This is a genomic window from Curtobacterium luteum (assembly GCF_001475545.1).
Taxonomy (GTDB): Bacteria; Actinomycetota; Actinomycetes; order Actinomycetales; family Microbacteriaceae; genus Curtobacterium; species Curtobacterium luteum_A.
On record NZ_LDQC01000002.1, the window covers coordinates 55647 to 112005 of the forward strand.

General features: G+C 70.8%; 50 protein-coding genes and 1 pseudogene (2 of these 51 only partly in view). 33 read left to right on the forward strand and 18 right to left on the reverse strand.

Annotated elements, in window-relative coordinates; genetic code table 11:
• From dcd to NS184_RS00510, 3 genes are all read left to right on the forward strand, one after another.
• On the forward strand, positions 1-481 hold the 3' portion of the coding sequence (dcd, locus tag NS184_RS00500; RefSeq protein ID WP_022903028.1) for a dCTP deaminase. 107 nt of this gene lie to the left of the window's left edge; 481 of the gene's 588 nt are visible here — the last part of the coding sequence; the start codon falls outside the window, past its left edge; its stop codon occupies positions 479-481.
• 131 nt (positions 482-612) lie between these two features.
• Positions 613-1128, forward strand: coding sequence for a helix-turn-helix domain-containing protein (locus NS184_RS00505; protein WP_058724183.1), 516 nt, complete (start codon positions 613-615; stop codon positions 1126-1128).
• Positions 1125-1469: a HepT-like ribonuclease domain-containing protein gene (locus tag NS184_RS00510; protein WP_058724184.1), complete on the forward strand. Its 345-nt coding sequence runs from the start codon at positions 1125-1127 to the stop codon at positions 1467-1469. The genes NS184_RS00505 and NS184_RS00510 overlap by 4 nt, the downstream gene beginning before the upstream one ends.
• A gap of 129 nt (positions 1470-1598) precedes the next feature.
• Here the strand turns inward: NS184_RS00510 and NS184_RS00515 are convergent, their stop codons facing one another.
• From NS184_RS00515 to NS184_RS00530, 4 genes are all read right to left on the reverse strand, one after another.
• Positions 1599-2702, reverse strand: a complete 1104-nt coding sequence (locus NS184_RS00515) for a substrate-binding domain-containing protein (protein WP_058724185.1) — start codon at positions 2700-2702, stop codon at positions 1599-1601.
• 85 nt (positions 2703-2787) lie between these two features.
• Complete coding sequence (gene mmsB / locus NS184_RS00520) at positions 2788-4080, reverse strand: multiple monosaccharide ABC transporter permease (RefSeq protein ID WP_058724186.1); 1293 nt, start codon at positions 4078-4080, stop codon at positions 2788-2790.
• Positions 4077-5600: a multiple monosaccharide ABC transporter ATP-binding protein gene (gene mmsA / locus NS184_RS00525; protein ID WP_058724252.1), complete on the reverse strand. Its 1524-nt coding sequence runs from the start codon at positions 5598-5600 to the stop codon at positions 4077-4079. The genes mmsB and mmsA overlap by 4 nt, the downstream gene beginning before the upstream one ends.
• Before the next feature lie 480 nt (positions 5601-6080).
• Entirely contained in the window at positions 6081-7100 is a 1020-nt protein-coding gene (locus NS184_RS00530; protein ID WP_058724187.1) for a LacI family DNA-binding transcriptional regulator, read from the reverse strand.
• A gap of 309 nt (positions 7101-7409) precedes the next feature.
• On the opposite strand from NS184_RS00530, the gene NS184_RS00535 reads away from it, so the two are divergent.
• The 4 genes from NS184_RS00535 to NS184_RS00550 are packed head-to-tail and all read left to right on the forward strand — an operon-like array spanning position 7410 to position 12488.
• Positions 7410-8696, forward strand: a complete 1287-nt coding sequence (locus NS184_RS00535) for an MFS transporter (RefSeq protein WP_152997980.1) — start codon at positions 7410-7412, stop codon at positions 8694-8696.
• A 23-nt stretch (positions 8697-8719) separates the two neighbouring features.
• The gene (locus NS184_RS00540) at positions 8720-9496 is read left to right on the forward strand and encodes an SDR family oxidoreductase (protein ID WP_058724189.1); all 777 of its coding nucleotides are present in this window, start codon (positions 8720-8722) and stop codon (positions 9494-9496) included.
• Positions 9497-9546: 50 nt separating this feature from the next.
• Positions 9547-11064: an FAD-binding oxidoreductase gene (locus NS184_RS00545; protein WP_058724190.1), complete on the forward strand. Its 1518-nt coding sequence runs from the start codon at positions 9547-9549 to the stop codon at positions 11062-11064.
• Entirely contained in the window at positions 11061-12488 is a 1428-nt protein-coding gene (locus NS184_RS00550; protein ID WP_058724191.1) for an FGGY-family carbohydrate kinase, read from the forward strand. Before NS184_RS00545 ends, NS184_RS00550 begins: the two co-directional genes overlap by 4 nt.
• A gap of 90 nt (positions 12489-12578) precedes the next feature.
• Here the strand turns inward: NS184_RS00550 and NS184_RS00555 are convergent, their stop codons facing one another.
• The 3 genes from NS184_RS00555 to idi form a co-directional block, all read right to left on the reverse strand.
• Positions 12579-13628, reverse strand: coding sequence for a magnesium and cobalt transport protein CorA (locus tag NS184_RS00555; protein WP_058724192.1), 1050 nt, complete (start codon positions 13626-13628; stop codon positions 12579-12581).
• 250 nt (positions 13629-13878) lie between these two features.
• On the reverse strand, positions 13879-14475 hold the full coding sequence (locus NS184_RS00560) for a glycerol-3-phosphate responsive antiterminator (RefSeq protein ID WP_058724193.1): 597 nt from the start codon (positions 14473-14475) through the stop codon (positions 13879-13881).
• A gap of 218 nt (positions 14476-14693) precedes the next feature.
• A complete protein-coding gene (idi, locus tag NS184_RS00565; RefSeq protein WP_058724253.1) occupies positions 14694-15236 on the reverse strand; it encodes an isopentenyl-diphosphate Delta-isomerase in 543 nt (180 codons plus the stop codon).
• A 21-nt stretch (positions 15237-15257) separates the two neighbouring features.
• Between idi and NS184_RS00570 the strand changes: the two genes are divergently transcribed.
• From NS184_RS00570 to NS184_RS00600, 7 genes are all read left to right on the forward strand, one after another.
• On the forward strand, positions 15258-16316 hold the full coding sequence (locus NS184_RS00570) for a polyprenyl synthetase family protein (RefSeq protein ID WP_058724194.1): 1059 nt from the start codon (positions 15258-15260) through the stop codon (positions 16314-16316).
• Positions 16313-17233 (forward strand): phytoene/squalene synthase family protein, encoded by a 921-nt coding sequence (locus NS184_RS00575; protein WP_058724195.1) that lies wholly within the window; start codon positions 16313-16315, stop codon positions 17231-17233. Before NS184_RS00570 ends, NS184_RS00575 begins: the two co-directional genes overlap by 4 nt.
• The gene (gene crtI / locus NS184_RS00580; protein ID WP_083513328.1) at positions 17230-18858 is read left to right on the forward strand and encodes a phytoene desaturase family protein; all 1629 of its coding nucleotides are present in this window, start codon (positions 17230-17232) and stop codon (positions 18856-18858) included. The genes NS184_RS00575 and crtI overlap by 4 nt, the downstream gene beginning before the upstream one ends.
• Entirely contained in the window at positions 18858-19190 is a 333-nt protein-coding gene (locus NS184_RS00585; RefSeq protein ID WP_058724196.1) for a lycopene cyclase domain-containing protein, read from the forward strand. Before crtI ends, NS184_RS00585 begins: the two co-directional genes overlap by 1 nt.
• Positions 19187-19639 (forward strand): lycopene cyclase domain-containing protein, encoded by a 453-nt coding sequence (locus NS184_RS00590; protein WP_058724197.1) that lies wholly within the window; start codon positions 19187-19189, stop codon positions 19637-19639. The genes NS184_RS00585 and NS184_RS00590 overlap by 4 nt, the downstream gene beginning before the upstream one ends.
• Positions 19636-20553, forward strand: a complete 918-nt coding sequence (locus tag NS184_RS00595) for a prenyltransferase (RefSeq protein ID WP_058724198.1) — start codon at positions 19636-19638, stop codon at positions 20551-20553. The genes NS184_RS00590 and NS184_RS00595 overlap by 4 nt, the downstream gene beginning before the upstream one ends.
• Positions 20554-20821: 268 nt before the next feature.
• Positions 20822-21865, forward strand: coding sequence for a Gfo/Idh/MocA family protein (locus tag NS184_RS00600; protein WP_058724199.1), 1044 nt, complete (start codon positions 20822-20824; stop codon positions 21863-21865).
• Between the two features lie 381 nt (positions 21866-22246).
• On the opposite strand, the gene NS184_RS00605 is transcribed toward NS184_RS00600, so the two are convergent.
• The gene (locus NS184_RS00605) at positions 22247-22990 is read right to left on the reverse strand and encodes an MBL fold metallo-hydrolase (protein WP_058724200.1); all 744 of its coding nucleotides are present in this window, start codon (positions 22988-22990) and stop codon (positions 22247-22249) included.
• A 63-nt stretch (positions 22991-23053) separates the two neighbouring features.
• On the opposite strand from NS184_RS00605, the gene NS184_RS00610 reads away from it, so the two are divergent.
• The 4 genes from NS184_RS00610 to NS184_RS00625 all read left to right on the forward strand — a co-directional run bounded on the left by NS184_RS00610 (position 23054) and on the right by NS184_RS00625 (position 26041).
• Positions 23054-23590, forward strand: coding sequence for a hypothetical protein (locus NS184_RS00610; RefSeq protein ID WP_058724201.1), 537 nt, complete (start codon positions 23054-23056; stop codon positions 23588-23590).
• A gap of 2 nt (positions 23591-23592) precedes the next feature.
• On the forward strand, positions 23593-24624 hold the full coding sequence (locus tag NS184_RS00615) for a YihY/virulence factor BrkB family protein (protein ID WP_058724202.1): 1032 nt from the start codon (positions 23593-23595) through the stop codon (positions 24622-24624).
• A 53-nt stretch (positions 24625-24677) separates the two neighbouring features.
• Complete coding sequence (locus NS184_RS00620; protein WP_058724203.1) at positions 24678-25160, forward strand: DedA family protein; 483 nt, start codon at positions 24678-24680, stop codon at positions 25158-25160.
• Between the two features lie 182 nt (positions 25161-25342).
• Positions 25343-26041 (forward strand): SDR family oxidoreductase, encoded by a 699-nt coding sequence (locus NS184_RS00625; RefSeq protein ID WP_058724204.1) that lies wholly within the window; start codon positions 25343-25345, stop codon positions 26039-26041.
• 39 nt (positions 26042-26080) lie between these two features.
• On the opposite strand, the gene NS184_RS00630 is transcribed toward NS184_RS00625, so the two are convergent.
• On the reverse strand, positions 26081-27658 hold the full coding sequence (locus tag NS184_RS00630) for an ABC-F family ATP-binding cassette domain-containing protein (protein ID WP_058724205.1): 1578 nt from the start codon (positions 27656-27658) through the stop codon (positions 26081-26083).
• A gap of 304 nt (positions 27659-27962) precedes the next feature.
• Between NS184_RS00630 and NS184_RS00635 the strand changes: the two genes are divergently transcribed.
• The gene (locus NS184_RS00635) at positions 27963-28379 is read left to right on the forward strand and encodes a DUF3151 domain-containing protein (protein WP_058724206.1); all 417 of its coding nucleotides are present in this window, start codon (positions 27963-27965) and stop codon (positions 28377-28379) included.
• Positions 28380-28540: 161 nt separating this feature from the next.
• Here NS184_RS00635 and NS184_RS00640 read toward each other — a convergent pair whose 3' ends face one another.
• The 4 genes and pseudogenes from NS184_RS00640 to NS184_RS00655 all read right to left on the reverse strand — a co-directional run bounded on the left by NS184_RS00640 (position 28541) and on the right by NS184_RS00655 (position 35002).
• Entirely contained in the window at positions 28541-31585 is a 3045-nt protein-coding gene (locus tag NS184_RS00640) for a glycoside hydrolase family 2 TIM barrel-domain containing protein (RefSeq protein WP_058724207.1), read from the reverse strand.
• The gene (locus NS184_RS00645) at positions 31582-32517 is read right to left on the reverse strand and encodes a carbohydrate ABC transporter permease (protein ID WP_152997981.1); all 936 of its coding nucleotides are present in this window, start codon (positions 32515-32517) and stop codon (positions 31582-31584) included. Before NS184_RS00645 ends, NS184_RS00640 begins: the two co-directional genes overlap by 4 nt.
• Before the next feature lie 182 nt (positions 32518-32699).
• Positions 32700-33641, reverse strand: a pseudogene (locus NS184_RS00650) (carbohydrate ABC transporter permease); the annotation flags it as partial.
• Positions 33638-35002, reverse strand: a complete 1365-nt coding sequence (locus NS184_RS00655; RefSeq protein ID WP_058724256.1) for an extracellular solute-binding protein — start codon at positions 35000-35002, stop codon at positions 33638-33640. The pseudogene NS184_RS00650 and the gene NS184_RS00655, both read right to left, overlap by 4 nt.
• Before the next feature lie 232 nt (positions 35003-35234).
• Between NS184_RS00655 and NS184_RS00660 the strand changes: the two genes are divergently transcribed.
• Entirely contained in the window at positions 35235-36392 is a 1158-nt protein-coding gene (locus tag NS184_RS00660; RefSeq protein WP_058724208.1) for a Vms1/Ankzf1 family peptidyl-tRNA hydrolase, read from the forward strand.
• A 60-nt stretch (positions 36393-36452) separates the two neighbouring features.
• On the opposite strand, the gene NS184_RS00665 is transcribed toward NS184_RS00660, so the two are convergent.
• A complete protein-coding gene (locus NS184_RS00665; RefSeq protein WP_058724209.1) occupies positions 36453-37562 on the reverse strand; it encodes an acyltransferase family protein in 1110 nt (369 codons plus the stop codon).
• Positions 37563-37588: 26 nt separating this feature from the next.
• Positions 37589-38734, reverse strand: a complete 1146-nt coding sequence (locus tag NS184_RS00670; RefSeq protein WP_058724257.1) for an MFS transporter — start codon at positions 38732-38734, stop codon at positions 37589-37591.
• A gap of 118 nt (positions 38735-38852) precedes the next feature.
• Here NS184_RS00670 and NS184_RS00675 point away from each other — a divergent pair, with 118 nt between their 5' ends.
• Positions 38853-39569, forward strand: coding sequence for a GntR family transcriptional regulator (locus NS184_RS00675; RefSeq protein ID WP_083513329.1), 717 nt, complete (start codon positions 38853-38855; stop codon positions 39567-39569).
• A 27-nt stretch (positions 39570-39596) separates the two neighbouring features.
• Here NS184_RS00675 and NS184_RS18110 read toward each other — a convergent pair whose 3' ends face one another.
• Positions 39597-39749, reverse strand: a complete 153-nt coding sequence (locus tag NS184_RS18110; protein ID WP_193750355.1) for a hypothetical protein — start codon at positions 39747-39749, stop codon at positions 39597-39599.
• Positions 39750-39976: 227 nt separating this feature from the next.
• Between NS184_RS18110 and NS184_RS00680 the strand changes: the two genes are divergently transcribed.
• From NS184_RS00680 to NS184_RS00710, 7 genes are all read left to right on the forward strand, one after another.
• The gene (locus tag NS184_RS00680) at positions 39977-41083 is read left to right on the forward strand and encodes a LacI family DNA-binding transcriptional regulator (RefSeq protein WP_058724210.1); all 1107 of its coding nucleotides are present in this window, start codon (positions 39977-39979) and stop codon (positions 41081-41083) included.
• 110 nt (positions 41084-41193) lie between these two features.
• Positions 41194-42987 carry an ABC transporter substrate-binding protein gene (locus NS184_RS00685; RefSeq protein WP_242862928.1) on the forward strand — a complete coding sequence of 598 codons (1794 nt, stop codon included), beginning with the start codon at positions 41194-41196 and terminating at the stop codon, positions 42985-42987.
• Entirely contained in the window at positions 42984-43964 is a 981-nt protein-coding gene (locus NS184_RS00690) for an ABC transporter permease (RefSeq protein WP_058724211.1), read from the forward strand. The genes NS184_RS00685 and NS184_RS00690 overlap by 4 nt, the downstream gene beginning before the upstream one ends.
• A complete protein-coding gene (locus tag NS184_RS00695) occupies positions 43961-44914 on the forward strand; it encodes an ABC transporter permease (RefSeq protein WP_058724212.1) in 954 nt (317 codons plus the stop codon). The genes NS184_RS00690 and NS184_RS00695 overlap by 4 nt, the downstream gene beginning before the upstream one ends.
• Complete coding sequence (locus tag NS184_RS00700) at positions 44911-46707, forward strand: ABC transporter ATP-binding protein (protein WP_083513331.1); 1797 nt, start codon at positions 44911-44913, stop codon at positions 46705-46707. The genes NS184_RS00695 and NS184_RS00700 overlap by 4 nt, the downstream gene beginning before the upstream one ends.
• Positions 46704-47576, forward strand: a complete 873-nt coding sequence (locus tag NS184_RS00705) for an alpha/beta fold hydrolase (protein ID WP_058724213.1) — start codon at positions 46704-46706, stop codon at positions 47574-47576. Before NS184_RS00700 ends, NS184_RS00705 begins: the two co-directional genes overlap by 4 nt.
• A gap of 8 nt (positions 47577-47584) precedes the next feature.
• Positions 47585-48772: a family 1 glycosylhydrolase gene (locus NS184_RS00710; protein ID WP_152997985.1), complete on the forward strand. Its 1188-nt coding sequence runs from the start codon at positions 47585-47587 to the stop codon at positions 48770-48772.
• Between the two features lie 80 nt (positions 48773-48852).
• On the opposite strand, the gene NS184_RS00715 is transcribed toward NS184_RS00710, so the two are convergent.
• Complete coding sequence (locus NS184_RS00715) at positions 48853-49755, reverse strand: ankyrin repeat domain-containing protein (RefSeq protein WP_152997982.1); 903 nt, start codon at positions 49753-49755, stop codon at positions 48853-48855.
• A gap of 108 nt (positions 49756-49863) precedes the next feature.
• On the opposite strand from NS184_RS00715, the gene NS184_RS00720 reads away from it, so the two are divergent.
• The gene (locus NS184_RS00720; RefSeq protein WP_058724215.1) at positions 49864-51042 is read left to right on the forward strand and encodes a glycosyl hydrolase family 28-related protein; all 1179 of its coding nucleotides are present in this window, start codon (positions 49864-49866) and stop codon (positions 51040-51042) included.
• Between the two features lie 48 nt (positions 51043-51090).
• Here NS184_RS00720 and NS184_RS00725 read toward each other — a convergent pair whose 3' ends face one another.
• Positions 51091-51528: a hypothetical protein gene (locus NS184_RS00725; RefSeq protein ID WP_058724216.1), complete on the reverse strand. Its 438-nt coding sequence runs from the start codon at positions 51526-51528 to the stop codon at positions 51091-51093.
• Between the two features lie 119 nt (positions 51529-51647).
• On the opposite strand from NS184_RS00725, the gene NS184_RS00730 reads away from it, so the two are divergent.
• The 4 genes in view from NS184_RS00730 to NS184_RS17630 are tightly spaced (at most 11 nt apart) and all read left to right on the forward strand, a layout consistent with a single transcriptional unit that may run on beyond the window.
• Positions 51648-52913, forward strand: coding sequence for a nucleotide sugar dehydrogenase (locus NS184_RS00730; RefSeq protein ID WP_058724217.1), 1266 nt, complete (start codon positions 51648-51650; stop codon positions 52911-52913).
• Between the two features lie 11 nt (positions 52914-52924).
• On the forward strand, positions 52925-54007 hold the full coding sequence (locus NS184_RS00735) for a glycosyltransferase (RefSeq protein WP_058724218.1): 1083 nt from the start codon (positions 52925-52927) through the stop codon (positions 54005-54007).
• Positions 54007-55233 carry a hypothetical protein gene (locus tag NS184_RS00740; protein WP_058724219.1) on the forward strand — a complete coding sequence of 409 codons (1227 nt, stop codon included), beginning with the start codon at positions 54007-54009 and terminating at the stop codon, positions 55231-55233. Before NS184_RS00735 ends, NS184_RS00740 begins: the two co-directional genes overlap by 1 nt.
• On the forward strand, positions 55230-56359 hold the 5' portion of the coding sequence (locus NS184_RS17630; RefSeq protein ID WP_058724220.1) for a hypothetical protein. The gene runs 142 nt beyond the window's last position; only the first 1130 of its 1272 coding nucleotides appear in the window; it begins with the start codon at positions 55230-55232; the stop codon falls past the right edge of the window. The genes NS184_RS00740 and NS184_RS17630 overlap by 4 nt, the downstream gene beginning before the upstream one ends.

Consider the following 56359-nt stretch of genomic DNA (forward strand, 5'->3'; position numbering starts at 1 on the left):
GGACAAGTACTTCCGGCTGTTCGACAACCACAAGTACCCGCACATCGACCCGGCGGAGGACCAGCCGGAGCTCACGCGCCTGGTGGAGACCGACCCGGACGAGGCGTTCGTCCTGCACCCGGGCGAGTTCGTGCTCGGGTCGACGTTCGAGGTCGTGAGTCTGCCGGACGACATCGCGGCACGACTCGAGGGCAAGAGCTCGCTCGGCCGCCTGGGGCTCCTCACCCACTCCACGGCGGGCTTCATCGACCCCGGCTTCTCGGGTCACGTCACGCTCGAGCTGTCGAACGTCGCGACGCTGCCGATCAAGCTCTGGCCGGGCATGAAGATCGGCCAGCTCTGCTTCTTCCAGCTCTCGAGCCCCGCGGAGAAGCCGTACGGGTCGGCCGAGTACCAGTCCCGGTACCAGGGACAGCGCGGGCCGACGGCGTCGCGCTCGGCCCAGAACTTCCACCGCACGGACGTCTCCACGCGCGACTGAGACGCGCGGCGGACCCGCGGACCCCCAGGCCAACGACGCACCGCGATATAGCAGGAGCAATCCCCGCACGCGGTTGTGGCGAACCGCAGTGCATGGGCCGAGAAATTTCGCATTCTGTGTATCGTGGCCGCATGTCCGCAGTCCTCCCCAGGCCCGCGCCGCCGGTGTCGGCGGCCGAGCTCATCCGTGACGCCCGCGTCCGCGCCGAGCTGACCCAGGTGCAGCTCGCCGTGCGTGCGGGTGTCACCCAGAGCGTCATCAGCACCTACGAGAACGGTCGACGCGAGCCGTCGCTCGCCGCTCTGCAGCGTTTGCTGCTCGCGGCCGGCTTCACCGCGTCCATCGAGCTCGAGCCGGTGGAGGAGCCGCCGCCCCTCCGCGAACGCGTCGCCGCCGCCCGGACGGAACTGCACGCCATCGTGGAGCGCCTCGGCGGACGCAACCCCCGGCTCTTCGGGAGCGTCGCCCGTGGGCAGGACGGGCCGGGCAGCGACGTCGACCTCATGGTCGACCTGCGCCGAGGGCTCGGGATCTTCGCGCTCATGCGGATCCAGGACGAGGCCGAGCAGCTCCTCGGGACCCGGGTCGACGTGGTGGACGCAGCAGGCATGGACCCGCAGGTCGTGCGCGAGGCGATCCCGCTGTGACCCGGGGCACGGGGGAGCGCCTGGACGACGTGATCCGGGCGTGCGGGGTGATCGGCGAGTACGTCAGCGACGACGCGCTGCCGGAACACCTCGTGTACGACGCGGTCCGGATGCGACTGGTCGAGATCGGCGAGGCCGTGCGGATGCTCCCGGGGGAACTGACGAGGACCGAGCCGAGCATCCCGTGGGGCAAGGTGTCCCTGCTCGCGGAGCGGCTCACCCGCCGCTACTTCGACACCACGCCGACGGTCGTCTTCGGGACCGCTCGGACCGACGTGCCGCACCTGTGCGCGGCGGCCCGCCGTCTGCGGGTCGCGCACGTCGACGACGGCACCATCTGACGGCCTGGAGGCTCTGGGCACGCCCGCACCGTGCCTCCCGGCCGTCCTCCCGCCCTGACGCGAGGACGCGGGACGGCCCCGTCTCGCAGGTGCGAGACGGGGCCGTCCGTGTGCTGTGTGCCGAGGGGACTAGCCCTTCTTGGCGAGCTCCTCGAGGGTGTCGTTGCCCTTGTAGGCCTCGACCGCGTTCTCCTTGGTGACGAGGATCGGGGTGAGCTCGATCGCCGGGACCGTCTTGACGCCGTTGTAGTTGTTCGTCTTGTCGATCTTGGTGTCGGGCTTGTCACCCTTCGCCAGCGTCGAGACCAGGTCGATGGCGGCCTGGGCCTCTTCCGTCGTGTTCTTGTAGATGGTCGAGTACTGCGTGCCCTTCATAATGAGCGGGATCGACGCGGTCTCGGAGTCCTGACCGGTGACGACGGGGTTCGGCTTGCCGGCCGCCTTCGTCGCGGTGAGGATCGCACGGGCGAGCGTGTCGTTCGGCGAGAGGACGCCGTCGAGCTTGGTGTCACCCGAGTAGTACTGCGACAGCAGGTCGGTCATGCGCGACTGGGCGTTCTGCGCGAGCCAGCCCTTGGTCTGGACCTTCTGGAAGGTCTCCTGGCCGGAGGTGACCTTGAGGGTGCCGTCCTTGATCTTCGGCTCGAGCACGCTCATCGCGCCGTTGAAGAACACGGTGGCGTTGGCGTCGTCCGCCGAACCGGCGAAGAGCTCGATGTTGTAGGGGCCGCTGCCCTTCTCGGCCTTGAGGCCGTCGAGGAGCGCGGTCGCCTGCAGCTGGCCGACCTTGTAGTTGTTGAACGCCACGTAGTAGTCGACGTCCTTGGTGTTCAGGATGTTGCGGTCCCAGGCGATGACGGTGACGCCCTTCGCCTTGGCGGCCTTCACCTGCGAGCCGAGCTGCGAACCGTCGGCGGCGCCGATGATGACGACCTTGGCGCCCTTGGTCACCATGCCCGAGATCTGCGACTGCTGGTCCGGGACCGGGTTGCCAGCGTTGGCGTACTGGATGTCGGCCTTGAAGCCGGCGTCCTCGATCGACTTCTCGAACGCGGCGCCCGCGAGCACCCAGTTCTGCGAGGTCTTGGCGGGCAGGGCGACACCGATCAGGTCACCCTTCTTGATCTCCGTGCTGGCGGAGTCCGAACCGGAGGTCCCGCGTGCGGAGCAGCCGCTGAGGGCGAGGCCCGCGACGAGGGCCAGGCCGATGCCGGCGATGAGCTTCTTGCGCATGAGATTGCTTTCTCTTCGTTGAGGGGTGGTGCTGTGTGGTGGTGGGGTTCGTGCGCCGGGCGGACGGGCCGCCCGGCGCCACGTTCTACTGGGGGTTGACCTTCTGCGGCTGGTCCTCGATGGACCGCGGCTGCTGGGCACCCACGGTGTTCTGCTCGGTGTCCTTCCGCTGGAACTGCCGCATCATGCCGCCGATCAGCGACGGGCGTCCCTGGGACTTCGAGTAGACGTCGAAGGCGACCGCGACGAGGAGGACGAGACCACGGATGATCTGGACCTTGTTCGACTCGATGCCCATGAGCTGGAGACCGTTCGACAGGAGCGCCATGACGAGGCCACCGATGATCGACCCGGAGATGGTGCCGATGCCGCCGGCGACCGCGGCGCCACCGACGAACACGGCCGCGATCGCGTCGAGCTCCCAGCCGGTGCCGTCGGCGGGACCCGAGGCGTTCGAGTACCCGACGAAGACCATGCCCGCGACGGCGGCCAGGACCGACATGTTCGCCATGACGAAGAAGTTGACCTTGCGGGCGCTGACGCCGGAGAGGACCGCGGCGCTGGCGTTGCCGCCGACCGCGTAGACCTGGCGACCGAAGATCGTGTTCTTCGTGATGAACCCGTAGATGATCGTGAGGACGCCGAGGATGATCGCGACGATCGGGACCGAGGTGCCGACCGGGCCGGCGCCGAACAGGTAGGTCGCGACGAGCGTGACGGCGACGAGGATGCCCGTGCGGACGACGGAGACCCACAACGGCGGGACCTCGGCCTGCATCTTGCGGCGTCGGCGGCGACCGCGGACCTCGATGATGATGAGCGCTGCGATCGTCACCAGCCCGAGCAGGAGCGTGCCGTTCGAGTAGCCGAAGTCCGGGCCGAAGTCACCGAGGTACCCGGCGCCGATGGTGTTGTACGAGTCCGGGGTCGGGACCGACGTCGACTGACCGATGATCTGGTTCGCACCGCGGAAGATGAGCTGACCGGCCAGCGTCACGATGAACGCCGGGACGCGGACGAACGCCACCCAGAAGCCCTGCCATGCACCGACGAGCGCTCCGACGGCGAGGCCGAGGATGATCGCGGCCCAGGCCGGCCAGTGCCAGACCGACATCGACTGCGCGACGATGATGCCGACGAACGCCGCGACCGAACCGACCGACAGGTCGATGTGGCCCGCGATGATCACCATCACCATGCCGAGCGCGAGGATGAGGATGTAGGAGTACTGCAGGAACAGGTTGATCACGTTGGTGGGCTCGAGGATGAGCCCGTCCGTGGTGAACCAGAAGAAGGCGACGATCACGACGAGGGCGATGATCATGCCGTACTGGCCGATGCTGTTGCCCTTGCCGAAGAGCAGTTTCAGGTTGTTCATGAGACGGTGGCGCCCTTCCGCGCGGAGGTCATGCTGCGCATGAGGGTTTCGGGGTCGGCCTGGTCGGCCGGGAGGTCAGCGGTGATCTGGCCCTCGAAGATCGTGTAGATCCGGTCGGAGAGGCCGAGGAGTTCGGGGAGCTCGGAGGAGATGAGGATGATGCCCTTCCCCTCCGCCGCGAGCTGCTGGATGATGCCGTAGATCTCGAACTTGGCGCCCACGTCGATGCCGCGGGTCGGCTCGTCGAGGATCAGGATGTCCGGGTCGGTGAACATCCACTTCGACAGGACGACCTTCTGCTGGTTCCCGCCGGAGAGCTTCCCGACGTTCTCCTCGACGGTCGGCACCTTCGTGCGGAGCATCTTCCGGTACTTGTCGGCGACGTTGTACTCCTCGAGGGAGTCGACGACGCCGGCCTTCGAGATCTTCTGCAGGTCGGCCGAGACCGTGCTGCGCTTGACGGTGTCGAGCAGGTTCAGCCCGAGCGCCTTGCGGTCCTCGGAGACGTATCCGATGCCGTGCTCGATGGCCTGCTGGACGTTCTTGACCTCGATCTCGCGGCCGTCCTTGACGATCTCGCCGCCGAGCCAGGTGCCGTACGAGCGCCCGAAGATGCTCATCGCGAGCTCGGTGCGGCCGGCGCCCATGAGGCCCGCGAAGCCGACGATCTCACCGCGACGGACGTGGAAGTTCGAGCCCTTGCAGACCAGGCGCGACGGGTCGAGCGGGTGCTGCACCGTCCAGTTGCGGACCTCGAAGAACGTCTCACCGATCTTCGGGGTGCGGTCCGGGAAGCGGCTCTCGAGCGACCGGCCGACCATCCCGCGGATGATGCGGTCCTCGTTGACGCCGTCGCCCTTCACGTTGAGGGTCTCGATCGTCTTGCCGTCACGGATGATCGTGATGCTGTCCGCGATCTGCTCGATCTCGTTCAGCTTGTGGCTGATGATGATGCTCGAGATGCCCTTGGCCTTGAGCCCGACGATGAGGTCGAGCAGGTGCTGGGAGTCGTTCTCGTTCAGCGCGGCGGTCGGCTCGTCGAGGATGAGGAGCTTGACGTCCTTGTGCAGGGCCTTCGCGATCTCCACGAGCTGCTGCTTGCCGACGCCGATGTTCTTGATCTGCGTGTCCGGGTCCTCGGCGAGGCCGACGCGGGCGAGCAGGTCCTGGGCACGGAGCTGGGCGCTCGTCCAGTCGATCACGCCGAGCTTCGAGGGCTCGTTGCCGAGGAACAGGTTCTCGGTGATCGAGAGCTCCGGGATCAGCGCGAGCTCCTGGTGGATGATCACGATGCCGGCCTGCTCGGACTGCTTGATGTCCTTGAAGCGGACCTCTTCGCCCTCGAAGACGATCTCGCCCTCGTAGGTGCCGTACGGGTACACGCCCGACAGCACCTTCATGAGGGTCGACTTGCCCGCGCCGTTCTCGCCGCAGATCGCGTGGATCTCGCCGGCGCGGACGTCGAGCGACACCTCGGAGAGGGCCTTCACGCCCGGGAACTCCTTGGTGATGGACCGCATCTCGAGGATGGTCTCGGCTGCGGTCACCGACCTGGTGGCCAGGTCGGGGCCCTGTGGGGTTGACGCCACGGTGCATCTCCTTCTGCCGCTCCAGCGCGGCAGTCATTCGGGTTGACACTGCGGCAGCGGGGGCGCAGTCACCTGCGTGGACCTCGTTGTCGCGTCCGGTGCCCCGGCCGTGTGACGGTCCATGTGAACGGTCACATCGGCTGGAACGGGGGCAATCCTACGCACAGGTGTGCGGATCCTGTCAATCCGAGATTGTCGCGGTTGTGTAACGGCCCGCGTCATCCGGCGCGACGCGCCGGGCCGCGTCCCCCGGTGTGGGGTACTTCCGCGTCCTGTTGCGGATGTCCGCACGCGTCGGTGGGTCGTCGAGCGAACCGGCCTGGAGGCGCGTGGCGGCGCCGCCACGCGCCTCCAGGCCGCTGCCGGGCCGCATCGGGCCGACTCGTCGGGACGACCGGTCGGGACGTCGGGTCAGCGCGAGCGTGGCGCGCTCGTGGAGCCGCGCACCACGAGCTGGGGCACGATGTCGATCGGACGCAGCTGTTCGTCGTCCCGCGGGAGCAGGAGGTCGACGCAGCGTCGGCCGAGCTCGGCGAAGTCGACCTGGACGGTGGTCAGCGGCGGCCAGAAGTGCTTCGCCTCGGGGATGTCGTCGTACCCCACCACGGACAGGTCGCCGGGGACGTCGAGACCGTAGGACCTCGCCGCGTGCACGAGCCCGAGCGCCATCTGGTCGTTCGAGCAGAACACCGCCGTGCAGTCCCGCCACCGCAGGAGCTCGCGCCCCGCGTGGTACCCGAAGTCGGCCGTCCAGTCCCCGAGGATCGGCGCCACGACGGGCATGTCGCGGTCCGACATCTCGCGCAGGAAGCCCTGCATCCGGGCATCGGCCTCGATCCAGTCCTGGGGTCCGGCGATGTGCCGGACGTACTCGTGACCGAGGTCGAGCAGGTGCGCGGTGGCGAGCCGGGCGCCCTCCATCTGGTCCACCCAGAGAGCCGTCGGGTCCTCGCCGACGCTCGCGCGCATCGTGACGTACGGCGTCCGGATGCCCAGCTCCTCGATGAGGTCGAACACCTTCTGCTGCGGGGCGATCACCACGATCCCCTCGACGTCGAGGTCGAGCAGGCGCTGGATGCTCTCGCGCACGGCCTCGTCCGTGGTCTCGGTCAGGGTCGACGTCGTCACGTTGTACCCGCGGGCCACCGCGGCGTCCTCGATCGCCTGCAAGGCCACCGCGGGGCCGTAGTGCGCCCGACGTGCCGTCAGGACGCCGATCGTGTGCGTCCGGCTGGTCACCAGCGCCCGCGCGGCCCGGTTCGGCCGGTACTGCAACTGCTCCATCGCCGCGAGGACCCGGTCGCGGGTCTCGGCCCTGATGGCGTCCGAGTTGTTGAGGACCCGGGAGACCGTCTGGTGGGAGACCCCGGCGACCCGTGCGACGTCGCGGATGCTGGGCGCACGCGACTGCTGTGCTCGCGTCGACGCCATTCCTGCTCATTCCTGCCCGGTGTCGCGGCACGTCGATGTGCACGTTCACATTCCGGGCCTGATCATTATGCACGCCTCGCTGCTCCACGCCACCCGGGTCCGACGGCGGAGTTGTGTGGTCCGCCGCGATGGGGTACCGTTCACGCCGTATCCGGCATATCGCGGATCACCACAACTGCAGATCGGCCGTCCGCCCGAGGACGGCAGTCGCTCCAGACCTCAGAGAACAGCGACACCCGCAGCGCCATCAGCGCTGGGGTGTCGCTGTTCTTTTTTTGTGCCCACCGAACCCACCACGAAGGAGTGGTCTTGACCAAGTCCCGCAGACTGACGAGCTTCATCGTCCTGTCGATGACCGGCGGCGTGATCTTCCAGGTCGCGTACATCCGGTTCGTCTTCCTCGCCGACACGGCGCACGCCCTCGACCTCTCGATCCAGCGCTACGGCGAGGTCACGAGCATCTTCGGCGCCGTCGCCGTCGTCATGTACTTCTGCGGCGGCTGGTTCGCCGACCGGTTCTCGCCCAAGGCCCTCATCGTCGTCGCGCTCGCTGGCATGGGCCTGGTCGACCTCTGGCTGTCGACCGTACCCGGCGAGGCCGGGGTCGTGGTGGCGCACGTGCTCATGGCCGTGCTCGGCATGGGCCTCTACTGGTCCTCGCTCGTCAAGCTGGTGTCGATGCTCGGTTCGGCCGACGAGCAGGGCTGGCTGTTCGGCTGGCTCGAGGGCATCCGCGGCATCACCTCGACCGTGGTCGGCTTCGTCGGTGCGGGCATCGTGGCCGCGGCGATCGCGGAGTCGGCGGGCGTGCTGTGGGTGATGCGCATCTACGGCGCCCTCTGCCTGGTGTTCGCGGTCCTCGTCCTGCTCGTCGTCCGTGTGGACCGGGCAGCGCTCGCGGGTGTCGAGAAGCAGACCGTCACGCTCGGCCAGCTCGTCGCCGCGGCCCGCAACAAGTACACCTGGCTGATCGGCGCCTCGATCATGCTGATGTACTGCTTCTACACGCTCCTCGGGTACCTGACGCCGCTGCTGCAGTACGGCTACGCGGTGCCGGTCGTGCTCCTCGGGGCGATCGGCGTCGTCCGGACCTACGTGTTCCAGATCGTCGGCGGCCCCGTCGGCGGGGTCCTCGTCGCCCGGTGGACGAAGTCGTCGCCGGCGTTCCTGCGGTGGGCCTTCGTGGTCGCGGCCGCGAGTGCCCTCGGGTTCCTGGTCCTGCCGCAGCAGCCGGCGCTCGTCTGGATCGCGGTGGCGCTGATGGTCGTGATGTGCGTCGCGGTGTTCACCTCCCGCGGCGTGTACTGGGCACAGGTCGGGGAGGTCGAGGTCCCGCTCGCCCAGCGCGGCGGAGTGATCGGCCTCGCGTCCGGACTCGCGTACCTGCCGGACGCCTTCCTGCCGGCGATCGCGGCGTGGTGGGTCGGCGACCCCGCGAACGGCGTGCCGCAGCAGGGCGGCGGCTACACGACGATGTTCGCCGTCCTCCTCGGCGCCGCGCTCCTCGGCGTCCTCCTGACCACCATCACGATGCGCGTCCGGTCCCGCGACCGCGCCCGCCGTGCCCTCGACGACACCGTCGTCGCCGCGGCCTGACCTCCCCCACGAAAGGACCACCCATGGACATCCGCGACTTCTCGATGGACCTGTTCGCACTCGCGGGCAAGCGCGCCGTCGTCACCGGCGGGAACTCCGGCCTCGGGCAGGCGTTCACGGTCGCGCTCGCCAAGGCCGGCGCCGACGTGTTCGTCCCGAGCGTCGTCGACGACGACGGCACGACCCGCGCGCTCGTCGAGGCCGAGGGTCGCCGGTACGCGTTCCTCGAGATCGACCTCACGTCGCCCGACGCCCCCGAGCGGATCGTGGCCGAGTGCGAGCGTGCCCTCGGCGGCATCGACGTGCTCGTCAACTCGGCGGGCATCTGCCTGCTCGACGATGTCGAGGCGTTCGACCGCGCCAAGTGGGACCCGATGGTCGCGGTGAACCTCACCGCCCCGTTCGCCCTCGGCCACGCGGTCGCGAAGCGGTTCGTCGCGCAGGGCTCGGGCAAGATCATCAACATCGCGTCGCTGTTCGCGTTCCTCGGCGGCCAGTGGTCTCCGGCGTACGCGGCGACGAAGCACGGGATCGTCGGCTTCACGAAGGCGTACTGCGACGAGCTCGCGCAGCACAACGTCCAGGTCAACGCGATCGCGCCCGGGTACTTCGCCACGAAGATCACCGAGCAGACCCGGTCGAACCCGGAGACGAACCAGCGCGTGCTCGACCACATCCCGGCCGGACGGTGGGGTGACGTCGCCGACCTCATGGGCGCGACCGTCTTCCTCGCCTCGCGTGCGTCCGACTACGTGAACGGCCACACCCTGACCGTCGACGGCGGGTACCTCGTCCGCTGACACCGCACCCCGCCGTGCCCACCAGACACCCCTACGGAAGGACCACCACCATGATCGACTCGATCGCCACCCTCGACCGTGCCGAGATCCTCGCCCAGCTGGCCACCGTCGTCCGCCCCGAGCAGATCGACACCGATGAGCAGCACCTCCTCGACGCCAGTGTCGACCGCTTCAAGAAGTACCAGGCGGTGCACGGCATCCACGACGCCCCGACCCCCGTCGCCATCGTCAACGCCGAGTCGACCGAGGACGTCGCCGCCGTCCTCGCGTTCGCCGACGAACACCTCGTCAACGTCGTGCCCCGGACCGGGCGCACCGGGACCGAGGGCGGACTCGAGACGAGCGTCGTCGACACCATCGTGCTCGACTGCTCCCGCATGGACGCGGTGCTCCGCATCGACCCGGAGAACATGCAGGTCACGGTGCAGGCGGGCGTCCCGCTCCAGCGCCTCGAGGACGAGCTCCGAGCGCAGGGCCTGACCACCGGGCACTCGCCGCAGTCGAAGCCGCTCGCGCAGTACGGCGGGCTCGTCGCGACGCGCTCGATCGGGCAGTTCTCGACGCTGTACGGCGCGATCGAGGACATGGTCGTCGGCCTCGAAGCGGTGTTCCCGGGCGGCGAGGTCCGTCGGATCAAGGCCGTCCCGCGCCGCTCGGCCGGCCCGGACATCCGCCACGTCGTCATCGGCAACGAGGGTGCCCTCTGCGTCATCACCGAGGTCACGGTCAAGGTGTTCCGGTTCCAGCCGGAGAACAACGAGTTCCACGGGGCGCTCGTCGACGACATGCGGACCGGCATCGCGATCCTCCGCGAGGTCGTCGTGAACGGGTTCCGTCCGTCGGTGGTGCGCCTGTACTCGCCCGAGGACGCGAACCAGCACTTCTCGCACTTCTCGAAGGGCAAGTGCGTGGTCGTGTTCGTCGCCGAGGGCCCGAAGGGCATCGTGACCGCCACCAGCGCGGAGATCCAGCGGGTCTTCGACCAGCACCCGCACGAGAAGGTCGACCCCGCGCTCATCGAATCGTGGTTCGACGACCTCAACTGGGGTCAGGACAAGATCGACGCCGAGAAGGCCGCGATGCTCCGGGACCGGCGCCTCGGCTACACCACCGAGATCTCGGCGGACTGGTCGGCCGTCTGCGACGTGTACGACGCCGTGATGCACCGCATCCGCACCGAGTACCCGCACGCCGACGACCTCACGATGCTCGGTGGGCACTCGTCGCACAGCTACCAGACCGGTACGAACATGTATTTCGTGTACGACTACCGCATCGACTGCTCGCCGGAGGAGGAGATCGAGAAGTACCACATCCCGCTCAACGCGATCATCGTCGAGGAGGCGCTGCGCCACGGCGGTTCGATGGTCCACCACCACGGTGTCGGCAAGTACCGCACGCCGTGGGTCGAGGAGGAGCACGGCTCCGCGTTCGCGATCATGCAGGGGCTCAAGGCGCAGTTCGACCCGAAGGGCATCATGAACAAGGGCACGATCTTCCCGGCCGCCGGTGCGATCCAGGCCGCCGCCGCCGACCCGGACACCACGTTCGGGCGAACCGGCGCATGACCCGGTACCTCGTCGGCATCGACAACGGCTCGCAGTCCTCGAAGGTCACCGTCTTCGACGAGCACGGCGGGGTCGTCGCCGAGGGACGGGTCCAGCTCCGGCCGAACCACACCCCGGCTCCCGGCGTCGTCGAGCATCCTGACGACGACCTCTGGGACTCGATCGCGGCCGCGTGCCGGCTGGCCATGCAGGCCTTCCCGGGCGACCCGTCCGAGATCGTCGGTGTCGGCCTGTGCACCATCCGGTTCTGCCGGGCGGTGCTCCGGGCCGACGGGTCACTCGCGCAGCCCGTGATGTCGTGGATGGACGCGCGTGTCGGCAAGCCCTTCGTCGCCGAGCACGACGACGTGGCGTACGTGACGACGTCCTCCGGGTACGTCACACACCGCCTCACCGGCGCGTTCCGGGACACCGCGGCGAACTACCAGGGCTCGTGGCCGATCGACACCGACACCTGGCGGTGGTCCGACGACGAGCGCGCGTACGCCGACACCGGTCTGCAGCGGTCTCAGCTCGTCGAGCTCGTCGACCCCGGCGAGGTGCTCGGAGCCGTCACCGCGGAGGCGGCGGCCGCGACCGGTCTGCCCGAGGGGCTGCCGGTCGTCGCGACGTCGAACGACAAGGCCGTCGAGGCCCTGGGGTGCGGTCTGCGCGACCCGTCCACCCTGCTCGTGTCCCTGGGGACGTACATCGCCGGCATGTCGGTCGGCGCGCGGAACATCACCGGTGCCCGAGACTTCTGGACGAACTTCGGCTCCGAGCCGGGACGGTACCTCTACGAGTCGGGTGGCATCCGCCGGGGCATGTGGACCGTGAGCTGGTTCCGCGACCTGCTCGGTCCTGACGTCGCTGCGGCTGCCGAGGCCGCCGGTGAACGGGTCGAGGACCGTCTGAACCGGGAGGCCGAGCAGGTGCCGGCGGGGTCCGACGGGTTGTTGACCGTGCTCGACTGGCTCGCGCCGACCGACGCCCCGTACCGGAAGGGCTCGATCCTCGGGTTCGACGGACGGCAGGGGCGCGCGCACGTCTACCGATCCATCCTCGAGGGCATCGCGATGACGATGCGCGACCGCGCGGACGCGATGGGCGCCGAGCTCGCCACGCGGTACGAGCGCGTGGTCGTGTCGGGTGGCGGTTCGTCGTCCGACCTCATGATGCGGGTGATGGCGGACGTGTTCCAGCTGCCGACGATCCGGATCGTCGGGGACAGCGCGGCCGGGCGGGGTGCGGCGATCTGCGCGGCGGTGGCAACCGGCGTCCACCCGACCTTCGACGCCGCGGTGCAGGCGATGGTCGTCGAGCGTGACCGTTCCGCGCCGGTCACGGCGAACGCCGCGGTCTACGACGCGCTCCGTGCGGTGCACGCGGACGCGACCGCGCACACCGACGCGCTCTACCGTCGGACGGCGGCCGTCGTCGGCTGACGCCACCACGTGGTCGGCTGGAGGCGCGGGACGGGCACGCACCGCGCCTCCAGGCCGCAGCCGGTCGCGTCCAGGGCGCGCCCGTCGCGACTACAGCCAGTTGCGCTTGCGGAAGACCGCCCAGAGGACAGCCATGAGCACGAGCATCGCGACGATCGCGACCGGGTACCCGAACCGCCAGTGGAGCTCGGGCATGTCGTCGAAGTTCATCCCGTAGATGCCCGCGATGAGCCCCGGAGCGAAGAGGATCGCGGCCCACGACGAGATCCGCTTCACCTCCTCGCCCTGCCGGTGCGCGGCCCGGGCGAGCTGGCGGCTCTCCTCGCCCTGGGCGAGGCTCGCGCTGGTCATCCGGCGCATCGCCTCGTTCTGTTCCTGGGAGACGAGCGTCGAGTGCAGGGTGAGGGCGTTCTCGAGCAGCGCCCGGAACGAGTCGACCCGCTCGGTGACCCGCAGGGCGTGGTCGAGCACGTTGCGCAGGCGGTGCTGGACCTCCTCGTCGACGCCGTACTTGTCGGCGCCGCGCAGCAGACCCGTGACCATGGCCGGCACCGGGGTCGTCGCGCGCTGGAACCCGAGGACCTCGCTGAGGAGCTGGTAGATGCGCTTCGAGACACCGGGGTCGACCTGGCCGGCGAAGAGCTGGTCCTCGATGGCGTCGATCTCCTCCTGGAGGATCTCCACGATCGGCGCGTACCCGTCGACCACCTCGTCGAGCACGGCCGCGGTGACCGCCTCGGAGCCGCGGGCGAGGAACTCCGGGTCGGCCTCGCACCGGGCGCGCAGCGCCGCGAGGTCCGGCCGCTCGGCGTGCCGGACGCTCACCACGAAGCGGGCGCCGACGAACAGGTGGACCTCACCGAACCGGACCTCCTCGGCGGTGCGGTCGTACCAGGCCGGACGGAGGACCAGGAACAGGGTGTCGCCGTACCGCTCGAGCTTCGCCCGCTGGTGACCCTTGCGGGCGTCCTCGACGGCGTTCTCGTGCAGGTCGAACTCGGCGGCGACGGCGGCGAGCTCGGACGGCTCGGGTCGGAGCAGCCCGATCCACGCGAGGTCGCCCCGGGTGGCGCGCGACGGGGTCGACGGCGAGTCGACGCGGTGTCCTGCTACGTAGACGGCGTTGTCGATCAGTGCCATGGCGTGCTCCTTGCGGGTCGGGAGCAGGCAGGCGCGAACCACCCGTGGGCGGTGCGGGATCAGGGACGGGGCAGGCGGATCCGCGGGGGCAGGGTCCGTCGGCCCGATCGAGGATGGTCACCCGACATCGCGCCTCACCTGCCCTTCTGGTCGTCCGTGGGCTGCCTCGTGCAGCCGACCTCCGAGCGTACCCAGGAGCGTCGAGGGCGTCGACCCCGGTCGGCGACCGCGGAGCCGGACCTGAGTGCCCTCACATGTCCCAGACGTCGCGGTTCGACGAGGCGACGGCGACCGCTCCGGCGCCGAGCGCCGCCATCACGTCGGCCTTGTCGCACACCAGGCCGCCGGCGATGATCGGGACGTCGGTGTCCGCCCGCAGCCAGGTGATCACGCGGGGCATGCAGCCCGGGAGGATCTCGATCGCGTCCGGTCTGGCCTGCTCCACGACGCGGGGGAGCTGGTGGTACGAGAACGAGTCGACCAGGAAGAACCGCTGCACCGCGACGAGCCCCGCACGCCTGGCGGCCCGGACGAGGTTCGACTTCGCGGACAGGACCCCGTCCGCCCGGGTGTTCGCGGCGAGCCAGGTGACGACGACCTCTCGGCTGGAGAACCCGTCGAGGAGGTCCACGTCGACGAGCACGGTCTTGCCCGCGTCCTTCGCTCGCTGGACGACCTCCGCGACGTCGAGCACGCTGCCGAACAGCACGAACACGACGCCGCGGTCCGAGGCGAGCACGTCGTCGAGCCCCGTCCGGTCCTTCACGCTCGCGATGACCGGGTCGTCGCGGAGGGCGTCGAGGAGGGCGTCGGCGGCACTGGTGGCATCGCGCTCCGCGGTGGTCATACGGACCATTGTCGATGCCGTGCCCTGGGCGCGCGCTGGTCGGCTGCCCGGGTCTCGGCCGGTGCCGCACGAGTCCCGGTGTGAGCGGCATGTCTCGCGCTCGTGCACAGGAGGGCCGGGTGGGCACCAGTCTCGCCACGCAGGTGGCGCGCCCGCGCGCCCCCGCGCAGGCGGCGCGTCCGCGAGCCCGCACGCAGGCGGTGTGACCGCCCCGCGCGCTACGGGGTGATGCGGAGTCCGGCCTGCTCGGTCTCGGCGAGCTGCCACCCGAGCCAGGGGCTCCACGCGAAGGGCGCGCCGGCCACCGAGGCCCGGAGCTCGTCCTCGGACACCCACGCGTACTCGGCGACCTCGTCGTCCGCGGGGGCCGGCTCGTCGTCGGTCACGGCCCGGAACACCGGGCAGACCTCGTTCTCGACGATCCCCGACGCGTCGACCGCGCGGTACCGGAAGTCGGGCAGGACCGACTCGACGTCGCGGACGGTGATCCCCAACTCGCGGGAGGCCCGGCGGGCGATGGCGTCCTCGAAGGTCTCGTCCGGGCCGGGGTGACCGCAGAACGTGTTCGTCCACACCCCCGGCCACGTCTTCTTCGACAGTGCGCGGCGGGTCACGAGGACCTGCCCGGCGGTATTCCGCACGTGGCACGAGAAGGCCAGGTGGAGGGGCGTGTGGTCGGTGTGCACCGTGAACTTGTCCGCCGTTCCGACCGGGGTACGGTCGTCGTCCAGCAACACCACGGTTTCAGGGAAAGTCGTCATCTGCACCGATAGGTTAGGCCAATGAGCGAGGAAGCGACCACCGTGGCGCAGAACGACCTTGCGCTCGTCGACGACTGCCTCGAGCGCTTCTTCGCCGTCTCGAGCGCGCGGGCCGAGCGCTACGGCGGGCCGAACACCGAACTCTGGCGCGTGCTCCGCAAGGCGAGCCTGGGCGGCAAGCGCTTCCGCCCGCGGATGGTCCTCACCGCGTACACGGCCCTCGGGGGCACCGACACCGCTGCGGCCGTGCAGGTCGGTGCGGCGTACGAGCTCCTGCACACCGCACTCGTCGTTCACGACGACGTCATCGACCGCGACTGGTCCCGCCGTGGCGAGCCGAACGTCGCCGGGTCCTTCCGCGACACCGGCACCACGGGCGGTCTCCCGCTGCCGACCGCCGAGCACCGAGGCACGAGTGCCGCGGTCATCGCGGGGGACCTCGCGCTCGCCGCGGCACCCCGGTTCATCGAGGCGTCGGGTGTGGCGGGCGAGCGACGCTCCCGTCTGCTCGACCTCTTCGACGAGGCCGTCTTCGCGAGTGCCGCGGGCGAGATGGCCGACGTGGACCTGGCACTCGGACCGATGCCGACCGTCGACGACGTCCTCGCGATGGAGCGGGCGAAGACCAGCGTGTACTCGTTCGAGGCGCCGCTGCAGTCCGGCGCGGTGCTGGCCGGCGCACCCGAGCCGGTCGTCCAGGCGCTCGGAGCCTTCGGCCGCGAGATCGGCATCGCCTACCAGATCGTCGACGACCTGCTCGGGGTGTTCGGTGCCGAGGCCGAGACCGGCAAGACCGTCCTCGGCGACCTGCGCGAGGGCAAGCGCACCGTGCTCATCGCGCACGCCGCGGCGACGGACTGCTGGCCCGACCTCTCGCAGCACCTCGGCGACCCGGACCTCACCGAGGAGCGGGCCGCCGAGCTGCGTGCCACGCTGGTGTCCTGCGGCGCCAAGTCCGCAGCCGAACAGCGCGTCGCCGAGCACACGGCCCTGGCCCGCGCCGAGCTCGCGGGGCTGCCCTACGACCTCGCCGAACGACTGGAGTCCATCGTGTCCGAACTCGTGGAGCGAGCCCGGTGACCCTCGCGCACCACCCGCAACCGAACCGCTCCGCCCGACTCCCGCTCTACGACGCGACCGCCGAGGCCGCCTCCGGGGTCGTCATCGACCGGTACTCGACGTCGTTCGGCCTCGCCTCGCGGCTGCTGAAGCGGGACGCCCGCGAGCACATCCGCAACGTCTACGCCCTCGTCCGGGTCGCCGACGAGGTCGTGGACGGCCCAGCGACCGAGGCCGGCCTCGACCGCGAGCTGGCCCGCACCGTCCTCGACGAACTCGAGCGCGACACCGAACGCGCAACCGAGCTCGGCTTCTCGACGAACCCGGTCGTGCACGCCTTCGCCCGGTCGGCCCGCGTGACCGGCTTCGGTGCGGAACTCACCCGGCCGTTCTTCGCGTCGATGCGCATGGACCTCGACCGCACCGTGCACGACGACGACTCGTTCCGCGAGTACGTGTACGGCTCGGCGGAGGTCGTCGGCCTGATGTGCCTCCGCGCGTTCGTGTACCGCGCCGGTCGCCCGACGTTCGACGACTCCGTGCTCGTCGACGGCGCACGGGCCCTCGGTGCCGCCTTCCAGAAGGTCAACTTCCTCCGCGACCTGCACGCCGACTTCGAGGTCCTCGGCCGCTCGTACTTCCCGGGCGTGGACATCCGCACCTTCGACGAGGCCACCAAGGTGCGGCTGGTCGCGGACGTCCAGGCCGACCTCGACCGTGCCGCGATGACGATCCCGCTGCTGCCCCGGGACGCCCGGCACGCGGTCGGCCTCGCCCACGCGCTGTTCCAGGAGCTCAACACGCGCATCGCGCGGACACCCGCCGCGCAGCTCGTCGCGACGCGCGTGCGTGTCCCGAACCCGGTCAAGGCGCGGCTCGCCGCGCAGGTCCTGTCCGGTCGTGGGCCGGCCACGCGTCGGCCTGGAGGCACGGCATGACCCCGCCCCGCGCCTCCCGTCCGGCCGGTTCCGCGTCCACCACCCGGCGCAAGGTCCCCGTCCGCCGCGCCGTCGTGATCGGCGGCGGCATCAGCGGACTCGCGTCCGCTGCGCTGCTCGCGCGCGACGGCTACGCCGTCACGCTGCTCGAGCAGCGCAGCCAGCTCGGCGGACGCGCCGGATCGTGGGAGCGCGACGGCTTCACGTTCGACACCGGGCCGTCGTGGTACCTCATGCCCGAGGTGTTCGACCACTTCTTCCAGCTCCTCGGCACCACCGCGGCGGAGCAGCTCGACCTCGTCACGCTCGACCCCGGGTACCGCGTGTACTCCGAGGGTCATGACGAGCCGCTCGACCTCCGCGCCGACAAGGAAGCCAACATCGCGCTCTTCGAGTCGATCGAGCCAGGGGCGGGTGCACGGATCCGGAAGTACCTCGACTCCGCCGAGGATACCTACGCCATGGCGGTGCGGCGGTTCCTCTACACGACCTTCGCGGACCTCCGGAAGCTCGCGGCCCCGGACGTCCTGCGTCGGCTCCCGAAGCTCCTCCGTCTACTCACCGAGCCGCTCGCGAAGTACGCCGAGACCGCCGTGCGCGACCGTCGGCTCTGGCAGGTCCTCGGCTACCCGGCGGTGTTCCTCGGCACCAGCCCGTACAAGGCGCCGAGCATGTACCACCTCATGAGCCACCTCGACCTCGCGGACGGCGTGCAGTACCCGAAGGGCGGGATCCACGAGATCATCGGCGCGATCGGCCGACTCGCCCGTGCCGAGGGTGCGCAGGTCATCGCGGGAGCCAAGGTCGAGCGGATCGTCGTCGAGGACGGCCACGTCACCGGCGTCGTGCACCGCGACCGCGACGGCGGACAGCACGTCGCGCCGGCCGACCTCGTCGTCAGCGCAGCCGACCTCCGGCACACCGAGCTGCAGCTGCTCGACCCCGAGCACCGCACGTACCCGGCGAAGCACTGGCAGAAGCGCGACCCGGGGCCGTCCGCCGTCCTCGTCTACCTGGGCGTCGACGGACCGGTGCCGGGGCTCCTGCACCACACACTCGTCTTCACCGCGGACTGGCAGGCCAACTTCGGCGCGATCTTCGGGAAGGAGCGCCACGTGCCGGACCCCGCATCGATCTACGTGTGCGCGCCGAGCGAGACCGACACGACGGTCGCGCCGCCCGGGTCGAGCAACCTCTTCGTCCTCGTGCCGCTGCCGGCCGACCTGTCGATCGGCAAGGGCGGCGTCGACGGCGCCGGCGACTTCGAGGTCGAGCGGATCGCGGACCGCGCGATCGACGTCATCGCCGAGCGCTCGGGCGTCCCGGACCTCCGCGACCGCATCCGGGTCCGCCGGACGATCGGCCCGCAGGACTTCGCGGACGACCTGAACGCGTGGAGCGGTTCGATGCTCGGGCCGGCGCACACCCTCACGCAGAGCGCGTTCTTCCGCGAGCCGAACCGGTCGAAGAAGGTCGACGGGCTGTACTACGTCGGCGCCTCGACCACGCCGGGCATCGGCCTGCCGATGTGCCTGATCAGCGCCGAGGTCCTGCTCAAGCGCCTGCACGGCGACACGAGCACCGAGCCGCTCCCCACCCCGCTCCGGCGGGACGCCGCGGTCTGATGCCGGGGCTCTACCTCGCCGGGCTCGTCGTGTCGCTCGTCGGCATGACCGTGCTCGACGCCCGCTTCCGGCTGTTCTTCTGGAAGGCGCCGGGGCGGGCCGCCGCGGTGATGGCGATCGGCATGGTGTTCTTCCTCGTGTGGGACCTCGCCGGGGTCGCCGCGGGCATCTTCTTCATCGGGCCGCAGCGGGTGCTGACCGGGCTCGTCGTCGCACCCGAGGTCCCGCTCGAGGAGATCTTCTTCCTCCTGCTGCTCTGCTACACGACGATGAACGCGTTCGGGGCGGTCACACCGCTGGTCGCGAGGGCGCTCGATCGGCGGCGGACGTGAACGCGCACGCCGCGTACGCCCTGCTCGCGGTGCCGTTCCTCGCGGTCGCGGTCGTCGTCGCGGTGCTCGCAGGGGTCGTCGCCGCTCGTCGCGCCCGGGCCGCCGGTCGGCCGACGGGCCCCGGTCGTCGGGTCGCCCTCGTGGGCGGGGTGATCACGGCGGTGGTGCTCCTCGGCATGACGATCGTGTTCGACAACGTCATCGTGACGCTGCGCGTGGTGGCGTACGACCCGTCCCTCATCAGCGGTGCGAAGATCGGTGCGATCCCGATCGAGGACCTCGCGTACTCGATCGGTGCGGTCCTGTTGCTCCCCGCCCTGTGGGTGCTGCTCGACCGTTCGTCCTCCACCGCGTCACCGGCGCACCCGACCCGCTCTGCTCCGCCGGAGCACCCGTCCCGCGACGCGCCCGGTGCGCGACCGTCCGTAGAAGGCGAGCCGACCCCATGACCGCGACCCGTGCCTCCTGGCCGTCGACCCTGCGTGCGCTCTTCACGTCCTCGCGGCCCATCAGCTGGGTGAACACCGCCTACCCGTTCGGCGCCGCGTACCTGCTCGCCACCGACGTGTTCGGTTCGGTGCTCGGCGTCGTGACCTTCGTCATCGGCGTCGTGTACTTCCTCGTCCCGTACAACCTCGCGATGTACGGCATCAACGACGTCTTCGACTACGAGTCCGACCTGCGGAACCCGCGCAAGGGCGGCGTCGAGGGGGCACTGCTCGACAAGAGTGTGCACCGCACCACGCTGTGGGCGGTCGTCATCACGAACGTGCCGTTCCTGGTCGCGCTCGTCGTGCTCGGCGGGCTGAGCGGGAACGGGCCGTGGTCGTGGCTCGTCCTCGCCGTCAGCGTGTTCGCGGTGATCGCGTACTCGGCGCCGGGGCTGCGGTTCAAGGAGAAGCCGTTCCTCGACTCGCTGACCTCGTCGACGCACTTCGTGTCGCCGGCGATCTACGGGCTCGCGCTCGCCGGGCCGCACTGGACGGGGCAGCTCGTCGCCGTGTGCGTGGCGTTCTTCCTGTGGGGCGTGGCGTCGCACGCGTTCGGTGCCGTGCAGGACGTGCTCGCCGACCGCGCGGGCGGCATCGGCTCGGTGGCGACCGTGATCGGTGCCCGGGCGACGGTGCGGCTGGCGTTCGTGGCGTACGTCGTCGCGGGCGTCGTCCTGCTGTTCTCGGCGTTCCCGGGGCCGGTCGCCGCGGTCGTCGTGGTGCCGTACGCGCTCAACGTGCTGCCGTGGTGGAACGTGACCGACGCCGGAGCCGAGGCGGCGAACGCGGGGTGGAAGCGGTTCCTGTGGATCAACTACCTCGCGGGGTTCCTCGTGACGATGGCGCTCATCGCGTACGCGTTCGTGCGCTGACGCGGGCGCGCGCGTCCGGCACGCGGTCTCGGCCGTCGACGGCGGCACCCGTGAGGTTCCGCGATCGCGGCGTCTCGACGACCAGGACGCTCGCCCGTGGAACCTCGATGCCGCGGCCGCGGCGAGTCGTGGAACCTCGACGACCCGTGCCGCTGGTGCGGAAGGGTGCGTCACGCCCACGCCCGTCGCTCGCTGTCGGTGACGCCTGACAGACTGGAGGGACGTGCGCCGTCGAGGCCGCACGGGTCGAACACGAAGGAGTGCACGCATGCCGGTCCGCATCATCCACGTCGGTCTCGGAGGGTGGGGCGGCAACTGGGCCCGCACCGCCATCCCCGAGGTGTCCGAGGTCCAGGTCGTCGGGATCGTCGACCCCGTACCCGCGACGCTCGACGCCGTGCGCACCGACCTCGGCCTGCCGGCCTCCGCCGCGTTCGCGTCCCTCACCGAGGCGCTCGCCGGGGTCGAGGCCGACGCCGTCGTCATCACCGCCCCGGCCGTCACGCACGTGCCGCTCGCGCTCGAGGCCCTCGACGCGGGCAAGCACGTCCTCGTCGAGAAGCCCTTCGCCAACACCGCGGAAGAGGCCGCGACGGCGGTCCGCCGCGCCGAGGAACTCGGGCTGGTGCTGCAGGTCAGCCAGAACTACCGCTGGTACCCGGCGCCCCGCGTCGTCACCGAGCTGCTCGAGGCGGACGCGGTCGGCGAGGTCGCCACGATCGACGTCGACTTCCGCCAGTGGGACAACGACCTCCCGTTCGAGGAGCACCCGCACTACCGCTTCCCGCACGCGATGATCAACGACATGGCGATCCACCACTTCGACCTGATGCGGATGGTCACCGGGCGCGAGCCCGTCCGGGTCTACGCCCGGGCGTCGTCGCCGTCGTTCAGCAAGTACCAGGACGAGGCGATCGCGTCGATGCTCATCGAGCTCGAGGGCGGACTGGTCGTCAGCTACCGCGGCAGCTGGCTCTCCCGCGCACCCCGCACGGCCTGGGCGGGGGAGTGGAGCATCCAGGGGTCGGACGGCGAGCTGTGGTTCACGAGTCGTTCGGGCGAGCCGAACGCCGTCGAGGGCGACCGGGTCACCCTCCGCCGCACGCAGGACGACGAGGCCGAGCCGGTGGAGCTCCCGACGATGGAGCACACCGACCGGCAGGGCGGGCTGCAGGCGTTCGCGCGGTCGATCACGGGCGGACCGGCCCCGGAGACGAGCGGTCGCGACAACCTCCGCAGCCTCGCGGTGATGGAGGCGGCGCAGCGGTCGGCCGAGTCCGGCGTCCCCGAGGACGTCGTCGTCCCGGAGTAGGCGCGCGGTCGCCGCCTGCACCTGACTCTCGTGCCGACGGGCACGTCTCGCGGTCGCGAGCGCGAGACACGTCCGCCAGCGCGAGACACGTCCGCCAGCGCGAGACCCGTGGTCGCCTCGACGAGTTCCCGCACGGGCCGCGCCGGCTCCGGGCCTCGACGCGCGGACCGCAGACGCAGACACGGGCGACGGTCGGCCTGGAGGCACGTGGCGGGCCCGCACCGTGCCTCCCGGCCGTCACACGGTCACGACCTTCCGCCGGGCCGGCCGCTCGGAGCCGAGTCTCGTGTCAGCCGACGAGCCTCGTGTCCCACCGCGCGGCGCCGCGTCTCGCGGCCCATCGTGCGCCGCGTTCCGCGGTGGCACCCGCGCTGCTCCGCGCTACGCGGCGGCACCCGCGGCACGCCGCGCCTGCGCGACCGCCGCCCGCACACCCGACGACCACGCCGGACCGTGCCCCGGCAGGACGTGCCGCGCCTCGGTGTCCACGAGCCGGTCGAGCGACGCCACTGCCTCCGGCACGTCCGCCGTCGCCGCCGGTGCCACCACCCGCGGCCCGATCCCACCCGTGTACGGGTCGAACGTCACGACCGCGTCCCCGACCACGACGGCGTCCCGGTCGGCGAAGTGCAGCGCCACGTGCCCGTCCGTGTGCCCCGGTGTCTCGATGATCCACGGCGACCCGGGGACGTCGGCCCGGGATTCGAGCGGCCTCGTGTCCGAGACGCCCCGCACCGAGAGCGCCCCGGCGAGGAGCATCCGTCCGAGGGGCGCCAAACCGCCCGGGTGCACCGCGACGAAGCCGAACCGGTTCGTCTGCGGCCGGTAGGAGTACGGGTGCGCGGCCAGGTCCCGGTCGCCGGGGTGCACGTACACGGGCGTGCCCCACTCCCGGCGCATCCGGTCCGCCGTGCCGACGTGGTCGAAGTGCCCGTGGGTGAGGATCAGGGCCTCGACCGCGGCCGGCGTGTAGCCGAGGTCCCGCACGGCGAGCTGCAGGTGCGGCCACACCGCGGGGAGCCCGGCGTCCACCACGAGCAGCCGGTCGCCGGTCTCGACGAGGTACGTGTTGGTGTGGGCGACCTCCAGGCGGTGGATGCCCTCTGCGACGTCTCGGAACAGCATGTCCGGCACCGTAGACGCACAGAACTGTGGGCCGTCGCGGATCCGCCCTGGTAGGCACGATGCATGGCCAACGACAGCCTCCCCGAGCTCGAACTCGCGATCACCCGTGCGCGCGAGGGCATCACCGACACCGTCACGGAGATCCGCCGCCGCGCGGACGTGCCCGCGCGCACCCGTCTGGCGATCGCGAAGACGAAGCAGCGGTGGCACCGTGACCCGACCCCGCTCGTCGCGATGGGCATCACCGCCGCGGCCGGCGTCGCCGCGATCATCCTCGGGGCGCGGATCGGCCGTACCGACGCCGGGCACCTCGCGAAGCCGCCGGCGCAGACCGCGTTCACCGCGCTGCTGCCCTTCGGCGCTCGTGGCGGCGACGGCCCCGGGGCGGCCGAGCAGTCCCAGCCCGGTCGGAAGGGCCGGAAGGCGCGGAAGAAGGCGGCGGAGGAGGCGCTCGAGCGTGACCCGATGCACCGCAACCGGGTGAAGCAGCGCGCCGGCATCGCCGCGGTGCAGCGTCGCGCGACCAAGAACCGCAAGCAGGCCGCCGCGCGCGCGAAAGCGGCCTCGAAGGCAGCAGCGAAGGCCGCAGGCAGGAGCTGATCATGGCCCGTGAACGACAGAAGCCCGACGCCGACGACCCGCGCAAGCCGGACGGACCCACCGACCTCACGAAGCCGACCGTCGTCTACACGCTGAAGAAGACGCTCCGCGAGTTCTCCAGCGACCAGTGCACCGACCTGGCCGCGAGCCTGACGTACTACACCGTCCTCGCGCTCTTCCCCGGCATCCTCGCGGTGGTCTCGATCCTCGGCCTCGTGTCCGAGCCGACGAAGACCATCGAGAACGTGCTCGCGGTCGTGACGAACATCGGTGGCGGCGACGTGGCGAAGCTCCTCCAGGACCCGATCGAGGGACTCGTCCGGTCGCCTGCGGCACCGATCACGTTCATCGTCGGTCTGCTCGGTGCGCTCTGGTCGGCCTCCGGGTACGTCGGGGCGTTCGGCCGCGCGATGAACCGCATCTACAACGTCCGTGAGGGACGGCCGATCTGGAAGCTCCGTCCGACGATGCTCGGCGTGACGCTCTTCACGGTCGTCCTGCTCGTCCTCGGTCTCGTCGTCCTCCTCAGCGGCCCCGTCGCGAAGAGCGCCGGTGACCTCATCGGACTCGGCGACGCCGCCGCGACCGTGCTGCTCATCGTGCAGTGGCCGATCCTGCTCGTCATCGCCGTGGTCGTCGTCGCGGTGCTGTACTACTGGGCGCCGAACGTCGAGCAGCCGAAGTTCCGCTGGGTGAGCGGCGGCTCGATCGTCGCCATCCTGATCTGGATCATCGCGAGCCTCGGCTTCGGCTTCTACGTCGGCAACTTCTCGAACTACAACGCCACGTACGGCTCGCTCGGTGGCGTGATCATCTTCCTGTTGTGGATCTGGATCACGAACAACGCCCTGCTGTTCGGTGCGGAGTTCGACGCGGAGCTCGAGCGCGGCCGCGAACTGCAGGCCGGCATCCGTGCCGAGGAGGACATCCAGCTCCCCGAGCGCGACACCCGGCAGATCGAGAAGCAGGACGAGCAGCGGGCGAAGGACGTCCTCCAGGGCATCAAGATCCGCCAGGGTGCCGACCGCGACTGACCCAGCCGGGTCGGACTGAGGACATTCCCGGCGAGCGCCGTTACGGTGCGCGCGTGCCGTCATTCCTCGACGACCTGCCGTTCTGGCCGCTCGTCGCCGCCCTGCTCGTCATCGTGTTCTGCCGTGCGCAGGCCACGTACTGGCTGGCACGGCTGGCCGTGACCGGGGCGTCCCGCTCCCGGTGGGGGCGCTGGCTCGACTCGGCCGCGGTCCGTCGGGGCTCGGCGCTCCTCGACCGCTTCGGCCTGCCGGTGGTCTCGGTCAGCTTCCTGACCGTCGGGCTGCAGACGGTGCTGAACGCCGCCGCGGGGCTCGCCCGTGTCCCGTGGTGGCGGTACACGGTCGCCATGCTGGTCGGCTGCATCGCGTGGGCGTTCGTCTACGCGACCGTCGGACTGGCCTTGTTCTGGGCGGTCCTCGCCGCGTTCGCGGGGTCGCCGTGGGGTGTCGTCGCGATCGTCGTGGTGGTCGCGGCCGGCGCAGCCGGGTGGGTGGTGTTCCGCCGTCGGCACGGCTCGTCCGTCGCCTCCCGCTGACGCGCCTGCCAGGCGCGGTCGGACGGCCGCTGCGTCGGCTGGCTCGCGTCGTACCGCGGCTGTGCCGGCCACTCCGGTCGGAGCGCGGCTGTGTCGGCCGGCTCCCGTCGGACCGCCACCGCGACGAACCGGCCTGGAGGCGCGGTGCGGCCCCGTCAGTCCGCATCCGTAGGCTGGTGCGCATGACCGACACCGCGCCTCCCGTCAGCCTGCCCACCGCACTCGTGACGGGCGCGACCCGCGGGATCGGCCGGGCGATCGCGCGCGACCTCGGGCGGACGCACCACGTGTTCGTCGGCGGCCGGAGCGCCGAGGCAGTCGACGCCCTCATCGCCGAGCTCCCGAACGCGTCGCCGTTCGTCGGCGACCTCGGTGCCGGCGACACTCCCGGCCTGCCGGACCGGCTCGACGTCCTCGTGCACAACGCCGGCGTCGAGGAGGGCACGACCGTCGCCGACACCGAGCGGGCCGTGTGGGAACGGGTCTTCGCCACGAACGTCTTCGCGGTCGCCGAGCTCACCCGCCGTGCGCTGCCGGCCCTCCGCGCGGCCAGGGGCATCGTCGTGCCGATCAACAGCGGCTCGGGCTTCACCTCGGGCCCCGGCGGCGGGGTCTACGCGGCGTCGAAGTTCGCCCTCCGCGCGTTCGCCGACGCCCTGCGCGAGGAGGAGCGGGCGAACGGCGTCCGGGTGTCGAGCGTGCACCCGGGCCGGACGGACTCGGACATGCAGCGAGCCCTCACCGAGAAGCTCGGTGAGGACTACGACACCGCGTACTACCTCGCCCCGGAGGACGTCGCCGCCGCGGTCCGCACCGTGGTCGACCTGCCGGAGCGCGGCACGGTGGAGTCGCTCGCGATCCGCCCGACGAAGCGGCGCTGAGCGGCCCCGCCAGCACCGGACTCGGGGTTCACTGCCCGATCACGACAGCTCGATCCGGGTGGTCAGCTCGAGTCGGTCGAGGAACGTCTCGTCATGGCTGACCACCACGAGCGCACCGCGGTAGGACCGCAGCGCGTCCACGAGCTGGTCGACGCTGGTCAGGTCGAGGTCGTTCGTCGGCTCGTCGAGCACGAGCAGCTGCGGCGGCGGATCCGCGAGCACGAGTGCCGCGAGCGCGACACGGAACCGCTCGCCACCGGAGAGGTCCCCGGCTCGTCGGTCGACAGCGTCCCCGCGGACGAGGAAGCGGGCGAGCCGGTTCTTCACCTCGGCGTCGCTCGCGGTCGGGGCGTGCCGGCGGACGTTGTCGAACACCGTCGCGGCGTCGTCGAGCGTGTCCTTCCGCTGCGGCAGGTAGCCGATCCGGTCGACGTGCGCGACGGCCCCGGTCTCCGGCAGCGGGTGCTCGCGCGCCCCGGGGACGCCGACGAGCTGTTCGAGCAGGGTCGTCTTCCCGACCCCGTTGTCGCCCGCGACAACGATGCGCTCCGGCCCCTGCACGATCGTGTCCCGCCCGCGGACGGTCAGGGTGGCGATCATCCGGGAGGCCGGCACCTCCGGATCGGGCAGCGCGACCGAGATCGACTCGTCGACCCGGAGCCTGCTCTCGGCCTCGTGCTTCGCCGTCAGCGCTGCCGCTTCGTCCCCGGCGTACCCGGCGCGGAGCCGTCCGGCGGTCTGCTCCGCGTGCTTCCGTCGTTCGTCGGCCCACCCCTTCGGCATGTTCTCGGCGGACTTCCGGCCAGCGCGTGCACGCCGGGCGATCTTCGTCTCCGCCTCGATCCGCTGCCGTTTCTCGGTGCGGTGTCGTTGTTCGGCGACGCGGACCTCTCGTTCGGCCGCGGCTCGTCGTACGGCGAGCTGCTCCTCGTAGGCGCTGAAGGTGCCTCCGAACACCGTCAGCGCACCGGATCGCAGCTCGCACGTCTCGTCCACGTGCTCCAGGAGCTCCCGGTCGTGACTGACCAGCACGAGCGTCCCCGACCAGCCGTCGACCATGTCGAGCAGCACGCCGCGGGCTCGACGGTCGAGGTTGTTCGTCGGCTCGTCGAGGAACACGATCGGTGCTCGACGCATCCGGATCCCGGCGACGGCGACGAGCACGGCCTGCCCGCCGGACAGCGTCGACACGGGGCGGTCGAGGTCGGAACCGTCGAGGCCGAGCCCGATGCTCGACAGCGCGGCTGCGGCCTGCTCCTCGACGTCCCAGTCGTCGCCGATCACGTCGAAGTGCTCCGGGGATGCGTCGCCAACGAGGACCGCGCGGAGCGCCGTGACGGTCGGTCGGATGCCGAGGAGGTCCGTGACGGTGTCGTCGGGGCGTGCGCTCAGTCGCTGGGGCAGCAGGTCGACCGGACCGGTCGTCGTGACCGATCCCGAGGTGGGGTGGAGCTGCCCCGTGACCAGCCGGACGAGCGTGGACTTGCCCGCCCCGTTCCTCCCGACCAGGCCGGTGCGGCCGCGGCCGAAGGCGGCGGTGAGGTGGTCGAGCGCGACGGTGCCGTCGGGCCAGGCGAAAGTGAGGTCGTCCAGGACGACGGACGGACTGATGGGCATACGGGTGCCTCCCCGGTTGTCGATGCTGGGCGCACGACACCGGAGCCACCACCGTGCGGTCGGGCACGAAGGTGGAGCGCCCGACGGCGGGCGCGATCACGGTGTCAGCGCGTGGGCTGAGCGGAACCGGTGATCGACAGCAATCCGTCTGCTTCCGTCGGGGACCCCCGTGGCCGTCACCCGTGGCGGCGGCCGGTCGTCCCGCACCGCGACCCCGTGGTGACGACGGGGTGGACCACCACGCTACGCCCGGCCGCGCGCGGCACGCAAGGGCTCCGCCTGCTCGGCGTGACAGGCTGGGGGCATGCCGGAGAACCTGCTGCCGAACCCAGCCACCCCCGAGACCCTGCTGCCCGAGGAGCCGGAGGTGACATCGGCGCTCGCCGCGGACACCCCGGTCGCTTCGGTGGTGGTGTCGCACCCGTCGTCGAGCCTGGCGTGGGCGCTCCTCGCCGACGAGGCGTGGGAACGCGGCGCGACGCTCGAGTCCTACGCCTACGCCCGGGTCGGGTACCACCGCGGGCTCGATGCGCTCCGGAAGGCCGGGTGGCGCGGGGCCGGTCCGGTGCCGTGGTCGCACGAGCCGAACCGCGGCGTGCTCCGAGCGCTCTTCGCGCTGCGTCGGGCGGCTGAGGAGATCGGCGAGGAGGGCGAGCCCGAGCGGCTGACGGCGTTCCTCGAGCAGAGCGATCCGGAGGCCCTGCGCGCACTCGGCGCGTAGCGCGCCGTGCCGCCGCGCCGCGTCCGCCGCGCCGCGCCGTGCCGCGCCGCCGGGCGGGTTGAACCACGGAAGCGACATCGAACCGGTCACCCGACCTGGTTCGATGTCGCTTTCGTGGTTCCTCGCGAGCGTGAGCGCGCCGTGCGCGCCCCGCGCTGCGCCTACGCCAGCACCACGCTCCACGACGCCGCGTGCGGCCACAGCTGGTGCTCCGGCAGCACGTCGAGCCCGCACGCGCGGGACCCCAGCCCGTGCTGCGCCGCGTCGAGGTACAGGTACGCGTGCTCCGGCGTCGGCAGCTCGTACGGGTGTCCGGCGCGCGTGACCTGCTGCGCGGTCCACGGCGTGAGCGTGAAGCCCGAGCGGTGCGACCCGACCGTCGTGACGGTGAGGTCACCCACCGCCAGCGAACGCAGGGCCGGTCGGTGCCCGGACTCCTGCGGCCGCGAGTAGTCGACCGTCAGCGAACGCACCGGCGCCTGGAACCGCCCGATCCGGGCAGCGTGCGAGGAGTCCGGGTACGACTCGTCCGGACCGGTACCGAACCACGTCGCGGTCTCGTCGAGGAACGACACCGGCAGGTCGAACCGCACGCCCAACCGCGGCCACGTGACGTCCCACGCCCCGAACGGCACGGCGTCCGTCTGCAGCTGCAGCCCGGCGTCCGTCAGGCTCCAGCGGTGCGTGACGTCGACGCCCCACCCGCTGTTCGCTGCCGCGACCCGGACCCGCTGCACGAGGCCGTCCGCCGTGCGGTCGACCGACACGGCCCGGTGCGTCAGGCGGTCGAGTCCCCGCTCGACCCACTTCACGGCCGAGGCGGGCGCGGTCGGGTCCCCGACCCCGCCGGTGAGCACCGGATCGGCCGTCTCGTAGCCGCCCTGCGAGGCGAGCCGGTCGTTGTCCGTCGGCGCTCGCCAGAGTTCGAGCCGCGGCCCGGCGATGTCGTGGCCCTTGAAGGAGACCAGGTCGCCGCGGGCGGTGAAGGTGCCGTCACCGAGGCGGTCGCCGTCCCACCCCTGCCGGGAGGCCCGTGGCGCGTCCGCCGGTCGGCTCGCGACGAGCCGCTGGGTGCGTGCCACGACGTGGCCGGTGTCCGCCCAGGCCGTCGGTCCGGCGAGCTCCGCGGTCACGTCGAACCACAGCTCCTCGCCGGGTGCGACCGAGCCGGCCGCGGCCTCCAGCACCTCGTCCGGCACTGGGACGGTGGCCGACGCCCGTGCGGCGATCACCCCGGGTGCGAACCGACCGGATGCTTCGACCACGCCGTTGCGCGACAGCGTCCAGCAGAAGCGGAGTCCCGCGGTCGAGGCCGAGTGGTACCGGTTCTCGACGAGCAGCGTGGTGTCGGACGACGACATCCGGATCGGTGCCACGACGGCCGCGAACTCCGCCAGCCCCGGGGTCGGGGTGTCGTCGGGCAGGACGAGCCCGTCCATCACGAAGTTGCCGTCGTGGACCACCTCGCCGAAGTCACCGCCGTACCCGTAGTAGGCCTGGCCGGACGCGGTGTGGGTGAGCAGGCCGTGGTCGCGCCACTCCCACACGAACCCGCCGTGCAGCCGCGGGTACTTGTCCACGAGGGCCTCGTACTCGGCGATCTGCCCCGGCCCGTTGCCCATCGCGTGCACGTACTCGCAGTGGATGAACGGCTTGGACCGCTGCCGGGCCGCCTCGGCGGGACCGCACTCGAGCAGGGGCGTGGGCGTGCCGCCGCCGATCGACTCGGTTTCCTGCAGCGTCGGGTACATGCGCGAGTACACGTCGGTGTACTCGCCCGTGTAGTCGCCCTCGTAGTGCACCGGACGCTCGTCGTCGCGGTCGTGCACCCACTGCGACATCGCCGCGAGGTTCCGACCGGTGCCCGACTCGTTGCCGAGCGACCACATGACGATCGACGGGTGGTTCTTGTCCCGTTCGACGGTCCGGGCGATGCGGTCGAGGTACGCATCGCGCCAGGCCGGGTCGTCCGAGGGGTTCCCGACCCACCCGGTGAAGATGAAGCCGTGCGTCTCGAGGTCGCACTCCAGGATGACCCAGAAGCCCAGCTCGTCGGCGAGGTCGAGCACGCGCGGGTGCGGTGGGTAGTGCGAGGTCCGGATCGCGTTGACGTTGCTCCGCTTCATGAGCGCCATGTCTGCTCGGGCGTGCTCCTCGTCGAAGACGCGCCCGCGGACGGGGTGGGTCTCGTGTCGGTTCACACCGTGGAACACCACGCGCTCGCCGTTCACGAGGAACCGGTCGCCCTCGATCCGCACCGACCGGAAGCCGATCCGGAGCGAGACCGTCTCGCCGCCCGCGCGTCCGCCGGCGGTGGTCCCGGTCGACAGCGTCGCGTCGTACAGCCGCGGCTGCTCGGCGCTCCACGGTTCGACGCCCTCGACGGTGATCGGCACGACGTCGTCGGCCGTCTGCCACACCTCGGACACCCCGAGGTCGGGGACCTCGAACCGCACCGGGAACACCGCGTCGATCGTCGGCACGGTGATGGTCCCCGTGCCGGTCGACGGGCGCCCCGACGCGGCCGTCCCCGCGGTGGCCGCGGAGCCCAGCACGGGCTCCCACGAGGCGCGCACGAACACGTCGTCGATCGGCGCGGTCGGACGCGCGAGCAGGGTGACGTCGCGGAAGATGCCCGGCAGCCACCACTGGTCCTGGTCCTCGAGGTACGACGCGCCCGACCACTGGTGCACGCGCACGAGCAGCTCGTTCGACCCCGGACGCAGCAGAGCGGTCACGTCGAACTCGGTGACGAGCCGGGAGCCGGTGCTCCACCCGACGAGCGAGCCGTTCAGCCACACCCGGAAGTGCGACTCGACGCCGTCGAACCGCAGCACCACCCTGGCCGCCGCGTCGAACGCGTCCGGCAGGGAGAACACGCGTCGGTGGTCACCGGTCGGGTTCTCCTCCGGCGGGTGCGGCGGGTCGATCGGGAACGGGTACTGCAGGTTCGTGTAGCTCGGCGCCCCGTGCCCGTGCAGGACCCAGTGCGACGGCACCGGCAGGGTGCCCCAGTCGTCGTCGACCCCGGGGACCGGGACGTCGGCGACGGGCGACCAGCGGAAGTCCCACTCGCCGTCCAGTGACAGCGAGGGGGCGTCCGTGTGCAACCAGGCACGGGGTGCCAGTCGCGAGTCGGAGCCGGGGGCGGTGGATGCCAGGTCGGCGAGCGCCGACTCGTTGGACGGCTGTGCAGTGACGGTCAACCCTTGACCGATCCTTCCGTGAGGCCCCCGCGCCAGAAGCGCTGCAGGACGATGATCGCGATCACGAGCGGGATGACCGAGACGAGCACTCCGCCGGTGGTGAGCTGGTAGAACTCTGGCAGACGATCGACCTGTGCACGCCAGTTGTTGAGTCCCAGGGTGATCGGGTAGAGCTTCTGGTCCGCCAGCATGATGAGCGGCAGGAAGAAGTTGTTCCAGATGCCGACGACCTGGAACAGGAACACCGTGACGAGCGCCGGGGTCATCTGGCGGAGCACGATCGTGTGGAAGATCCGCAGCTCGCCCGCGCCGTCGATGCGCGCCTGCTCGAGGAGCGCGGTGTCGACCGACGCCGCCGCGTAGACCCGGCAGAGGAACAGTCCGAACGGGGAGACGAGGCTCGGGATGAGCACGCTCCAGTACGTGTCCGTCAGGCCCAGCGTCGAGAACAGCAGGAACAGCGGCAGCGCGGTGGCCGTCCCGGGGACGAGCACGCCACCGAGGATCGTGCCGAACACGAGCTGCCGACCGCGGAACTCGTACTTCGCGAGCGCGTAGCCACCCGCGGCGGCGAAGTACGTCGCGAGCACTGCGCCGACGCCCGAGTAGAGGATGCTGTTCGCGATCCACCGGACGAAGATGCCGCCGTCGTACGAGAACACCTGCGCGATGTTGCTGAACAGCGCGAACTCGCCGCCGAACCAGAACCCGTTCGTCGCGAACAGTGCCCCGGTGGTCTTCGTCGCGGCGATGACGACCCAGTACAACGGCACCAGGAAGTAGATCGCGACGATGACGAGGATGCCCGTCACCACGATCTGGGACTTCCCGGACCGGTCGAGCTTGCGGCGCTGGTGCGCGGTGATGGCGGTGGTGTCGACGGGCTCCGCCGCCCGCTTCGTCACCGGCGCCTGGATCGTCTCGCCGCTCATGCTTCCGCACCCTTCTGGTCGGACTGGAGGCGCGGTGCGGCTCCGGTGGTCGTGCTGCGGTTCGCGACGCCCGTGGCGGGTCGCGACCCGCCGTCGGCGGTGACGCGCGTCTGGAGCGCACGCCGTGCCTCCAGGCCGTCGCGCTTCGCGCGCTTCTTCTGGTCCCGCTCGCTCTTCGGCGGCCGGTTCGTCAGCGCGAGGAACGCGAACGACAGGATGAACGCGGCCAGCGCGATGATCACGGCCTGCGCCGAGGCGACGCCGTACTCGTTGAAGGCGAACGCGTTCGTGTACGCGGCGTAGTTCGGCGTGTACTCGGTGTCGATCGCGGGTGCGACCGTGGACAGGATCTGCGGCTCCGCGAAGAGCTGCAGTGTGCCGATGATCGAGAACACCGTCGTGAGCACGAGCGCGGGTGCGATGAGCGGGATCTGGATGCGCCACGCGACCTGGAACGCGTTCGCGCCGTCCATCTTCGCGGCCTCGTAGACCTCGCCGGGGATCGACTTCAGCTGCGCCACGATGATGAGCATGTTGTAGCCGGTGTACGTCCACGTGACGATGTTCGCGATCGACCACAGGACGCTGTTCGCGCCGAGGAAGTCCGGCTGCAGCCCGATCGACTGCAGCAGCGCCACGATCGGGGACAGCCCGGGTACGTAGAGGAACGACCACAGGATGGTCGCGATGACGCCCGGGACGCCGTACGGCATGAAGTACACGGCCCGGAAGAACGCGGGCCAGCGGGCGCTCGCCGACTCGAGGAGCAGCGCCAGGATCGTGCAGAGGACGATCATCACCGGGACCTGGACGATCCCGAACAGCAGCATGCGGCCGATCGAGGCGACGAAGCCGGAGTCCTGCAGGGCGATCGCGTAGTTGTCGAACCCGGCGAACCGGCCGACGACGCCGTCCTCACCGAAGAGGCCCTTCCGGTCGACGGTCGTGAAGCTCTGGAACAGCGCACTGATGATCGGGATGATGAACGTCAGGACGAACAGTGCGAGGAAGGGGCCGAGCAGGATCCACGGGGCCCGCTTCTGGGCAGCCGTTGCCTTCGTGCTCGTGCGGAAGCCGGTGCGCGGCTGCGAGGTGGCCGTCGCGCGGTCCTGGGTGGCGGTCATCGTGCGGTCCTCACGCTCAGGCCCTTGTCCCGGAAGGACTGGACGATCTCCCGTTGGGCGAGCTCGACCGCGTCGGTGAGCTTCAGGCCGCCGGTCAGCTTGCGGCGGAACTGGTTCTGCAGGCTCGTGAACGCGGACTGCGTCACCGGGGACCACGACCAGTCGACGTTCTGCTCCTGCGCGGCGGGCACGAAGACCTCTTCGTTGTAGTTCTGCCCGGAGAACCACTCGCTGGGCTTCTGCCGAGCGGCGCCGATGTAGTCCTTGGCGGGGGACCAGCCGATGCCGCAGTACTTGATCATCGCGTTGATGCCCTCCTCCGAGGTGGTCATCCACGTGATGAACTCGAGCGCTTCGGCCGGGTGCTTCGCGTTCGCGAGGACCGCGGCCGTCGAGCCGCCGATCGCGCTCGAGCCGAAGCCCGTGTCGCCCCACGTCTGCATGGGCGCGACCTTCCACTTGCCCTCGCCGCCCTGCACCGACTGGATGAGCGCGTCTCCCCAGCTCGCACTCGTGACGGCCGCGATCTTGCCGCTGGCCGCCGCGGCGTACCACCCGGGGGAGTACGCGCCGGCGCTCGTGTCGACCAGCTTGTCGTCGATGACGCCGTCGAAGAACTCGGCGACCATCATCGTCCGGTCGTCGGTCATGTCGACGACCCACTCGTCGCCGTCGATCCGGAACCACCGGGCCCCGGCCTGCTGCGCGTACGCGGCGAAGGGGGACGCGTCGGCGACCGGGAACACCTCGAGGTAGTTGCCGTTGCCCGTCCCGCGCACCTTGTCGGCGAGGTCGCGCCACTCGTCCCAGGTCTTCGGCGGCTCCCCACCGGCCTGCTCGAGGATCGCGGTCTGGTAGTAGAAGCCCATCGGCCCGGTGTCCTGCGGGATCCCGTAGATGCCGTCCACGAACGACACCTGCGCCCACGCTGCCTCGTCGTACTTCGACTCGAAGTCCTTCGCGCCGTACCGGGCGAGGTCCGTCAGGCCGTTCGCGAGCATGAACTCGGGGATCTGGCGGAGCTCGACCTGTCCGATGTCCGGGCCACCGCCGGCCGCGAGCGCGGAGTACATCTTCTGGTACCCGCCACTGTTGCCGCCGGGGATCCAGTTCGCGGTGACCTGGATGCGGGGGTTCTTCGCGTTCCAGACGTCGCAGACCTTCTGGAGGTCCTTGAGCCACGCCCAGTAGGTGAGCTGGACGGTCTCGCCGCCCGAAGCGGCGGGGATGAGCGCCGCCTTGTTGACGTTCGTCGAGCCCGGCACCGCACAGCCGGCGAGGAGGCCCGCCGCGGCCGTTCCCAGGCCGAAGCCCAGGAGTTGTCGTCTCGTGATGGGGCTTCTTCTGCCTGTCGGCGTCATCGCACGGCTCCGGTTCGTCATCGATCGGGGTCCCGCCCAGCCAACCACAAAACCGAGCGTTGCTGTACTTTCGCGCAGGTCGCTGGGCGTTCCCTCCGCGCTGTGGACGCACGCGGGCCGACGGGGGGAGTGTGGGCGCACGCGGACGCAGGGGACCGTGACAGGGTCCGTCCGAACCGGTGTCCGCCGTCGGGGCTGTCCTGCTCCGGCACGCTGAGCGGAAGGAGCTGCCATGACGTCGACCAACGCGACGAGCGAACTGCACGAGATCCTGGGACAGCGGCTGGAGGACGGGGGCACGTGGGCCTGGGCCTACGCCGACGTCTCCGGCAACGTGGAGGACCCGAGGCGGCAGGCGGCGCTCAAGCTCCGTGCGGTCGAGGAGTCGCTCCGTGCCCAGGGCGCCCCGGCCTCCGTCGTCGACGCGATCGCCGCCGAGTTCGAGCAGGAGGCCGGCGTCCCCTCACCCGTCACCCGGTACGTGCTCGTCCACGACGGGTCGGTCGTCCTGAGCGAGGTCCTCCCCGGACACCTGCACGGTGCCGAGTCCGTCGGCGTCGGCGCCGTCCCCGACCTCGTGCCGCTCGTCGCCCACCGCCCGGTCGACCTGCCGTTCCTCGTCGTGCACGCCGGCAAGGAGGGCGGCGCCTTCCGGACGTACCGGCTCGGCCACGCGCCCGTCGCGCCGGACGAGCAGCACGTCGAGGGCCGCAACGACACCCTGCACTACGCGAAGGCCGGCACCGGGTGGAAGCAGCCGCACTGGCAGCAGCACACCGAGGAGATCTGGAAGCAGAACCAGTCCGAACTCGCGGCCGCCCTCGACGCCACGGTCCGCGAGCGTCGACCGGGGCTCGTCGTCATCGCGGGGGACGTCACCGCACGCGAGCTGCTCGTGAAGTCGCTGTCGGCCGAGACGAAGGCCCTCGTGTCCGTGTTCCCGGGGGACCCCCGGGCCGACACCGCGTCGAAGCAGGCGTTCGTCGAACACGTCGAGGTGGCACTCGCCCGCGTCGTCGCCACCCGGCGGCACGACCTCGAGGACCTCCTCCGCACCCACGTCGGGCGCGGGGACAACCAGGCCGTGACGGGGCTCGGATCGGTGGTCGAAGCGCTGCAGCAGGCGCAGAGCTCGGTCGTCGCGCTCGACGCCGTGGCGATCGGCGACCGGACCCTCCTCGCACTCGGGGCAGCGCCCTGGGTCGCGACCGCTCCGGAGCAGGCCGGCGGTGTCCCGGTGATCGGACCCGTGCCGGCGGTGTGCGCGCTCGTCCGGGCGGCGGTGCTCACGGACGCGGAGCTCGTGCTCGTCAACGCGGCGTCGCTCCCGGGCGGCGCGGCGGCGGCCGCGCTCCTGCGCTGGCCGGTCGGACCGGCCGTGCCCGCCTGATGTGGTGAGCATCTGACGGACGGGAGGCGCGGTGTCGGCCGGCACCGCGCCTCCCGTCCGTCATGGCACCGTCGACTCGTCCCGCGGCGGTGCCCGGTGCCCCCCGAGGATGTCGGCGGACGACCGGTCTCGAGGCGGTCGATCCGACCAGCGGTGTACGGCGGGCGGAGGTCGGAACAAGTGGTCGGCACGGGTGCCCCGCACCGGCCAGTAGCCGACGAGCCCCGCGAGCGTCGCGACGACGGTGAGAGCAGCGATCGTGCCGGTCGGGTGTGCGACGAGGAACGGCGTCGCACCGAGGAGCTCGGCCGATGCGAGGAGGCCGACGATGACGGCCGTGTGGGTCAGGTAGGGGACGATCGACCAGCGCCCGAGCGCGCGGATCGGATTCGTCACGCGCAAGTCGTCCAGGACACGCGCGATCACGAGCGCGGACGCAGTCCCGATCACGACGTGGAGCACTGCGAGTGCGTGCTCCATGATGCCGGTCGACCTCGCGTGGGCCTCACCGACAGCGACCCAGACGCAGACGGCCACGACCGCCACGGGGGGAGACCCGAACCGATCGGCGTTCGCGATCAGTCGTGGCCCGAGGTGCGCGCCGATCGCGGTCAGGAACGCGAACTGTGGCAGTCCCTGCAGACCGGGCCCGGCCACGTGCCAGAGGTCGTCACCGACCACCGAGCGGCCCCACCCGATCACCCAGGCGCCGACGACGGTGAGGGCGGAGAGGACGACCACCGCTGGCAGACGTCGGGTCAGCCACACCAGCACGAAGTGGAGCGCGAGTGCCCACAGGTACCAGATCTCGCCGTTCGGGCGCACGAACGCCGCGATGACCCTCGCTGTCTCACCGATCAGATCGAGGTCCTCGCCCGCGGACGAGTGGCCGACGAGGCGGTACACGAACACCCCCGGTTGCCAGAGCACGTAGAGGTAGAGCAGCGGAGTGATCCGCGTCACCAGGTGGCGCGCCGGAGTGTCGTGTGCGGTCAGCGCCGGACCCGCGAGGATGCCGGAGACGATGAAGAAGACGGGCAGTGGCATCACCAGGTGATCGAGCACCCACCGGGCGATCTCGGAGTCGGCCGGAGCCCAGGCGGCGACGTGGATCAGGACGATCCCGACGATCGCGAACCCTTTTGCGGTGTCGAGCCAACCGATCCTCATAAATGTAGAGTATCGGCCGCGATCGGTCAGTTCAAGACCCGGTCCCGACGAGGCACCAACGGGAGCGCGAGCAACGGCAGGACTGCCAGGATCGAGAACGACGCCGCGAACCCGAGCCCCGCGACGAGCGCGCCGACCCCGGGCCCGACGGCGCTCGCCGCGATGAACTGCCCGGTGTTCTGCGCTCCGAGTGCGCGCCCGGACCAGAACGGCCCCGCAGCCTCGGCGACCGACGTGTACGCCAGGCCGTTGTCCGCGACGGTCACACTCGTCGCCACCACGAGGAACACCGCCCCCGCTGCCAGGTGGGTCACGTCCACGAGCGCCAGCACACCCATCACCGCCGCAGCGCTCACGGCGACGACCCGCAGCGGGCCGACCCGGGAGCCCGCGCGGTCGCTCCACGCCCCGACGAGGATGCGTCCGACCGCCCCGACGAACTGCGCGCCGCCGACGAGGAGTCCGGCCGCGCCGGTCGACCACCCGAGCCCGACGAGCCACACCAGCCCGTACGTGGACAGGGTGAACTGCGGCACGACGAGCAACACCGACACCGCGTGGATGCGCCAGAGGAACCCGTTCGACCGGTAGGGGTTCGCCACGTGCTCGGCCGACGCTTCGGCGCGGGAGGCTCGCGGTGGGTCGACGATGCCGATCGCGCAGAGGACCGCGAGCACGGCGCAGAGCAGGACCGGCAGCACGAGCGACGCCCGGATGTCCTCCGCCTCGGCGAGCTGTGGGACGGTCACCGCGGCCAGGGTCACGCCGAGCGGCTGCGACATCTGTCGGATCCCCATCGCGAGCCCGCGACGCTCCTTCGGGAACCAGCCGACCACCACGCGACCGCTCGCCGCGTTCGTGGAAGCGCTCGTCATGCCGGCGGCCAGGAACGCGATCCCGAGCAGCACGGTGTTCCCGGCTGCGAGCCACGCCGCAGCGACCGCGGCGGTCGTCAGCACGAGCCCGCCCGCGATCACCACCCGCTCGCCGACCCGGTCCGTGACGGCGCCCCAAGCGATCAGGGTGAGGACCATGCCGAACGTGGGTGCCGCGGCGAGGATCCCGGCCGCGGGCAGCGTGGTGCCGTGCGCGTGCAGGTACGGGATGAGGAGCGCCGGCGCGGACACGACGAGGGTCCCGGCCGCCTGCGCCGCCACCCCGAGCGCGAGCATCGTCCACGCACGGCGGGTCGCCGTCGGGCGAGGGGCGGTGGTCGTCGTCACGATGGTTCCGTTCGAGAACTGATTGGTATACCAAAACGGTATACCATGCCTGCTAGGCTTCCCGACCGTGGCTGGAACGACAGACGTGGTGACCGCGGACGACGCGCCGGTGTCACAGACCGCGCAGCTCTACGACAACCTCCGCGCGGCGATCCTGACACTCGACATCGCACCCGGCGAGCGCATCTCCGAGCGCGGACTCGAGGCGCGCTTCCACGCCTCGCGCACCCCTGTCCGGGCCGCACTGTCGCGGCTCGAGCGCGAAGGGCTCATCCTGCACGAGGGTCGCTCGTGGACGGTCACCCCGATCGACCTCGACGAGATCGCCTCCCTCGCGGAACTCCGTGGCGTGCTCGAGCCTGCGGCCGCGCGACTGGCGGTCGCCCGCGCCTCTGCCGAGCAGCTCGACGAGGTCCGGGCCCACCTCGATGACCTCCGTGAAGCCCCCGACCAGCGCTCGGGCGTCCGGATGGGCTCGACGTTCCACCTCGACCTCGCTGCACTCGGCGGCAACCGGTTCATCACCGACGCCGTTGCCGACGCGCTCACCCGCCTCGAGCGCACGCGGTGGATCGAGGTGCGCACGCCCGAGGCCCGCGACGCCGCGTGGGACGAGCACAGCGCGATCCTCGACGCCGTCCGTGCCGGAGACGCCGACCGGGCCGCGGACCTGCTCGCGGCGCACGTCGCCGGGACCAACGACCGGCTCCTCGCGTTCATCGCGCAGGAACGTCGTCGGCTCCGTGGCGCCGGCATGGCGATCGTCGGACCGACCGAGCGCTGACGTCCCGGTCGGTACGACGAACCCGCGTCAGAGCGTCGGTTCCTCGCTGCCGTCGGCCTCGCCGAAGATCCAGGCGTTCTGGTTCCCCTGACTGTGGTCGAGCAGACCGCTCTTCACCTCGTCGAGGGCGATGGACTCGCTGATGACGTCACGGCTCTGTCCGCGGGTGTTCTTCGACATCGTCGGCTCCTGTGTGTGGGCATCGGTTCGGTTGACGCAGGCCCCTGCCTGCGGATGCGCTTCCTCACGGGACGTACTGAGGTCGCTCAAGTGTGACCCGGTCTGTCCATCCTGCGCAAGGGTGCGAGCAGCCCTGTGGACAGACCGGTCGCGGCGGCGTGCCTAGGATGGTCCGGCCGCACCGGGCGCGGCACCACCAGCGCGCGACGACGGACGGGAGGCACGGCATGGCTGGACAGCGCACCGCACCTCCCACGGTGTACGACGTGGCCTCCGCGGCCGGTGTCTCCATCGCCACCGTTTCGCGCGTGCTCCGCACGCCCGACGCCGTCCGCGAGGCCACCCGCGACCGCGTGCAGGCGGCTATCCGGACGCTCGGGTACGTGCCCTCCGGCAACGCGCGAGCCCTCGCCGGGAAGCGCACCGGCGTGGTCGGACTCCTGCTCCCGGGATTCGACGTCGTCCCGGACGAGCGACCGGACCTGGTGACGGACGGCGGCGTCCGCGTGGTCGACGACCGCCGGCACGTCACGCAGCCGTTCTCCTCGAACCTCTACTTCGACGAGGTGCTCCGCGGAGCCGAGGTCGAAGCATGGCAACGCGGCCTCGCCCTCATGGTCGCTGCCGGGCGTGGCCCGTCGCGCGACGTCATCGTGAACGACGTCGCCGGACGTGTCGACGGCCTCGCCGTGCTGGCGCAGACGGTCCCGGACGAGCTGCTCGAGCACGTCGCCCGACGCATCCCCGTGGTGGTGCTCGCGGACGACCGGCGCTCGCACGGCTTCGACTCGGTGAGCGTGGACAACGCCGCGGGCATGCGGACGGTGGTGTCGCACGTGGTGGGGCGGCTCGGCATCCGCTCGATCGCGTACGTCGCCGGTCCGATCGACTCGCCGGACGACATGGAGCGCGCGGCGGGCTTCCGCGCCGCCCTCGTCGAACACGGGGTGGACCCGGCCGACGTGCCCGTCGTGCACGGCGACTTCGGCCGGGCCCGAGCACGGGAGCTCGCGTCGGCGCTCTTCGAGGGTGACGTCCCCCGTGCGGTCGTCTGCTCGAACGACCAGTCGGCGCTCGGGGTGCTCGACGCGGCGACCACCCTCGGCATCCGGGTGCCGGAGGACGTCGTCGTCACCGGGTTCGACGGCATCGACGCAGGGCGCTTCTCGCAGCCGCGCCTCACGACCGTGCACCAACCGATGGGTGAACTCGGCCGTGCCGCCGTCCGGGCGATCGTCGAGCGGCTCACCCACCCCGACGGCCCGCCGCGCGCCGTGCGCCTGCCGGTCGAGGTGCTGCTCCGCGAGAGCTGCCCGCCCGTGCTCGACGCCTGACGGCCCCGATCGCCGTGTTCCACCCCGCCAATCAAAGTCGATGGTTGCACGTCGCGATGTAAGCGCATACATTGAGTGAGTACCGAATCGACACGGAGGTCGACCGAGCAATGACGCTTCCCCCACAGCGCATGCGCGAGCCAGGCACGCGCGAGCCAGCGGACGCGCAGGCGTCCGCCCCGCGCGCAGCCCGCGGCACCCGCGCCGCCCGTCCCCGCCGACGCGGCCGTCTCCTCGCCGCCCTGGCCGGGGTCGCCGTCGTGGCCCTCGCGGCCAGCGGCTGCAGCATCCAGGTCCGCTCCCAGCCGGACCCGAGCATCGGCAAGGACACGATGCTCATCAACGCCGACCACGGCAACCCGCTGTTCGACCGCAACTTCAACCCGTACATCTCCAACGCTCGAACCGCGAGCAAGTGGATGTACGAGCCGTTGATCGAGGTCAACCCGCTCGACGGCAAGGGCACCCCGTGGCTCGCGAGCAGCTGGACCCAGCCGGACGCCCGCACGATCGACATGACGATCCGCAAGGGCGTCGAGTGGTCGAACGGCGACCCCTTCAGCGCGAAGGACGTCGTCTTCACGTTCGACCTGCTCAAGAAGTTCCCCGCGATGGACATCAAGGGAGCCTGGCAGCACATCGACCGCATCGAGCAGGACGGCGACCACGTCGTCTTCCACCTCAAGAGCGACGACGTGCCGAGCCTCAACATCATCGGCGCGACGTACATCCTCGGCGAGCAGCACTGGGGGAAGGTCAAGGACCCGACCACGTGGCGCGACCCGAACCCGGTCGGTACCGGCCCGTTCGTGCTCGGCAACTACACCGACCAGCAGTACTCGATGGACAAGAACCCGCGGTACTGGCAGGCCGACAAGATCGCCATCAAGCACCTCATCCTCCCGGCGACGAACACGCAGCTCGACACCGTCACCCGAGGTTACGACTGGGCGTACTCGTTCATCTCCGACGTCAAGGGCACGTGGGGCGCTGCGTCGAAGACCAACACGTGGTGGTTCCCGGCCGGCGGTGTCATCGGTCTCGTGCCGAACCTCACGAAGGCGCCGTACAACGACGTCAACGTCCGCAAGGGCATCTCGTACGCCCTGGACCGGAAGGACATCGCCGAGACCGCGACCGAGGGCAACCTGTCCGCGGCCGGTCAGACCGGCCTCATCCTGCCCAACCAGGAGCAGTACCTCGATCCGTCCATCCCGGACAAGGGGATGATCACGCAGGACACGAAGCGGTCCCTGCAGGAGTTCGCGAAGTCCGGCTACACCCAGCAGGGCGGCAAGCTCGTGAAGGACGGCAAGCAGCTGACCATCACGATCATGACCGCGAACGGCTACTCCGACTGGCTCCGTGCGGCCCAGCAGGTGCAGCGCGACCTCACCGCGATCGGCATCAAGGTGTCGCTCCAGGCGCCGCAGCCCGCCGGGTACCAGGCCAACCTCAACAACGGCAAGTTCGACATGGCCATGGGCGGCATGGGCAACGGTGACGTCTACCAGGCCTTCAACTCGCTGCTGTCGAGCGACTTCTACCAGCCCGTCGGCAAGTCGACGGTGAACAACTACGAGCGCTACAAGAACGCCGACACCCAGGCGCTCCTCGACGAGTACAAGGCGACGACGGACGAGTCCCGGCAGCGAACGATCCTGCACCAGCTGCAGAACATCGTCTACGACGACGTCCCGGTCATCGGCATGTACTACGGCGGTCTCTGGGGTCTGTTCAACACGAACAAGTTCGTCGGCTGGCCGAGCGCGGAGGACCCCTACATGGCACCGCAGAACTACGACTCGGCTCCGCTGCTGATCTTCTCGAAGCTCCGGCTCCGGGACAGCGCGGCGGGCAAGGAGATCCCGCGAGAGCAGCAGCAGCAGGAGGCAGGCAAGTGAAGTACCTCCTCCAGAAACTCGTCCTGTTCGTCCTGACCCTCTGGGCCGCGGTCACGCTGAACTTCGTGCTCCCGCGCCTCATGCCGGGCAGCCCGACGGACGCCGCACTCGCGAAGCTCAGCCAGAACGGCCCCGTCACCGACGCCACGAAGAAAGCGATCGAGGCCCAGCTCGGCGTCCCGAGCGGCAACCTCTGGGACCAGTACGTCAGCTACCTGCACCAGGTCGTCACCCTCGACTTCGGCACGAGCTACACATTCTACCCGCAGCCCGTCGGCGACCTCGTGGCCCAGGCCCTGCCGTACACGCTGATCCTCGTCGGCGTCGTGACGATCCTGGCCTTCGTGCTCGGCACCCTGATCGGGGTCGGCGCGGCGTGGAAGCGCGGCACCTGGCTCGACTCGCTCCCGACCCTGTCCGGCAGCTTCATGTCGACGTTCCCGTACTTCTGGACGGCGCTCCTGCTGCTGTTCTTCCTCGGCTACGTCCTGCACTGGTTCCCGACGACCGGCGCCTACTCGGCCACGATCACCCCGGGGTTCAGTGGACAGTTCATCGGCGACGCTCTGCAGCACGCGATGCTGCCGGCCATCACCATCCTCGTGACGAGCCTCGGCGGCTGGATCATCGGCATGCGCAACGCGATGATCAACACCCTCGGCGACGACTACGTCACCTTCGCCGAGGCCAACGGGCTCCGCGGCCGCACGGTCGCCGTCCGGTACGCCGCGCGGAACGCGATCCTGCCGAACCTCACCGGCTTCGGCCTCGCGCTCGGCGGTGTCGTCGGCGGATCGGTGCTCGTGGAGCAGGTGTTCGGCTACCCGGGCATCGGCTACCTGCTGTTCAACGCCGTGATCGGGCAGGACTACCCGCTCATGCAGGCCCTCTTCCTGATGATCACCGTGTCGGTGCTCATCGCCAACTTCATCGTGGACGTCCTGTACGGCGTCCTGGACCCGAGGACGCGCCGATGACCACGACCAAGACACCGGACACCACGGTCGCAGTACGCACGCAAGAAGAACGACAAGCCGCCCCGAGCAAGCTCCGAGCCGCCGCCCGCCAGTTCGGCGTCGTGTGGAGCAACACCAAGGCCCGCGTCGGCATCATCATCCTCGGCGTCTTCGTCGTCGTGGCGATCGCCGCCCCGGTCCTCGCCCCCTACGGCGCGAGCCAGAACGGCTTCGCCCGCAGCGCCGACGCCACCTGGGCCCACTGGATGGGCACCACCGCGGCCGGCGAGGACGTCCTCTCCCAGCTCATCTACGGCGCCCGGGTCTCCGTGCTCGTCGGCGCGGTCGCGGGCTTCCTGTCCACGCTCGTCGCCGTCGCGATCGGCCTGAGCTGGGGCTACATCCGTGGCTGGGTCGCCGAGGTCATCGGGTTCATCGTGAACCTCTTCCTCGTCATCCCCGGTCTGCCGCTCATGATCGTCATCGCGGCGTACCTGCAGAACGGCGGCATCGCGGTCATCATCGCCGTGATCGTCGTGACGGGTTGGGCCTGGGGCGCTCGCGTCCTCCGGAGCCAGACGCAGTCCCTGCGGAGCCGTGACTTCGTGACGGCCGCGCAGTTCTCCGGCGACGGCGCCACGCGCATCGTCTTCCGCGAGATCCTGCCGAACATGACGAGCCTGATCGTCGGCAGCTTCTTCGGTGCGGCGACCAGCGCGATCCTCGCCGAGGCCGGCCTCGAGTTCCTCGGCCTCGGTGACTCGTCGATCGTCAGCTGGGGCACGATCCTCTACTGGGCGCAGAACTCGAACGCCCTGCTCACCGGTCAGTGGATCCTGCTGTTCGCACCCGGCCTCTGCATCGCCCTCCTGGCGATGAGCCTGACCCTCATCAACTTCGGCGTCGACGCCGTGTCCAACCCGCGGCTGCGCGAGGGCGCGCGCCGCAAGCGCAAGGAGGCCACCGCATGAGCGGCGCACCCACGCACGCAGCAGACGGCCGGGAGGCCCGTGGCGGCGCCGCCACGCGCCTCCCGTCCGACGATCGCGTCACCACGAACGCCACGCACGACGTCCTGCTGGACGTCCGCGACCTGTCGGTCGTCTACGAGTCCGCCGGCCAGGAGGCCGTCCAGGCCGTCGACCACGTGTCGTTCTCCCTGCGGAAGGGCGAGTTCGTCGGCCTCGTGGGGGAGTCCGGCTCCGGCAAGTCGACCCTCGGCTACGCGCTGACGCGGCTGCAGAAGTCGCCGGCGCGCACCAACGGCGGCAACATCGTCTTCGCCGGCCGCGACATCCGCGACCTCGACGACGAAGCGCTCCGCCAGCAGCGGCAGGGCGGGTTCGCGATGGTGCTGCAGTCCGGCATGAACGCGCTCAACCCGGTCCGGACGGTCCGCAACCACTTCATCGACGTGTTCAAGGCCCACGGCCACGTGCCGCGCGAGCGCTGGGACGCCCGGATGCGGGAGCTCGTCGAGAAGGTGAAGCTCCCCGCCACGATGCTCGCCCGCTACCCCGGGGAGCTCTCCGGCGGCATGCGGCAGCGCGTGTCGATCGCCCTCGCGCTGTCACTCGAACCGCGCCTCATGGTGTTCGACGAGCCGACAACGGCGCTCGACGTCCTCGTGCAGCACGCCGTGATGGACACCATCATCGAGCTGCAGCAGTCCGAGGGCTTCACGGCGGTCCTCATCAGCCACGACCTCGGCATCGTCCTCGAGGCCACGGAGCGCGTGCTCGTCATGCACGAGGGGCGGATCGTCGAGGACGGCGGGTCGAAGGAGATCCTGCGCGACCCGCAGGACGACTACACGAAGATGCTGCTGTCGCACTACGCCGACCCGCGCGCTTCGGTGGTGAGCCTGCCCGGCTTCCCGGACCGGTCGCTCCGCTCGTCCGAGGGCGCGACGCGACAGGAGACGACGTCGTCGTTCAGCACCGTCGGCTCGCGGGAGCGTTCTGCCGCCCGCAACCCGGTCGTCGTCGACCACCTCGTGAAGACGTACCCGGCACCCCGCCGCGGCGAGCAGCCCGTCCAGGCCGTGCGCGACGTCTCGTTCACCCTCGAGCCCGGGCAGTCGCTCGCCCTCGTCGGCCAGTCCGGCTCGGGCAAGTCGACGATCGCGAAGATGCTCACCGGGGTCGAGAAGCCGACCACCGGCACCGTCCGGTTCGGAGACACCGACGTGGCGAAGCTCGGCAGGCGTGGCCTGAAGGACCTGCGCTCCGAGGTGCAGATGGTGTTCCAGGACCCGTACGCGGCGCTCAACCCGCTGCACACCGTCGAGTACATCCTCTCCCGGCCGATCGCGAACTACACGGACCTCCGCGGCCGCGACGCCCGACGTCGGATGCTCGAACTCCTCGAGACCGTCGGGCTGACGCCCGTCGAGCAGTTCGCGCAGAAGCTCCCGCACCAGCTCTCCGGCGGGCAGCGGCAGCGCGTCGTCATCGCACGGGCGCTCGCGAGCGACCCGCAGGTGATCATCGCCGACGAGCCCGTCTCGATGCTCGACGTCACGCTCCGCGCCGGGGTGCTCGCGCTCCTCGAGGACCTGCGCGAGCAGTGGGGCGTCTCGCTCCTCTACATCACGCACGACCTGCTGAGTGCACGCCTCATCACGGACGACATCATGGTGCTGCACGACGGCGCCGTGGTCGAACGGGGCCGCACGGCCGAGGTGCTGCAGGACCCGCAGGACCCGTACACGGTGGCGCTGCTCGACGCGGTGCCGAACCCCCGAAGGGCACTGCTGGCATGACCACGCTCCACGACTTCCCGACCGTCCCCGCCTTCGGGCACCTCCCCACGCCGGAGGGGGTCGACGTCGTCGGCATCGACCTGCCCGTCGGACGCCTCACCGCCTACCGCGTCGTGCCCGCCGGTCCGTCGAAGGGCGTCGTGCTGATCGTCCCCGGGTACACCGGGTCGAAGGAGGACTGGCGGACGTTCATGCCGCTCCTGGGCGACGCCGGCTGGACCGCGGTCGCGATCACCCGTCGCGGCCAGGCGGACTCGGCGCGGGCGTCCGGGCCGTCCGGCTACACCCTGGAGGAAGAGGCAGCCGACGTCGTCCGCGTCGCTGCGCTGCTCGACGACGGCGCGCCCGTGCACCTCATCGGCCACTCGCTGGGCGGCGTGATCGTCCGCGAGGCCGCCATCGCCTCCCCGGGGTCCTTCCGCGACGTCGTGCAGTTCTGCTCCGGACCGTACGGCTGGCCGTACCGCAAGGTCACCGAGCTCACGATCCTGCACGACACCGGCGGGAACCTCCGGCAGCTCTTCGACTCGACGAACCCGCTCTGGGCGTACCGCCCCGACGCGGAGCTCCCCGACGACCCGCGGTTCGTCCGCGACCGCTTCGACGCGCACGACCCGGCGAGCGTCGTCGCCGGCGGGCACATCCTCGAGGACCACACCGACTCGTCCGCCGAACTCCGCGCCACCGGCCTCCCGGTCCTCGTCACCCACGGCGAGTGGGACGGTGCCTGGCCCATCCCGTGGCAGCGGCAGATGGCGGAGGACACCGGCGCGGAGTACGTGGTGATCCCGACGAGCTACCACGGTCCGCAGGTCGAGAACCCGTCGACGACCCTCGCGGTCTTCGACACCTTCATGAGCAAGCACTGAAAGGCCCGATCATCACCACGCTGCAGTTCCCCGACGGCTTCCTCTGGGGTGCCGCCACCGCCGCCCACCAGATCGAGGGCAACAACGTCGGCTCCAACTGGTGGGTGCACGAGCACGAGCCCGACACCACCATCGTCGAACCGTCCGGCGACGCCGCGGACAGCTACCACCGCTACCGCGAGGACATCCGCATCGCCGCCGACCTCGGCCTGAACTCCTACCGGTTCAGCATCGAGTGGGCACGCATCGAGCCGGAGCGCGGCTTCGTCTCCCGAGCCGAGATCGACCACTACCGCCGCATGGTCGAGGCCTGCCACGAGGCCGGCATCGAACCGATCGTCACGCTCATGCACTTCACCGTCCCGCGGTGGTTCGAGCGCGACGGCTTCTGGCGCGCCGACGACGCGGCCGACCTGTTCGCCCGCTACACCGAGGCCGCGCTGCCCGTCGTGCAGGACGGCGTCCGCTACGTCTGCACGATCAACGAGCCGAACATCGCCGCGATGCTCGCCGGGGGAGAGGACGCGTCGAACCTCGTCGCCTACGGCCTCCCGAACCCGGACCTCGGTGTCGCCGACGCCCTGCTCGCGTCGCACCAGCGCTCGCGCGAGGTGCTGTCGCAGGTGCCCGGACTGCAGTCCGGCTGGACCATCGCCACGCAGGCCTTCCGATCGAACGGCGAACCGGGCGCCGACGAGATGCTGAAGAGCTACGGGTACCCGCGCGACGACTGGTACCTCGAGCAGGCTGCCGGCGACGACTTCCTCGGCGTGCAGGCGTACACCCGCACGTTCATCGGGCCGTCCGGTCCGTTGCCCGTGTCCGCGGAGGTCGAGACGACCCTGACGGGGTGGGAGTTCTACCCCGAGGCCTCAGCCGACGGACTCCGCAGCGCGTGGGAGCTGTCCGGCCACGTCCCGCTGATGATCACCGAGAACGGGATCGCCACCGCGGACGACACCCGTCGGGTCGCCTACACGCAGGGCGCCCTCGAGGGCATCCACCGCTGCATCGAGGACGGCATCGAGGTCCTCGGCTACCAGCACTGGTCGCTCCTCGACAACTACGAGTGGGCCTCGGGCTTCCGCCCGACCTTCGGGCTCGTCGCGTGGGACCCGGAGACGTTCGAGCGGACGCCGAAGGACTCGGCGCGCTGGTACGGGCGGGTCGCGCAGGCGAACGCGCTCACGGTCTGAGACGGTCGCGTCTTCCGGACTGGAGGCTCGGTGCCGGCTGGCACCGAGCCTCCCGTCCGTGTTGCGGTCCGTTCTGCGGTTCAGTCCGCCGATTCGTCGGAGGTGGGGTCCTCCGCGGTGAAGTGGAGTCCCGCGGTCTGGTCGTCGAACCAGGCGAGGAGGACCTCCTCCGCCTTCCGCGAGCCGCGCTCGCGGGCGAGGTCCAGGGCACTGCGCCCCTCGGCGTCGAGCACGGTCACGTCCGCACCCCGTTCGAGCAGCGCCTCCGTGGTGCCACGCCGGTCGAACCAGGCCGCGGCGTGCAGCGGGGCGAAGCCCCAGCGCGGGTCGACCTCGTCGGTCCCGACCGGGTCGCCACCGATCCCGTCGAGCGCGAGCGACAGCCCGCCGACGTCACCGTGCGCCGCCGCACGCACCGCCGGCGTCGCCCACTCGACCCATCCGTCCGGCACCGGGCCGTGCCAACCGTGCTGCCGGCGCTGCTCGAGCCGGGCCCAGTCCTCCTCGTGCACGGACCGGACCTCGATCGCGACGTCACGGAAGTGCACCGCGAGCTCACCGGTGGGGGAGAGCAGGAGTCGGAGCTCCCAGACGTCCGCGTCGACGTGCGCGAGTTCGCCGCGCGTGACGTGGACGTCCCCGGCCAGGAGGTCGAGGGGCTCCGTGTCGAGCGGCTCGAGGACGGCGCGGTCGAACCGCACGGTGACGCGGGCGTGGTTCCAGCGCTTCCAGAGGCCGTCCGGGGTGTCCAGGACCTCGTCGTTCCGGACGACCACGGCTGCGCTCACGGCCGCGCTGCCGTCGTCAGCGGGGATCTCGGTCTCCCAGCGTTCGATGCGCGCTTCGTTCCAGGTGACCGACGCGAGGGCTGCCACGGTGGGCGGGGCGTCCGTCAGCAGTCGTGCGAGGTGCTCGGGGTAGCCCTCGACGTCCTCGAGGGAGACGTACCCGACCGCGGGCCAGCCCACTCGACTCCATCGCACGCTCCGAACAGTAGTGCCATTCCTGCACAGGCCCGGCAATGCACGTGTCTGTCCACAACCGATGCAACATGTTCGGTGGTGCCGTGAGGCCGCCCCTACCGTGCCCACATGGAGTCCCGATCTGTCGACCGGCGAACCGCGCTCGTCGCTGCGGCGGCCGCTGTCGTCACCGCCACGTCCGTCCCCCTCCCGGCGGCCGCCGACGCCCCCGCCGCCCGCGATCTCCACGGCGACGCGCTGATCGGCGTCGACGTCCGCGAGTTCGGCGCACAGCGTGGGGGCACCGTCGACTGCACGGCTGCCTTCCAGCGCGCGGTCGACACGGCCTCCGCCGCCTACGGCAGGGTCCTCGTGCCCAACGGCACCTGGCTCGTCAACGGCATCACCATCCCGAAGATGGTCAAGATGGTCGGTCTCGGCGCGGACATCAGCTACTACGCCTCGTCCGCGACGAAGTCCGGTGGCGCCAACCTGGTGCGCGACCCTTCGGAGTCGACCCCGATGGTCACGGTGAACGGACACGGCGTCACGCTCGAGAACCTCACGCTGCTCGGGAAGGGCGGGACCGCGCCGTTGCTCGTCGTCCAGAACGGCTTCGAGTCCCGGTTCGACCGCCTGCGGCTGCACGGTGTGGACGGAACCGCGCTGCACGTCGAGCAGCTCAACAACAACTCGTGGACCGACGTCTCGATCAACGACTGTGGTTCGGCGACGCAAGCCGCGATGCGGATCCGCTCGCCGAAGGCCGCCACGAACAGCAACACCCTGACGTTCACGAACCTGACGATCGAGGGCAGTGCGAACACCGCGCTCGACATCGGCTGGGGCAGCACCGCGCAAGACTTCGTCGAGTTCGTGCGGTTCATCGCCCCGCACTTCGAGGCGGAGCAGCGTCGGGGGACCGATCCGCTGGTCCGGATCGGGAACGTGCGGAGCGTGAGCTTCACCGACGCCCTGGTGTACGGCGGGCCCGGGGTGCTCGTCCGCCACCAGGAGACCCTCGGTCGGGGGGCCGTCCTGCGTGGTGGCGTGCGCTTCATCGGCGGCACGCTCCTCGGTACCAACGCGAAGGTCGGCCGGCCGAGCCGCGTGCTGGTCGACCTCGTCAGTGGCGACGACACCGCGCTCATCGGCACCCGCCTCGGCCAGTTCTCCGAAGCCGCCGTGCGCGTCGGGGCCGACTACGGTGCCCGTGTGCACCTCGGTGCCGACGTCTCGCACGAGGGCTACGACGACGCCGGCCGGCCGGCGTCCCGTCCGCTGGTCGACGACCGCAGGCCACGATGAACGGGCAGCCACCCCGTGGGGTGGCTGCCCGTTCCGGCGTCGATGCGACTACTTCGCCGTCACGGTGTTGTCCGCTCCGTCGTCCTGCACCTCGGCGTCGCCGCCGTGGGTGACCGTGTTCCCCTTCCCCGCCACGATGATCTTCTTCGCGCTCGCGACCGACGCGGTGACCTGGTCACCCTCCACCACGAGCGTGTCGACCGCGCCGATCTCGAAGCGCGACCCCTCTGCGCCCGGCCCGACGATCGAGACGTTCGCGCAGTCGCCGAGGGTGAAGGTCTCCCCGGCGTCCGTGTTGGTCGTGAGGATCGTGGCGAAGCCGTCCTCGCACTTGTCGTAGACGGTCTTCTCGGGCTTCGCGGTCGCCGAGGCGGAGGGCTTCTTGCTGGGCTCCGCCTTCGAGTCCCCGCCGGCCGTGCAGCCGGTCAGGGCGACCGCCGCGAGGACGGCGGTGGCGAGGGCGGTCATGACGTGGGTGCGCTTCATGGGGGCTCCGTAGGGGCTGCTGGTTCCTGTTCGTGGGCGGCATTCATGCCATCACGCTTGCAATGACAATATTGATGCGTGATACTTGAAATGTCAACCGACGCCCACCAGGAGGAACCATGAGTGCCATCCCGCAGTCCGTCGTCGTCATCGGTCAGGGCTACGTCGGCCTCCCGGTCGCCATGCGCGCGGTCGCCGTCGGACACACCGTCACGGGCATCGACCTCGATGAGCGGCGCGCCGCCGCACTCGCAGCGGGTGTCTCGTACGTCGAGGACATCGCCTCGAGTGAGGTGCGGGCGGCCCTGGACGCCGGGCGGTACCGCTCCCTGTCCTCCTACGACTCGATCGGCGACTGGGACGTCGCGGTCATCACCGTGCCGACGCCGCTGCACGAGAGCCGCCCCGACCTGACGTTCGTGGAGCGCGCCTCGGAGTCGCTGGCCGCGTCGCTGCGTCCCGGGGCGACCGTCATCCTCGAGTCGACGACGTACCCGGGCACCACCGAGCAGCTCATGGTCCCGATCCTCGAGCGCGGTTCCGGCCTCGTCGCCGGGCGGGACTTCTCCGTCGGGTACAGCCCCGAGCGCATCGATCCGGGCAACCCGGTCTGGGGCTTCGTCAACACGCCCAAGGTGGTCGCGGGCATCGACCCGGCGTCGCTCGCGCGGATCCAGGGCTTCTACGACACCCTGGTCGAGCGCACCGTGCCCGTCTCCGGCACGCGCGAGGCCGAACTCACCAAGCTGCTCGAGAACACCTTCCGCCACGTGAACATCGCCCTCGTCAACGAGCTCGCGGTGTTCGCCGACGGACTCGGCGTCGACATCTGGGAGAGCATCGACGCCGCGGCGACGAAGCCCTTCGGGTTCATGAAGTTCACCCCGGGCCCGGGCGTCGGTGGGCACTGCCTGCCGATCGACCCGAGCTACCTGTCGTGGGAGGTCAAGCGCTCCCTCGGCAAGACGTTCCGCTTCGTCGAGCTCGCGAACGACGTCAACGAGCACATGCCCGACCACGTGGTGTCCCGGGCCACCGCGATGCTCAACGACCGGAGCAAGTCCGTCCGCGGGTCGCGCATCGCCCTCGTCGGGCTCTCCTACAAGAAGAACTCGGGGGACACCCGTGAGGCCCCGTCGGCACGCGTCATCCGGCTCCTCGGTGCGCTCGGTGCCGACCTCGTCGGGATCGACCCCCACGTGGAGGAGCACCGGTGGCCGTCCGGCGTCACGCGCATCGCGCCGACGGCGGACGCGCTCACCGGCGTCGACCTCGCCATCGTCCTGACCGACCACGACGACGTCGACCTCGGCATCCTCCAGGGCGTCCCGACCTTCGACAGCCGGAACGTCCTCCAGCGCTCCGACGACGTCGTGGTCCTCTGACGGGCAGCCCGGTGCGAGTCGTCCAGTACGGGGTGCACGACCCCGCCTACCCGAGGAACGAGCGCATCCGAGCGTTCCTGTCGGCCGAGCTCGGTGCGGACGTGACCGTCCTCGAACGCCGCCGTTCCGGGAGCCGGTTGCGCCGCGCGGTCCAGGAGGTCGTCGACCTGTGGCGTGCGTCGCGTGGTGCCGACGTCATCGTCCTCTCCGAGTTCCGCCTCACCCACGCCCCGCTCGTGTGGGCTGTCGCTCGGCTGCGGCGTGCACGGTTCGTCGTCGACCACTTCGTGGGGCTCCACGAAACCGTCGTCGAGGACTGGCGGAAGGTGCACCCGAAGAGCTCCACCGCTCGTCGCCTCGCCGTGCAGGACGCCCTCGCGGCTCGCCTCGCGGACCTCTGCCTCACGGACACGCAGCCGCGGGCCGCCCGCCTCGCGGCGATGCACGGGCGACCGGTCCTGGCGCTCCCGGTCGGCGCGCCCTCCTGGGCCCGACCGTCCGCGACGCCTCGCGCCGGAGTCGGTCCCGCAGCGGCACCCGACGCGGACCGAGCCCCGCTCCGCGTCCTCTACTACGGCAACTACCTCCCGCTGCACGGGGTCCCGGAGATCGTCGGGATCCTCGCCGAGCTCGTCCGGCACCGTGCCGTGGCTGCGACCTTCATCGGCGACGGACTCGACCGGTCGACGATCGAGCGGAGTGTGCGCACGCTCGGTCTGGCCGGTTGCGTCGAGTTCCTGGACCCGGTTCCCGAGGCGGAGTTGGTCCGGCAGATCACCGCGCACGACGTGGTCCTCGGCGTCTTCGGCGACTCCCGCAAGGCGCGGGACGTCGTCCCGAACAAGGTGTGGCAGGGTCTGGCGTGCGGGAAGACGACGGTCACCGGGGACGGGCCCGCAGTCCGGGAGTTGCACGACGTCGTCGGCGACCAGCTCGTCATCGTCGGACGCGGCGAACCGGTCCGAGCGGCCGAAGCGATCGTCGCAGCCGCGTCACGGACCACCGACACGTCCACGGCGCACGAGCGGCTCGAGCAGTACACACGAACGGCGTACCGGCGGCTCGCCGAGCAGCTCCGGAACGAGGGCAGCTGATGCTCCGGCAGCTGCGTCGCGCCCGTCTGCTCGCGCTGTACGTGCTCGTCCCGCTCCTGGCCGCCGTCGCCCCGCTGCTGGTGATCCCGGCGGTGACGGCGCGCCACGGTGCGGTCGGCTGGTCCGGGGTCGCGATCGGCCTGTCCGTCGGTCTGGTCGGGGCGGTGATCGGCGAACTCGGGTGGAACATCGTCGGTCCGCAGGAGGTCGCCCGTCGTCCCGAGGCCGCGCGCTCCTGCTACGAACGAGCCCTCGCCGCACGTCTGGTGGTCGTCGCGCCGCTTGCGCTCGGATGCGGGGTGCTCGCAGCGTCCCTCGCGTCGTCCCACCGCCTCGCAGCGGGTCTGCTGGCGGTCGGTGTCTGCGCTGGCGCGCTCAGCCCCTCCTGGTACTTCACCGGGCTGAACCGGCCGCACCTGACCCTCCTCGTCGAGAGTCTGCCCCGCACCGTCCTCGTCACCCTCGCCGCACTCGGCATCTCCGGTGGCGGTCCGCTCGAGCTGTACGGAGCGGCGTTGCTCGCCGCGGCACTGCTCCCGCTGCTGCTCGCGGCTCCGCTCGTCGGCCTGCCGCTCGTGCCCGGACCGACCGCCTTCCGCGCCGTGGGGGCGACGCTCCGCGCGCAGTGGGTCCTCGTCGCGGGCCGCGGCGTCGCGACCGTGTACAAAGCGATGCCCACACCGCTGTTGGCTTGGATCGCGCCGGACCTCGTCGCGTTGTACGCGGCGCTCGATCGGCCGCTCCGGCTCGGTCTGCAGTTCCTCACGGCCCTCCCACAGCGGCTGCAAGCGTGGGTCGCCGTGGACGACCCTGCACTGCGTGCTCGCCGATCGCTCATGGCCGTCGTGATGAACAGTGTGTTGGGAGTGCTGGCCGGCGCGGTGTACGGCATCGCCATGCCGCTGGTGGCACCGGTGCTCTTCAGTGGAACCGTCGAGGTGACGGCAGACCTCGGCATGCTCGGTGGCGTGCTCGTCGCGGTCATCTGCGTCTCTCGTGGCTTCGGACTCGCCCTCGTGGCCGGGGGCCGCGCCGGTGCGACCAGCAGTGCCGCCGTCGTGTCCGCGGCGATCGGGCTGACAGGGGTTCCCCTGGCGGCCATCGCATCCGGTGTGCCCGGTGTCGTCCTGGCGCTCGTGGCATCGGAGCTCGGCGGTATCGTCGTCCAGTGGGCGGCCCTGTCGCTCGTCCATCGGGGACACCGGCGAGCGGAGGCGCCTGCATGATCGCACTCGTCCTGCTCCTCGTCGGGTCGGCAGGGCTCACCGGTGCGCTCATCGTGGTCCGACCGGACCGGCGCCGCGGGTTCGTCGCACTCGTCGCCGTCGGACTGCTCGTGGCCGGTGGTACGGCCACCGCTCCGGAAACGGTCCAGGACGTCGCGCAGCTCGGCGCGGCCGCACTCTTCGCGCTCGGCATCGTGATCCCGGGGACGCGCCCCGTGCCGCCGTCGGTCCGGCCCGCACTCCTCCTGATGTGCGTCTTCGGCGTTGTGGTCCTCATCACCACCGCTGTCGCGTTCCCGGCCGGCCTGACCGGCTTCGCGAAGCTCATGCTCGTGGCTGTCACCGGATTCGTCTGCGTTGCGCGGTTCGGTGACCACGACCGGTCGTTCTTCCTCGGCGGACTGGTCGGCATCGCCGCCCTCGAGGCGACCCTGGGAATCGCGGAGTTCGCGATCACGAAGACGCCGATCCCGTGGGGCTTCAAGCTCCGCGCGGACGGCAGCAGTTCCGTGCTGCAGAATCCGCTCCTCCCGGGCAACCCGGTCCGGGTGTCCGGCTCCTTGGGCCACCCGATCGCCTTCGGATCGGTGATCGGGGCGGCCCTGCTGATCGTCATCGCGCGCGATCCGCGGCACGCTCCGGTCCGTCGTTGGGCGCTGATCGTGCTGTTCGTCGTCGCGATCATCCTGTCGGGCAGCCGCAGCGTCCTCCTGGGCGTGGTCATCGGCGTCGTCGTCCTGCTGTGGAGCGCTCGCCCGGGGGCCGTCGTCCGGGTCTTCGCCGTCATCTCGGTGGCCGTGGTCGGTGGCATCGTGTTCGCGAGTGGGATCGCGGCGGGGGTCGCCCGTCTCGTGGGGTCCGGGTCCTACACGAACCGGGCGAGCTCGATCGAGTCGGTGCCGCTGCTGCTCACCCGTGCACCGCTCGAGAGCCTGTTCGGTTCGGGGTTCGGATCTGAGTTCGACCTCTACCGCCGCGGGTTCTTCCCACAGGACGGCTTCATGATCATCGACAACCAGCTCGTGACCACCCTCGGCACGGAGGGGATCGTCGGGGCGGTCCTCGTGATCGCCCTGTTCGTCGTGGGCTGGGTCCGCGGGACGACGGTGCAACGCGGCCTGCTCGC

What these genes read in the sequence shown, in the direction of transcription:
- NS184_RS00705 (WP_058724213.1), top strand. Translation starts at nt 46,704, where the DNA reads ATGACCACGCTCCACGACTTCCCGACCGTCCCCGCCTTCGGGCACCTC.
- NS184_RS00540 (WP_058724189.1), top strand. Translation starts at nt 8,720, where the DNA reads ATGGACATCCGCGACTTCTCGATGGACCTGTTCGCACTCGCGGGCAAG.
- NS184_RS00670 (WP_058724257.1), bottom strand. Translation starts at nt 38,734, where the DNA reads ATGCTCGCGCTCGGGGTGGCGGCGCAGGCGGCCGGGACCCTCGTCGTG.
- NS184_RS00725 (WP_058724216.1), bottom strand. Translation starts at nt 51,528, where the DNA reads ATGAAGCGCACCCACGTCATGACCGCCCTCGCCACCGCCGTCCTCGCG.
- NS184_RS00700 (WP_083513331.1), top strand. Translation starts at nt 44,911, where the DNA reads ATGAGCGGCGCACCCACGCACGCAGCAGACGGCCGGGAGGCCCGTGGC.
- NS184_RS00585 (WP_058724196.1), top strand. Translation starts at nt 18,858, where the DNA reads ATGCCGGGGCTCTACCTCGCCGGGCTCGTCGTGTCGCTCGTCGGCATG.
- NS184_RS00550 (WP_058724191.1), top strand. Translation starts at nt 11,061, where the DNA reads ATGACCCGGTACCTCGTCGGCATCGACAACGGCTCGCAGTCCTCGAAG.
- NS184_RS00660 (WP_058724208.1), top strand. Translation starts at nt 35,235, where the DNA reads ATGACGTCGACCAACGCGACGAGCGAACTGCACGAGATCCTGGGACAG.
- NS184_RS00740 (WP_058724219.1), top strand. Translation starts at nt 54,007, where the DNA reads ATGCTCCGGCAGCTGCGTCGCGCCCGTCTGCTCGCGCTGTACGTGCTC.
- NS184_RS00530 (WP_058724187.1), bottom strand. Translation starts at nt 7,100, where the DNA reads ATGGCGTCGACGCGAGCACAGCAGTCGCGTGCGCCCAGCATCCGCGAC.
- mmsB (WP_058724186.1), bottom strand. Translation starts at nt 4,080, where the DNA reads ATGAACAACCTGAAACTGCTCTTCGGCAAGGGCAACAGCATCGGCCAG.
- idi (WP_058724253.1), bottom strand. Translation starts at nt 15,236, where the DNA reads ATGACGACTTTCCCTGAAACCGTGGTGTTGCTGGACGACGACCGTACC.
- NS184_RS00635 (WP_058724206.1), top strand. Translation starts at nt 27,963, where the DNA reads ATGCCGGAGAACCTGCTGCCGAACCCAGCCACCCCCGAGACCCTGCTG.
- mmsA (WP_058724252.1), bottom strand. Translation starts at nt 5,600, where the DNA reads ATGCGGTCCATCACCAAGGAGTTCCCGGGCGTGAAGGCCCTCTCCGAG.
- NS184_RS00505 (WP_058724183.1), top strand. Translation starts at nt 613, where the DNA reads ATGTCCGCAGTCCTCCCCAGGCCCGCGCCGCCGGTGTCGGCGGCCGAG.
- NS184_RS00545 (WP_058724190.1), top strand. Translation starts at nt 9,547, where the DNA reads ATGATCGACTCGATCGCCACCCTCGACCGTGCCGAGATCCTCGCCCAG.
- NS184_RS00645 (WP_152997981.1), bottom strand. Translation starts at nt 32,517, where the DNA reads ATGAGCGGCGAGACGATCCAGGCGCCGGTGACGAAGCGGGCGGCGGAG.
- NS184_RS00555 (WP_058724192.1), bottom strand. Translation starts at nt 13,628, where the DNA reads ATGGCACTGATCGACAACGCCGTCTACGTAGCAGGACACCGCGTCGAC.
- NS184_RS00665 (WP_058724209.1), bottom strand. Translation starts at nt 37,562, where the DNA reads ATGAGGATCGGTTGGCTCGACACCGCAAAAGGGTTCGCGATCGTCGGG.
- NS184_RS00595 (WP_058724198.1), top strand. Translation starts at nt 19,636, where the DNA reads ATGACCGCGACCCGTGCCTCCTGGCCGTCGACCCTGCGTGCGCTCTTC.
- crtI (WP_083513328.1), top strand. Translation starts at nt 17,230, where the DNA reads ATGACCCCGCCCCGCGCCTCCCGTCCGGCCGGTTCCGCGTCCACCACC.
- NS184_RS00655 (WP_058724256.1), bottom strand. Translation starts at nt 35,002, where the DNA reads ATGACGCCGACAGGCAGAAGAAGCCCCATCACGAGACGACAACTCCTG.
- NS184_RS00605 (WP_058724200.1), bottom strand. Translation starts at nt 22,990, where the DNA reads ATGCTGTTCCGAGACGTCGCAGAGGGCATCCACCGCCTGGAGGTCGCC.
- NS184_RS00600 (WP_058724199.1), top strand. Translation starts at nt 20,822, where the DNA reads ATGCCGGTCCGCATCATCCACGTCGGTCTCGGAGGGTGGGGCGGCAAC.
- NS184_RS00615 (WP_058724202.1), top strand. Translation starts at nt 23,593, where the DNA reads ATGGCCCGTGAACGACAGAAGCCCGACGCCGACGACCCGCGCAAGCCG.
- NS184_RS00560 (WP_058724193.1), bottom strand. Translation starts at nt 14,475, where the DNA reads ATGACCACCGCGGAGCGCGATGCCACCAGTGCCGCCGACGCCCTCCTC.
- NS184_RS18110 (WP_193750355.1), bottom strand. Translation starts at nt 39,749, where the DNA reads ATGTCGAAGAACACCCGCGGACAGAGCCGTGACGTCATCAGCGAGTCC.
- NS184_RS00685 (WP_242862928.1), top strand. Translation starts at nt 41,194, where the DNA reads ATGACGCTTCCCCCACAGCGCATGCGCGAGCCAGGCACGCGCGAGCCA.
- NS184_RS00570 (WP_058724194.1), top strand. Translation starts at nt 15,258, where the DNA reads ATGAGCGAGGAAGCGACCACCGTGGCGCAGAACGACCTTGCGCTCGTC.
- NS184_RS00515 (WP_058724185.1), bottom strand. Translation starts at nt 2,702, where the DNA reads ATGCGCAAGAAGCTCATCGCCGGCATCGGCCTGGCCCTCGTCGCGGGC.
- NS184_RS00625 (WP_058724204.1), top strand. Translation starts at nt 25,343, where the DNA reads ATGACCGACACCGCGCCTCCCGTCAGCCTGCCCACCGCACTCGTGACG.
- NS184_RS00610 (WP_058724201.1), top strand. Translation starts at nt 23,054, where the DNA reads ATGGCCAACGACAGCCTCCCCGAGCTCGAACTCGCGATCACCCGTGCG.
- NS184_RS00630 (WP_058724205.1), bottom strand. Translation starts at nt 27,658, where the DNA reads ATGCCCATCAGTCCGTCCGTCGTCCTGGACGACCTCACTTTCGCCTGG.
- NS184_RS00720 (WP_058724215.1), top strand. Translation starts at nt 49,864, where the DNA reads ATGGAGTCCCGATCTGTCGACCGGCGAACCGCGCTCGTCGCTGCGGCG.
- NS184_RS00695 (WP_058724212.1), top strand. Translation starts at nt 43,961, where the DNA reads ATGACCACGACCAAGACACCGGACACCACGGTCGCAGTACGCACGCAA.
- NS184_RS00680 (WP_058724210.1), top strand. Translation starts at nt 39,977, where the DNA reads ATGGCTGGACAGCGCACCGCACCTCCCACGGTGTACGACGTGGCCTCC.
- NS184_RS00730 (WP_058724217.1), top strand. Translation starts at nt 51,648, where the DNA reads ATGAGTGCCATCCCGCAGTCCGTCGTCGTCATCGGTCAGGGCTACGTC.